General features: G+C 71.6%; 53 protein-coding genes (1 of these 53 running past the window's edge). 26 read left to right on the forward strand and 27 right to left on the reverse strand.

Annotated features, from left to right (window positions below; translation table 11 throughout):
* Positions 1-51 precede the first annotated feature (51 nt).
* From ACFV20_RS01315 to ACFV20_RS01325, 3 genes are read left to right on the forward strand one after another with little or no spacing between them, the layout of a single operon-like run.
* Positions 52-3,423, forward strand: coding sequence for a type I restriction endonuclease subunit R (locus ACFV20_RS01315; protein ID WP_385650992.1), 3,372 nt, complete (start codon positions 52-54; stop codon positions 3,421-3,423).
* 3 nt (positions 3,424-3,426) lie between these two features.
* Entirely contained in the window at positions 3,427-4,710 is a 1,284-nt protein-coding gene (locus ACFV20_RS01320) for a CHAT domain-containing protein (protein ID WP_385650995.1), read from the forward strand.
* The gene (locus ACFV20_RS01325) at positions 4,707-5,735 is read left to right on the forward strand and encodes a hypothetical protein (protein WP_385650997.1); all 1,029 of its coding nucleotides are present in this window, start codon (positions 4,707-4,709) and stop codon (positions 5,733-5,735) included. The genes ACFV20_RS01320 and ACFV20_RS01325 overlap by 4 nt, the downstream gene beginning before the upstream one ends.
* 330 nt (positions 5,736-6,065) lie before the next feature.
* On the opposite strand, the gene ACFV20_RS01330 is transcribed toward ACFV20_RS01325, so the two are convergent.
* Together ACFV20_RS01330 and ACFV20_RS01335 are read right to left on the reverse strand one after the other, a co-directional pair.
* On the reverse strand, positions 6,066-6,221 hold the full coding sequence (locus tag ACFV20_RS01330) for a hypothetical protein (RefSeq protein ID WP_385650999.1): 156 nt from the start codon (positions 6,219-6,221) through the stop codon (positions 6,066-6,068).
* Entirely contained in the window at positions 6,218-6,577 is a 360-nt protein-coding gene (locus ACFV20_RS01335) for a hypothetical protein (RefSeq protein WP_385651002.1), read from the reverse strand. Before ACFV20_RS01335 ends, ACFV20_RS01330 begins: the two co-directional genes overlap by 4 nt.
* 23 nt (positions 6,578-6,600) lie before the next feature.
* Here ACFV20_RS01335 and ACFV20_RS01340 point away from each other — a divergent pair, with 23 nt between their 5' ends.
* Together ACFV20_RS01340 and ACFV20_RS01345 are read left to right on the forward strand one after the other, a co-directional pair.
* Entirely contained in the window at positions 6,601-6,930 is a 330-nt protein-coding gene (locus ACFV20_RS01340) for a multiprotein-bridging factor 1 family protein (protein WP_385651005.1), read from the forward strand.
* A gap of 14 nt (positions 6,931-6,944) precedes the next feature.
* Complete coding sequence (locus ACFV20_RS01345; protein WP_385651008.1) at positions 6,945-7,181, forward strand: helix-turn-helix domain-containing protein; 237 nt, start codon at positions 6,945-6,947, stop codon at positions 7,179-7,181.
* A 141-nt stretch (positions 7,182-7,322) separates the two neighbouring features.
* Here ACFV20_RS01345 and ACFV20_RS01350 read toward each other — a convergent pair whose 3' ends face one another.
* The 14 genes from ACFV20_RS01350 to ACFV20_RS01415 form a co-directional block, all read right to left on the reverse strand.
* Positions 7,323-7,604, reverse strand: a complete 282-nt coding sequence (locus ACFV20_RS01350) for a hypothetical protein (RefSeq protein WP_385651010.1) — start codon at positions 7,602-7,604, stop codon at positions 7,323-7,325.
* A 107-nt stretch (positions 7,605-7,711) separates the two neighbouring features.
* The gene (locus ACFV20_RS01355; RefSeq protein ID WP_385651012.1) at positions 7,712-8,119 is read right to left on the reverse strand and encodes a PIN domain-containing protein; all 408 of its coding nucleotides are present in this window, start codon (positions 8,117-8,119) and stop codon (positions 7,712-7,714) included.
* Positions 8,116-8,391 (reverse strand): hypothetical protein, encoded by a 276-nt coding sequence (locus tag ACFV20_RS01360; protein ID WP_385651014.1) that lies wholly within the window; start codon positions 8,389-8,391, stop codon positions 8,116-8,118. Before ACFV20_RS01360 ends, ACFV20_RS01355 begins: the two co-directional genes overlap by 4 nt.
* A 332-nt stretch (positions 8,392-8,723) precedes the next feature.
* On the reverse strand, positions 8,724-8,987 hold the full coding sequence (locus tag ACFV20_RS01365) for a type II toxin-antitoxin system RelE/ParE family toxin (RefSeq protein ID WP_385651017.1): 264 nt from the start codon (positions 8,985-8,987) through the stop codon (positions 8,724-8,726).
* A complete protein-coding gene (locus tag ACFV20_RS01370; RefSeq protein WP_385651020.1) occupies positions 8,980-9,249 on the reverse strand; it encodes a type II toxin-antitoxin system Phd/YefM family antitoxin in 270 nt (89 codons plus the stop codon). Before ACFV20_RS01370 ends, ACFV20_RS01365 begins: the two co-directional genes overlap by 8 nt.
* Positions 9,250-9,451: 202 nt before the next feature.
* Entirely contained in the window at positions 9,452-10,396 is a 945-nt protein-coding gene (locus tag ACFV20_RS01375; RefSeq protein ID WP_385651270.1) for a YihY/virulence factor BrkB family protein, read from the reverse strand.
* Positions 10,397-10,719: 323 nt separating this feature from the next.
* Positions 10,720-11,379, reverse strand: coding sequence for a fasciclin domain-containing protein (locus ACFV20_RS01380; protein ID WP_385651023.1), 660 nt, complete (start codon positions 11,377-11,379; stop codon positions 10,720-10,722).
* A 67-nt stretch (positions 11,380-11,446) separates the two neighbouring features.
* Positions 11,447-13,048, reverse strand: coding sequence for a sulfite oxidase (locus tag ACFV20_RS01385; RefSeq protein WP_385651026.1), 1,602 nt, complete (start codon positions 13,046-13,048; stop codon positions 11,447-11,449).
* Between the two features lie 258 nt (positions 13,049-13,306).
* Positions 13,307-14,035 (reverse strand): anti-sigma factor domain-containing protein, encoded by a 729-nt coding sequence (locus ACFV20_RS01390; RefSeq protein WP_385651272.1) that lies wholly within the window; start codon positions 14,033-14,035, stop codon positions 13,307-13,309.
* A 23-nt stretch (positions 14,036-14,058) separates the two neighbouring features.
* On the reverse strand, positions 14,059-14,643 hold the full coding sequence (locus ACFV20_RS01395) for a sigma-70 family RNA polymerase sigma factor (RefSeq protein ID WP_385651028.1): 585 nt from the start codon (positions 14,641-14,643) through the stop codon (positions 14,059-14,061).
* Positions 14,644-14,827: 184 nt separating this feature from the next.
* Positions 14,828-15,115 carry a hypothetical protein gene (locus ACFV20_RS01400; protein WP_385651031.1) on the reverse strand — a complete coding sequence of 96 codons (288 nt, stop codon included), beginning with the start codon at positions 15,113-15,115 and terminating at the stop codon, positions 14,828-14,830.
* The gene (locus tag ACFV20_RS01405) at positions 15,103-15,675 is read right to left on the reverse strand and encodes a class F sortase (RefSeq protein WP_385651033.1); all 573 of its coding nucleotides are present in this window, start codon (positions 15,673-15,675) and stop codon (positions 15,103-15,105) included. The genes ACFV20_RS01400 and ACFV20_RS01405 overlap by 13 nt, the downstream gene beginning before the upstream one ends.
* 184 nt (positions 15,676-15,859) lie before the next feature.
* Positions 15,860-16,687, reverse strand: coding sequence for a DUF4397 domain-containing protein (locus ACFV20_RS01410; protein WP_385651034.1), 828 nt, complete (start codon positions 16,685-16,687; stop codon positions 15,860-15,862).
* A 96-nt stretch (positions 16,688-16,783) separates the two neighbouring features.
* Positions 16,784-17,389, reverse strand: a complete 606-nt coding sequence (locus tag ACFV20_RS01415; RefSeq protein WP_385651036.1) for a sigma-70 family RNA polymerase sigma factor — start codon at positions 17,387-17,389, stop codon at positions 16,784-16,786.
* Between the two features lie 161 nt (positions 17,390-17,550).
* On the opposite strand from ACFV20_RS01415, the gene ACFV20_RS01420 reads away from it, so the two are divergent.
* The 4 genes from ACFV20_RS01420 to ACFV20_RS01435 all read left to right on the forward strand — a co-directional run bounded on the left by ACFV20_RS01420 (position 17,551) and on the right by ACFV20_RS01435 (position 22,724).
* Complete coding sequence (locus ACFV20_RS01420) at positions 17,551-18,930, forward strand: MerR family transcriptional regulator (RefSeq protein WP_385651040.1); 1,380 nt, start codon at positions 17,551-17,553, stop codon at positions 18,928-18,930.
* Positions 18,931-19,159: 229 nt separating this feature from the next.
* The gene (locus ACFV20_RS01425; RefSeq protein WP_385651042.1) at positions 19,160-20,440 is read left to right on the forward strand and encodes a lycopene cyclase family protein; all 1,281 of its coding nucleotides are present in this window, start codon (positions 19,160-19,162) and stop codon (positions 20,438-20,440) included.
* A complete protein-coding gene (locus ACFV20_RS01430; protein ID WP_385651045.1) occupies positions 20,437-21,153 on the forward strand; it encodes a class I SAM-dependent methyltransferase in 717 nt (238 codons plus the stop codon). Before ACFV20_RS01425 ends, ACFV20_RS01430 begins: the two co-directional genes overlap by 4 nt.
* A gap of 62 nt (positions 21,154-21,215) precedes the next feature.
* A complete protein-coding gene (locus ACFV20_RS01435; RefSeq protein WP_385651275.1) occupies positions 21,216-22,724 on the forward strand; it encodes an FAD-dependent oxidoreductase in 1,509 nt (502 codons plus the stop codon).
* 167 nt (positions 22,725-22,891) lie between these two features.
* Here ACFV20_RS01435 and ACFV20_RS01440 read toward each other — a convergent pair whose 3' ends face one another.
* The 7 genes from ACFV20_RS01440 to ACFV20_RS01470 all read right to left on the reverse strand — a co-directional run bounded on the left by ACFV20_RS01440 (position 22,892) and on the right by ACFV20_RS01470 (position 32,898).
* Positions 22,892-23,908: a DUF5914 domain-containing protein gene (locus ACFV20_RS01440; RefSeq protein ID WP_385651047.1), complete on the reverse strand. Its 1,017-nt coding sequence runs from the start codon at positions 23,906-23,908 to the stop codon at positions 22,892-22,894.
* A complete protein-coding gene (locus ACFV20_RS01445; protein ID WP_385651050.1) occupies positions 23,901-24,950 on the reverse strand; it encodes a phytoene/squalene synthase family protein in 1,050 nt (349 codons plus the stop codon). The genes ACFV20_RS01440 and ACFV20_RS01445 overlap by 8 nt, the downstream gene beginning before the upstream one ends.
* On the reverse strand, positions 24,937-26,499 hold the full coding sequence (locus tag ACFV20_RS01450) for a phytoene desaturase (protein ID WP_385651052.1): 1,563 nt from the start codon (positions 26,497-26,499) through the stop codon (positions 24,937-24,939). Before ACFV20_RS01450 ends, ACFV20_RS01445 begins: the two co-directional genes overlap by 14 nt.
* Entirely contained in the window at positions 26,496-27,638 is a 1,143-nt protein-coding gene (locus tag ACFV20_RS01455) for a polyprenyl synthetase family protein (protein ID WP_385651054.1), read from the reverse strand. Before ACFV20_RS01455 ends, ACFV20_RS01450 begins: the two co-directional genes overlap by 4 nt.
* Before the next feature lie 85 nt (positions 27,639-27,723).
* Positions 27,724-29,097 carry a cryptochrome/photolyase family protein gene (locus ACFV20_RS01460; RefSeq protein WP_385651057.1) on the reverse strand — a complete coding sequence of 458 codons (1,374 nt, stop codon included), beginning with the start codon at positions 29,095-29,097 and terminating at the stop codon, positions 27,724-27,726.
* 4 nt (positions 29,098-29,101) lie between these two features.
* On the reverse strand, positions 29,102-30,682 hold the full coding sequence (locus ACFV20_RS01465) for an SDR family oxidoreductase (RefSeq protein WP_385651059.1): 1,581 nt from the start codon (positions 30,680-30,682) through the stop codon (positions 29,102-29,104).
* Positions 30,683-30,810: 128 nt separating this feature from the next.
* Positions 30,811-32,898 (reverse strand): MMPL family transporter, encoded by a 2,088-nt coding sequence (locus tag ACFV20_RS01470; RefSeq protein WP_385651062.1) that lies wholly within the window; start codon positions 32,896-32,898, stop codon positions 30,811-30,813.
* Positions 32,899-33,001: 103 nt separating this feature from the next.
* On the opposite strand from ACFV20_RS01470, the gene ACFV20_RS01475 reads away from it, so the two are divergent.
* The 12 genes from ACFV20_RS01475 (at position 33,002) to ACFV20_RS01530 (ending at position 44,743) form a co-directional block, all read left to right on the forward strand.
* Positions 33,002-33,511 carry a MarR family winged helix-turn-helix transcriptional regulator gene (locus ACFV20_RS01475; RefSeq protein ID WP_385651065.1) on the forward strand — a complete coding sequence of 170 codons (510 nt, stop codon included), beginning with the start codon at positions 33,002-33,004 and terminating at the stop codon, positions 33,509-33,511.
* Positions 33,512-33,834: 323 nt separating this feature from the next.
* Positions 33,835-34,569, forward strand: coding sequence for an RNA polymerase sigma factor (locus ACFV20_RS01480; protein ID WP_385651066.1), 735 nt, complete (start codon positions 33,835-33,837; stop codon positions 34,567-34,569).
* Positions 34,554-35,339, forward strand: a complete 786-nt coding sequence (locus ACFV20_RS01485) for a hypothetical protein (RefSeq protein WP_385651068.1) — start codon at positions 34,554-34,556, stop codon at positions 35,337-35,339. The genes ACFV20_RS01480 and ACFV20_RS01485 overlap by 16 nt, the downstream gene beginning before the upstream one ends.
* Before the next feature lie 222 nt (positions 35,340-35,561).
* Entirely contained in the window at positions 35,562-35,753 is a 192-nt protein-coding gene (gene tgmA, locus ACFV20_RS01490; protein ID WP_366712030.1) for a putative ATP-grasp-modified RiPP, read from the forward strand.
* Positions 35,754-35,766: 13 nt separating this feature from the next.
* Complete coding sequence (gene tgmB / locus ACFV20_RS01495; protein ID WP_385651070.1) at positions 35,767-36,699, forward strand: ATP-grasp ribosomal peptide maturase; 933 nt, start codon at positions 35,767-35,769, stop codon at positions 36,697-36,699.
* A gap of 172 nt (positions 36,700-36,871) precedes the next feature.
* A complete protein-coding gene (locus ACFV20_RS01500) occupies positions 36,872-38,020 on the forward strand; it encodes a DUF4190 domain-containing protein (protein ID WP_385651072.1) in 1,149 nt (382 codons plus the stop codon).
* Positions 38,021-38,167: 147 nt separating this feature from the next.
* Positions 38,168-38,920 carry a GntR family transcriptional regulator gene (locus ACFV20_RS01505; protein WP_385651074.1) on the forward strand — a complete coding sequence of 251 codons (753 nt, stop codon included), beginning with the start codon at positions 38,168-38,170 and terminating at the stop codon, positions 38,918-38,920.
* Between the two features lie 338 nt (positions 38,921-39,258).
* The gene (locus tag ACFV20_RS01510; protein WP_385651077.1) at positions 39,259-39,453 is read left to right on the forward strand and encodes an SPOR domain-containing protein; all 195 of its coding nucleotides are present in this window, start codon (positions 39,259-39,261) and stop codon (positions 39,451-39,453) included.
* A gap of 62 nt (positions 39,454-39,515) precedes the next feature.
* On the forward strand, positions 39,516-39,971 hold the full coding sequence (locus ACFV20_RS01515; RefSeq protein ID WP_385651079.1) for a (deoxy)nucleoside triphosphate pyrophosphohydrolase: 456 nt from the start codon (positions 39,516-39,518) through the stop codon (positions 39,969-39,971).
* 136 nt (positions 39,972-40,107) lie between these two features.
* Positions 40,108-40,539: an ATP-binding protein gene (locus tag ACFV20_RS01520; RefSeq protein ID WP_385651082.1), complete on the forward strand. Its 432-nt coding sequence runs from the start codon at positions 40,108-40,110 to the stop codon at positions 40,537-40,539.
* A 252-nt stretch (positions 40,540-40,791) separates the two neighbouring features.
* Positions 40,792-43,428, forward strand: a complete 2,637-nt coding sequence (locus tag ACFV20_RS01525; RefSeq protein WP_385651085.1) for a SpoIIE family protein phosphatase — start codon at positions 40,792-40,794, stop codon at positions 43,426-43,428.
* Positions 43,429-43,498: 70 nt separating this feature from the next.
* Positions 43,499-44,743 carry a hypothetical protein gene (locus tag ACFV20_RS01530; protein ID WP_385651086.1) on the forward strand — a complete coding sequence of 415 codons (1,245 nt, stop codon included), beginning with the start codon at positions 43,499-43,501 and terminating at the stop codon, positions 44,741-44,743.
* Here ACFV20_RS01530 and ACFV20_RS01535 read toward each other — a convergent pair.
* From ACFV20_RS01535 to ACFV20_RS01550, 4 genes are read right to left on the reverse strand one after another with little or no spacing between them, the layout of a single operon-like run.
* Complete coding sequence (locus ACFV20_RS01535) at positions 44,732-45,508, reverse strand: succinate dehydrogenase/fumarate reductase iron-sulfur subunit (RefSeq protein ID WP_385651089.1); 777 nt, start codon at positions 45,506-45,508, stop codon at positions 44,732-44,734. The genes ACFV20_RS01530 and ACFV20_RS01535 overlap by 12 nt on opposite strands.
* Entirely contained in the window at positions 45,505-47,445 is a 1,941-nt protein-coding gene (locus tag ACFV20_RS01540; protein WP_385651090.1) for a fumarate reductase/succinate dehydrogenase flavoprotein subunit, read from the reverse strand. Before ACFV20_RS01540 ends, ACFV20_RS01535 begins: the two co-directional genes overlap by 4 nt.
* Before the next feature lie 18 nt (positions 47,446-47,463).
* Positions 47,464-48,300, reverse strand: a complete 837-nt coding sequence (locus ACFV20_RS01545) for a hypothetical protein (protein ID WP_385651093.1) — start codon at positions 48,298-48,300, stop codon at positions 47,464-47,466.
* A 57-nt stretch (positions 48,301-48,357) separates the two neighbouring features.
* A complete protein-coding gene (locus tag ACFV20_RS01550; protein WP_053671702.1) occupies positions 48,358-48,648 on the reverse strand; it encodes a hypothetical protein in 291 nt (96 codons plus the stop codon).
* Positions 48,649-48,936: 288 nt separating this feature from the next.
* On the opposite strand from ACFV20_RS01550, the gene ACFV20_RS01555 reads away from it, so the two are divergent.
* From ACFV20_RS01555 to ACFV20_RS01575, 5 genes are all read left to right on the forward strand, one after another.
* Positions 48,937-51,093: an ABC transporter family substrate-binding protein gene (locus ACFV20_RS01555; protein WP_385651096.1), complete on the forward strand. Its 2,157-nt coding sequence runs from the start codon at positions 48,937-48,939 to the stop codon at positions 51,091-51,093.
* Positions 51,094-51,142: 49 nt separating this feature from the next.
* Positions 51,143-51,838: a hypothetical protein gene (locus tag ACFV20_RS01560; protein WP_385651098.1), complete on the forward strand. Its 696-nt coding sequence runs from the start codon at positions 51,143-51,145 to the stop codon at positions 51,836-51,838.
* 218 nt (positions 51,839-52,056) lie between these two features.
* Entirely contained in the window at positions 52,057-53,964 is a 1,908-nt protein-coding gene (gene typA, locus ACFV20_RS01565) for a translational GTPase TypA (RefSeq protein WP_385651101.1), read from the forward strand.
* A 618-nt stretch (positions 53,965-54,582) separates the two neighbouring features.
* A complete protein-coding gene (locus ACFV20_RS01570) occupies positions 54,583-56,223 on the forward strand; it encodes an ABC transporter substrate-binding protein (protein ID WP_385651104.1) in 1,641 nt (546 codons plus the stop codon).
* A 147-nt stretch (positions 56,224-56,370) separates the two neighbouring features.
* Positions 56,371-56,793: the 5' portion of an ABC transporter permease gene (locus ACFV20_RS01575; RefSeq protein WP_385651107.1), read on the forward strand. The gene runs 504 nt beyond the window's last position; the window shows 423 of its 927 coding nt (coding positions 1-423); its start codon is at positions 56,371-56,373; its stop codon lies beyond the right edge, outside the window.

Below are 56,793 nucleotides of genomic sequence, written 5' to 3' on the forward strand. Positions count from 1 at the left end.
GCGTACGAGAAGGCACTGAAGGCGGCGGGGTCGCCGGCGAAGTTCCTTGACGTGCTGACCGCAGCGTTGGACAAGCCCCTGGAACATGGCGGCGGGACACTGAACATCCTGCGCAACGGGGTCCAGTACATCGGTGGCGGCCGGTTGAAGATGGCGCAGTTCCGCCCCGAGACCTCGCTCAACGCGACCACCGTGTCGCATTACGAGGCGATGCGGGTCCGGGTGGTGCGGCAGGTGCACTTCTCGACGGCCGACCAGCGCACCATCGATCTGGTGTTCTTCGTCAACGGGCTCCCGGTGGCGACGGTGGAGCTGAAAACCGACTTCACCCAGTCGCTGGACGAGGCGATCAACCAGTACAAGCACGACCGCAACCCGCTGACGAACGGGCGCCCGGAGCCGCTGCTGTCGTTCGGTCACCGGGCGCTGGTGCACTTCGCGGTCTCCAACGGTCTAGCGGCCATGACCACGAAGCTAGAGGGAGACAAGACCCACTTCCTTCCATTCAACATCGGCTTCGACAGTGGTGCCGGCAACCCGCCCGGCGCGGACGACGGGTCGGCGACGACGTACCTATGGGAACGCGTCTGGGAGAAGCACGCCTGGCTGAACATCATCGGGCGGCTGATGATCGTGCAGACCAAGGAGGAGTGGGACGTCACCACCGGCACCTCGGTGCGGCGCACGAGCATGCTCTTCCCACGCTTCCACCAATGGGAGGCCGTCACGAGCATCGTCGCCGCAGTGAAGGAGGAGGGTGTCGGGCACCGGTACTTGATCGAGCACTCGGCCGGGTCAGGAAAGACGAACACCATCGCCTGGACCGCCCACGGGCTGGCCCGACTGCATGATGCCGACGACAAGAAGGTCTTCGACTCGGTCATCGTGGTCGTGGACCGCACCGTGCTCGACTCCCAGCTGCAGGATGCGATTCGCCAGATCGACGGGAACAAGAAGATTGTCGCGACGATCAGCCCCGAGGACGTCCGCAAGGCGGGCGCGAAGTCGAAGTCGGGGCTGCTGGCGCAGGCGTTGAAGAACGGCGAGCTCATCATCGCGGTGACGGTGCAGACCTTCCCGCACGCGCTGGAAGAGATCCGGACCGACGCCGGCCTGAAGGGCAAGCGGTTCGCCGTGATCGCTGATGAGGCGCACTCGTCCCAGTCGGGGCAGATCTCCTCGAAGTTGAAGCAGGTACTGACGGCCGAGGAGCTCAAGGAGATCGAGGAGGGCGGCGAGGTCGATGTGGAGTCGGTGCTGGCCTCGGAGATGGCCGAGCGTGCCGAGTCGGAGAACATCTCCTACTTCGCCTTCACCGCGACGCCGAAGAACAAGACCCTCGAACTGTTCGGCCGCAAGGGGCCCGACGGGAAGCCGCGCGAGTTCCACCTGTACTCGATGAAGCAGGCGATCGAGGAGGGCTACATCCTCGACGTGCTCAAGGGCTATCAGTCCTACGACACCGCGCTGAAGATCGCCGGCAGGGCCGAGAGCGGTGATGGGGGAGAGGTCGAGGAGGCCGCAGCCCGCAAGGGGCTGATGAGGTGGGTTCAGCTCCACCCGACGAACGTCAGCCAGAAGGTGCAGATCGTCGTCGAGCACTTCCACGCCAACGTCGCCTACCTCCTCGAAGGCAAGGCGAAGGCGATGGTGGTGACCGACTCGCGCAAGTCCGCGGTGAAGTACAAGCTGGCGATAGATGCGTACATCGCCAAGCGCCGCGCCGAGGACGCCTCGTACAACTACCGCACCCTGGTCGCTTTTTCGGGCGGGGTGACCATGCCCGAGGACGAGACCTGGCACAGCGACTGGGGTCCGCAACCGTCGAAGGACGACGAGTTCACCGAGGCCAATTTGAACCCCGGTGCCGGTGCTGATCTGGCGGCCGCCTTCAAGGGCGACACGTACAAGATCATGCTGGTCGCTAACAAGTTCCAGACCGGCTTCGACCAGCCCTTGCTCTCGGCGATGTACGTCGACAAGAAGCTGTCGGGGGTCACCGCAGTGCAGACGCTCTCGCGTCTCAACCGTACCCACCGGACCGCTGGTGGGGAGCAGAAGCGTAAGACGTTCGTCATCGACTTCGCCAACAAGCCTGAGGACATCAAGACGGCCTTCGAGCCGTACTTCAAGAACGCGACTCTGGAGACCGAGACCGACCCGTATGTCGTCGTCCATCTGGCCAACAAGCTTGCTCAGACCGGGATCTACACCGAGGACGACGTCCGTAAGGTCGCCGAATTGTGGGTGACACGGAAGGGCAACAACGCTCTCTCGGCGGCGATCAGCCCGGCGCAGCACGACTTCCGGCGCCGCTACGCGCGGGCGATCGAGGAGGAAGACCAGGTAAAGCTTCAGGAGCTCGACCTGTTCCGAAAGGATGTCTCCACCTACGTACGGCTCTACGACTTCATGTCACAGATCGTCGACTACGGCGATCCCTACATGGAGATGCTCTCGATCTTCCTGCGTCTGCTGGAGAAGGTGATTGCCGAGTCCGCTTGGGCGGCCGACGTAGACCTCTCCGACGTGGTGTTGGTCGGGGTCAAGCACAACAAGGCGATCCCGGTCGACATCTCACTCGTGGGCGACGGGCAGCTGAAGGGCATCAGCGCCGCCGGTACGGGAGCGAAGAAGGATCCGAAGTACGTCGCACTTCAGGTCGTCATAGACAAGATGAACGACCTCTTCGGCGCCGAAACGTTCGCTGCTTCCCAGATCAGGGAGTTCGTACAGGGCCTCTTGCAACTGCTGCTCGCCGACCCGAACCTGGTCCAGCAAACCAAGGTGAACTCCAAGAAGCAGTTCCTGGAGTCGCAGGACTTCCAAGCCGCCGTCACGGAGGCAGTCGCAGAAAACCAAGACGCCCACAACACGATGGCCGACTACTTCTTCACCGACGGGCCAGCGATCAACTCGATCATCGTCGCCCTCGCGGATGCCTTCTACGAAGCAGCGGTCGCCTCCCATGCAGTCGTCCCCTATGCAGTCGCCGGCAGCGTGGTTGATATTGACGTGGCACCTCCGGCGCTTTCGGCACCGCCACGCTGCCGCGCGCATCTGACGCTCTTGGACGACAACCCCACTGTGGGGACTCCAGTACACGTGACACTCAGGCTGATTGCTGAGCCCCAGCATCCATGGGCCCGCCCGGGGGAGCGGCCCCCGCTGGACATCGTGGCAGTGCCGTTGAGCAGTGCGGAGGTTGCACCCGCCACGATGATGTACCACCCCGGAGACGCCGAATCCGAGCAGTTCCGCTTCACGGCCCTGGAGCCCGGCACACACCGGATCCGGTTCACCCTGGTACATCACGACACAGGCACCGTCTTGCAGCAGGTGGAGTCCGACCTGTCCTTCACGGAGACGAAGCCCAGTAGGTCGGGGAATAGACAGCTGCGGCCACGCACGGGGAGGGCCTGACCGATGCCCCGTGAATTGACCACCCGCATTGTTCAGGACCCCAGCGACGGCTTCCGCTTCCTGCCGCACCTGACGACGCAGGCCCCCGATCTCCTCGTCAGCTTCGACGTCCTCGGCGGAGGCCGGATCAGGGCGCGGATGTCAGGATCGGCCGTTCCGGCACTCCACGGCACCGAACATAAGGTTGACTTGCATGCCACGCCCGATGAGGTCCATGGGGCAGCGGCCCGGCTCCGTGCCCGATGGAGAACACAGTTCGTTGACTTCCAGCCGGTCGACGACCTGGGTCGCTCTGTACAGGGTCGACGGCGCCCGTACGCAACGTCCGCGGACCTCAGTGCCGAACCTGAGGAGGAGCTGCGTCGGATAGTGGCCGATCTGGCTCGAAGCGGGGAATCACTGCTGTTCAGCACTCTGCTGCGCGGTGACGACGAACCGACCAAGATATTCCGCAACTCCCTGCGTTCGGCCCTGTCCCAGGAGGGGCTGCGGGTACGGTTCGACTCCGAACTACATCTGCCCTGGCCATTGCTGTGCACAACCACCGAGGATTCCACCGTGCCTGCAACCTTGCAGGTTCTTTTCACTCGCTTCCTCGGCCATCGGCATCAGATCGAGCACACCAGTGATGCCTACGCGTGGATCGGGCCGCCCGGAGCAGCCCACGAACGGCCCTCGGTCAGCCTGAACCACGACGTCCACGTGGGCAGCGCCACCCGTGCGGATGAAGTCGCGAAGGCACTGGCGGCGGGCACGGATTACACCGTACGAACGACCTATGAGGAACTCGTCCGCGATCTGGAGAAGCCCGAGCTGGACGAGCAGTTGATGTACTTCTGGTGCCACGGAGAGTTCGTCGGCAACCCTCCCGAACTCCCGACCCTGGTCATCAAGCTCACCGACGGCGCCCCCATCGACGGCCACACCGTACGGGAGCTACGGGCCAACTACCGGCACGGTTGTTTCCGACCGCTTGTCCTACTCAACGCCTGCCACACCGGAGTCTCCGCGGCGAGTGCGGACCGAGCGTTCCTTGGGAGCATGCTCATCGAGCACGGCGCGCAGGGCGTGCTCGGGCCGCAAATCGCGATGCCGCAGGCGTTTGCCGCCGAATACGCGCTCGAGTTCGTCACCCGCTACCTTCGCGGGGCGGCGACCGCTGGCCAGATCACTCATGAGTTGGCCCGGCACTTCGCCGCCCGATACCGAAATCCCCTGGGCTTCGCCTACGGCCTGCACTGCGGCATGGATGCCCGTCTGGATAGGACACGTGGAGGCGAGGCATGAGCCGTGTCGTCACCGTGGAGGTTGTTGACCTGGATGCAACGGGCTGGCTGCTCGACGCCGACACGGGTGAGCCTGTGCCCGAGGCCTGGCTGCGCCATTACTTCGCGGAGCGCCTCGCCCCGCCTGTCTGGGCGACGGACATATTCGTCTATGTTCACGGTTGGCAGACCTCGCCCGACTCCGCCTACCGCACCGCCGAGCGACTCTTGGCTCTGATGCAGGGCGTCCGTGCGACAGCTCCGGCCCGGTATCCAGCCCTAGCGGCCAAGGGCTTCGACCCATGGTGCGTCGTCGTGCGCTGGCCATCTTCCAGCCTGATCACCCCCACCGGCTACCGCAGGATCCGGGACCGGGCGCACGCGATGGGCGCACGCGACGGAGGAGGCCACGCCGCCCACATCCTGGGCCGACTCCTCGGCTATCTGGACGCGGAGCGCGCCGACCCTGGAGCAGCGCCCGTGCTCGCCAACCGAGACGGTCAGTACCTCCACCTCGTCGGGCACTCCTTCGGCTGCCGCTTCCTGTGCGAGGCGGTCCAATGGTCGGCAGATGCCCGCCTTGATGACACACTCGGCTGGAGCGTGACAGACCACTCGCCATCCCACCCGTTCACCGCCGACAGCATGCTGCTATTCCAGATGGCCGCAAGCCGGGATGCATTCCTCTCGCTCTTTTCGAACATCCTGCCCAGCAAGGCGCATGACGGCGCTCCGCTGAGGGGCCCCGTCGTCGCCACTTACTCCCGTCACGACCGGGCGACGGGATTCTGGCACCTGCGGGCCGAACAGCAACCCGGCATTGGACACTCCGGAATTGGTCCGGCCCCAGCGCCCATGTTCACCACACCCCTGTTGCCACTGGACGAGCGGTATCCGCACTCTGCGCTCGACCACCGTTTCGTCAACATCGACGCCTCCGACGTGTATGTTCGCGGGCGCCACCTCAATCCGGCAGGTGCCCATTCCGATCACGTGCGCGCTGAGTCGGCACACCTGCTACTCACCCTCGCGGACTACTCGCGCTGAGGAGACGGTCCAAGGTCCTCATCGCCAAAGGAGCTGCACCTTCGCGCGACTCGTGTACTCCGCCACCGCTCATCCGGTATGTCTCGCGCAGCCGACCGTGGCACTGCTCACTGAACCTTGACCCTCCCGGGCCCTTCAAAAAGACCCTACGGGGTTCGTTGGGCCCAGCCGCGTCACCAACGTCACCGGACAGCACACCTAGTGCGCGATCGCGAACCTGAAGCGCGTGCGGTCCTTGCTCACTCGGCGCTCCACTCAAGCGGCGACGGCCGAGTAACAACTGCGCCGACCGGTTCGGGGAGGCGTGCGCACACCTCCCCGAAGGGGTTCTCAGCGTTCTACGCGTGCGACCTTCCGGCCCACCTTCAGGTACAACTCCGCGCCCTCGCCGACGTCGGCCTTCGCCACCACGGTGGTCAGGGTCTCCTGCACCGAGGGCTGGGTGAGTATCGTGGTCTGCTGCTCACCGTCGGCCTTGGCTATCAACCGAAGGCCGTTCTGCTGGGCGACCCGACGAACTGCGGAGACACTGGGCGTGAACTCCAGGGTTGACTTATCAGTTGGCCCAGGGTGAACTCACCGTGCTCCGGGAGGGAGACGACCGGGAGGTTCTGGGTGTCGCCGAAGGACCGCTTTAAGCGGGCGGCGAACTCCGCGCGGGCCTCTTCGGCGGCCTGCAGGCCGTGCAGGGCGGCCACGCCCCCGCGCCTGGCCGACGCGTCGTGCTGCTGACAGGCTTCCGTAAGACGAAGATGTGCGAGGAGGCCGAAGCGGACCGCGCCCGCGCCGCAGAGCGCTTGTGTGAGGCCGAGCACGAAGCCGCAGCCGAACCCGACCTCCACAGCCGCAACCTCAAGGAGAACCGATGAACCACAGCGAATGGAGGCCCCGTCGTCACCGTCAGATGCTGGGTGAACACCTCGACGCTGACCCCGAGTACGACCGGGTCTACGAAGAGGCAGGCCTCGCCATGACGCTGGGCAAAGCCATCTACGACCGACGCATGCAGTTGGGCCTGATCGAGACTGACCTGGCCGAGCGAATGCACGTCAGCGTCGATGACATTGAGGGCATCGAGACGGCCACCGAGCCGCCGCCCATCGCGGTCGTCATGCGCCTGGCCCGCGCGCCCTGGACGTTGCACCTTGTCGGCGGACACGAGCCCACCGTCATGATCACCGCCTCGGCAGCCTGAGCCGGGGAGGAGTTATGCAGGACCCATCTTCCGCACTCGCGCGCGAGCTCGGACAACTCGTCCAGGCCCGTCGTATCCAACTCGACCTATCCCAGGCAGAGCTGGCCGAGCGGTGTGGGATGAAGCAACCCCAGATCTGCCGCTTCGAGGGTGGCGGGACCGTGCCGACGCTTCCTCTCCTGCGACGCCTGACCCACGCCCTCGGCGCGGACCTCACCATCAGCCCCACCCCGCACGACAAAGCCGCTTGACGGAATTTCGGCGTTCCTGGAATTCGCCGGAGGGCGCAGAGCGCTGACGGCAGTAGCGACGGCAACGGCCACGAATTACAGCGAACGAGCACGAACACCGAATTGATGTCAACTCGCATCCTGACAAGCGAAGTCGCAGCATCAGCCCCCCTTGACCGCCAATTCGTCGCGCAGCGCCTGCAAGGCCGTCAGTCCGGCGAGCGGGAGCCCAGCCGTCTCGGTGAAGTCCAGCGACTGCGGCATCTTCGCCACGCAGCGGCGAGCGCCAAGATCCGCCGGGCGGCCCGCCGCCGGGGTGTCGGCTACCGCTACCCGTTCATGCACCTCAGCGGAGCCGACCTCGAGGTACTGGCCGGCCTCGTCGACAAGGGCACCCTCAAGACCGTCGCTGACCGCGTCTTCCCCCTTCGAGCAGACCGCCAACGCCTTTGCCTACCTGGAAGAGGGTCACGCCAAGGGCAAGGCCGTCGTCCAGATGTCGTGACCCAGTCACAATCAGCAGGTGGATTCAAGCTGAGTGAACGCCGAGGTCAGACATCCTTGATCTGTACTCCGGCGCCACACAGTTTCGACCAGTCGTCGCGGTCCGAGGTCAGTACGAGGACGGGTGCCGGGGAGCGGAGCGCCATCGCGGCGACGAGGGCGTCGATGGCGTACTTGTGGCCATGCAGGCCACCGGCGTCGCTCAGCAGTTGCACCGCGGTGAGGCTGTCCGCCTGGGTGACGTCCTGGACCTGAAGCCGGGAGAGCACCCAGTGCAGCCGAGCGGCGTCCGTTTTCCCGTAGACGGCCTCCACCACCGTCAGGGCCGACACGAGGACGGGCACCCCCACGCGTCGAGCGGCCTCGATCCGGGCGATCATCTGGCGGTCGTTGCGCAGGAGCAACGACAGTGCCTGGGAGTCGAGTGCCAGGGACCTAGCCGCGGGTTCCTTCATGCGGCGCTGTCGTTCGATGCGTAGGGCGCCGGTGCGTCACCGAACAGTTCGCGCTGCGCGGCTTGGACCTCGGCCTCGCTCAGCGGCTCGTGCTCGGCTTCGTAGACGGCCACGATCTCGGCGAGGCCGTCCATGGCGAGCTGATGCCGGACCGCCGCCGTCACGTACGCGGACACGCCGCGCTTACCTGTACGAGTGCGCAGAGCACCGAGGAGTTCCGAGGGCATCGACACGGAGATGTTCTCCGTGCCGCCGGGGCGGGGTGACTTCATGGCCACAAGTCTAGTACAGAGCCTATTACAGCGTCTGGAGTGCTGCTCAGTCTGTATCCGAGCCGGGCGTTGACGCGTAGTCTTGGCGCTTCTGGATCTTCTCGTACTTTGCAGTGAAACCCGTGCCGGGATGGTGCTGGGATGCGCCCGCATAACCGCAGGTCAGGGTGGTTGTGGTGGAGTTCCGCTTCAGCGTGTAGTCATTCACTTACGTCACGTAATGCGTTGAGTCAAACGTGAGGTTGGAAGGGGTCGGGCTCTATCGGGTCCGACCCCTTCGTCGCCACCGCGCTGGATGGGTGCTGGATATTCTGACGTGTGGTCAGCAGCGATCAGGTGTCGTGAACGGTGGACCGGTGTCCTACGTGAACGACCCAAACCACCAGTTCTCCGTTGTCGATGGTGTAGACGACGCGGTAGTCGCCGACGCGCAGGCGGCGCCGTTCGGGCTGGGATACGAGTGCGGTGGTGTTGAAGCCGAGGGGGTCGGTCTCCAACTCGGTCAGCTTGGCCAGGATGCGCAGCGCCATGTCGCGGGGGATCTTCCGAAGCTCGGCCTGTGCCTCGGGGCGGAAGACGGTTCGGTACTCACTCACCGCGTGCCAGCGTCTCCCTCATGACGTCCTCGATCGGGATGCCAGGCGCGCGGTTGGCCATGCGCTCGTCGATGATCCGGTTGATCTCGCGCTCTTCCCACTCCTGGTACTTGCGCAGTACCTCGATGGAGACGACGGCGGCGACTTCCTTGCCTCGACGCGTGATCACTGTGGGCACGTCGTCGCGGTCGGCGCGCTCCACGACCTCGGCCAGGTGGGCACGCACATCGCGGATGGACTCTATGGGCAGCGGCTGCGTCATGCGCCCAAGCGTACCGAGTGGCCCATGTGTACACAACGCTTTGCTTCGTGCTGGATCGGTGCTGGATGGGGGCTGTCGAAACCACATTTCCGCAGGTCGCAGTGCTGTGCTGAAGATTCCGGATCAACGTGTGACCGGTTGACTGAGCGTCCCCTGAACGCTCCGGCGGACCAGCAGGGTGAGAGGGGTCTGACGCTTCGGGTCAGGCCCCTTTGCCGTGACCTTGCTGGACGCCGACCGCTTGTGTCGGGCCGCCCCCGGTGGGGAGAGCGGGCGTGTCCTTGCCCAGCTCGGCGGCGAACTGCGCGCCGGTGAGCAGCGCGAGGTTGGACAGCCACAGCCAGATCAGGAAGACGACGACGCCGGCGAGGGAGCCGTAGAGCCGGCTGTACGCGCTCAGGGTGGAGGCGTACAGCGCGAAACCGGTGGAGACGGCCAGCCACAGCACGGCCGCCAGGACACCGCCGGGCAGACTCAGGGCACTCCGGCGGGCGTCGGGTGGACCGGTGTGGAAGACGACGACGACCAGCAGCGCCACCAGGCACAGCAGCAGCGGCCAGCGCAGCACACTCCAGCCCCAGGCCGCCGTGGAGTCGAGGGCCAGGGCCCGGCCCAGGTCCTCGGCCAGCGGCCCGGTCAGCAGCAGGGCGAGGGAACCGGTCACCAGCAGAAGCAGCAGGATCAGCGCGGTGAGCACGATGCGATGGGCCCGGCGCCAGGGTGACCGCTGGTCCTCGACCCGGTGCATGCGGTGCAGGGCACGGCGGAAAACGGCCAGGTAGCTGGAGGCGGACCACAACGCGCTCGCGGTACCGGCCACCAGCAGCGGCCACGCGCCGCGTTCCGCGCCCAGCATCCGGGAGAGCGCGGCGTGCAGGGCGCCCGCCGACTCGGCGGGCGCGTAGGCGGTGACATGGCTGACGAACTCCTGCGCGGTGCCCGGGCTGAACCGGCCGAACGCCAGCACCATCACCAGCAGCGCGGGCAGCACGGAGAGGATGGCGTAGTACGTCAGGGCCGCCGCGAAGTCCGAGATGTCGTCGTTCCACAGCGACACCGGTGTGCGCCGCAGCGCCGGCCACCAGGCGGCGGGCGGCCGGGCGCGGACGGCGGGGCGGGTGCCGCCGGGGCACGGGTCAGCGGACATGCGGCGTCCTTCGTCTTCCTTGCGGGCTTCGAGGGCTTCGAGGGTGGGTGTGATCGGCGGCCGGGCGCTGCCACCGCCCTCGAGCCGACGGCCCGCCGCCCGGTCGAGGACGCCGAGCGCTCCCGCCGACAGGAACGCGCCGAAGCCGCCGAAGTGGCCGGCGTACGCCGGAGCCGTCCCCGAGATCATCCCCGGGAAGGGCGCGGTCACACCCTTCCACCTCCCGCCTCCCGCCTGGATCCGCGGTGACGTGGAGGTCCGGTGTAAGTCCCGAGGCACGAGAGAGGCCGGGACCGCAGCGGTCCCGGCCCCGTGCTGTGCCGTCAGGAAGCAGGCGGCATCAGTACCGTGTCGACGATGTAGACGTTGGCGTTCGCGGTCTTGACGTTGCCGCAGACGACCTCGGAGTCGTCGTTGACGGTGTAGGACTCACCCGAGCCGGAGGTGGTGATCTTCGACTTCTCCAAGGTGGGGAAGGAGCCGTTCCGCAGGTCCTCGGGCGTGAGCTTCTGGCCGACGACGTGGTACGTGAGGATCTTCGTCAGCTGGGCCTTGTCGTTGAGGACCTTGTCCAAAGTGGCCTTCGGGATCTTGGCGAAGGCGTCATCGGTGGGCGCGAACACGGTGATGTCCTGGGCGTTGTTGAGGGTGTCCACCAGACCGGCCTTCTTCACCGCGCTGACCAGCGTGGACAGGGCCGGGTTGTGGGAGGCGGCCGTGGCGACCGGGTCCTGGGCCATGCCCTCGAAGGAACCGGCACCGCTCTTGGGCACCGCCGAACAGGCCGCGCCGAAGGGCTGGTCCGCGCTGCTCCCGGCCCCGCCCATGTCGCCGCTGTTCCCGGGCGCCGAGGCCGATGCCTTCGGGGACGAGTCGGACGTGGCGGAGGAGTCACCGCCGTCGCTGGAGCAGGCGCTCAGTGCCAGGGGCAGCAGAACCGCGGCGGTCAGCGTGACGGTGGTACGGCGGATACGGGTGTTCATGCTGTTTCTCCTATGGGTGTCGGCGCGGCAGGGTGCCGCGCTGGCTCGGGGGAAAGGTGGTCCCGGATCACTCGACGGTGACGACGACGGAGTGCCATCCGTCGGCGCCGTCGGGGACCGTGCGGGTGCGTTGCTGCGTCTGCACCCGGCCGGTGCGGTCGGTGGCGCGCACGCTGAGGGTGTGATTGCCCTTCGCCGCCTGCCAGGCGTAGGACCACTGGCGCCAGGTGTCGCGGCTGTCCTCGGCGGCGAGGCGGGCCTGCTGCCAGGGACCGTCGTCGACGCGGACCTCGACCTTGTCGATGCCCCGGTGCTGGGCCCAGGCGACGCCGGCGACCATGACGGTGCCCGCCCTCGGCCGGGCGAAGGGCTTGGGGGTGTCTATGCGCGACTGGGTCTTGACCGGCGCCCTCCGCGCCCAGCCGTGCCTGACCCAGTAGGGGTCGTAGGCGTCGAAGGTGGTGAGTTCGATGTCTTTGATCCACTTGCAGGCCGAGACGAAACCGTAGAGGCCGGGCACGACCATGCGGACCGGGAAGCCGTGGTCGAAGGGCAGCGGTTCGCCGTTCATTCCGAGGGCGAGGAGGGCGTCGCGGCCGTCCATGACGTCCTCGACCGGGCTTCCGATCGTCATGCCGTCCACGGACCGGGCCACCAGCTGATCAGCCGGTCCACCCTTCGAGGGAGGCCGCACCCCCGACTCGGCCAGCAACTCCGCCAGGCGTACGCCGGTCCAGCGGGCGTTGCCCACGTAGGGGCCGCCGACCTCGTTGGAGACGCAGGTGAGCGTGATGTCGCGTTCGACCAGCTCGCGTCGCAGCAGGTCGTCGAAGGAGAGGGTGAGCGGGCGGGCGACACCCTTGCCATGGATGCGCAGCCGCCAGGTGGTGGCGTCCACCTCGGGTACCACCAGCGCGGTGTCCACGCGGTAGAACGAGCTGTTGGGGGTGGTGAAGGGGACGGCGCCGGGAACCCGCAGCGCGGCACCCCGGGGAACGGCGGGCGCGGGAGATGCGGGCGCGGGCAGGACCAGCCGGTCACGGGAGGCCACCGCGCTGCGGCCGCTTGAACCGTTCAGGGACCGGCCCAGGGCGCCGGCTCCCGCGGAGGCCAGGGCGGCGGCGGACGCCGCGGCGACGAAACCACGCCGGTCCCAGTCGGCGACCGGTTCGTCGGCCGTTCCGGGCGTGGCCGGACGGCGCCGTTCCAGACGGCCCGCCAGTACGTACAGCAGGACCGCCCCGGTGCAGGCACCCACGAGGGACGGGAGCGTGTCGCTGAAGCCCCTCGTGTCGGGACGGGTGGCGGCCGCCGCCGCCCCGACCGCGCCGAACGCCAGCACACCGGCCGCCCCGGCGCGCCGGAACCGCAATACCGCAATTCCCAGCGCCACCGCGAAAAGCGCGAGTACCGCCAGAATTCCGAGCTGAAGAACAAGCTTGTCGTCGGTGCCGAAATTCCGTACCGCCCAGTCCTTTACGGCGGTCGGGGTGCGGTCGATCGTCGCGCCGCCCACAGCGATCAACGGGCCCGCCTGCGGACGGAGCGCCGCCGACACCAGTTCGGCCACGGCGATCGCGCTGCATCCGCTCACCAGACCGGCGAGGGCCCCCGCGAACGGGCGGAGCGGGCGGGCCGGCTCTCTTGGTGTCTCGTCGTCATCGGTCACGTGGGGAATCCGGTTCCGGACCGGGGACGGATTGGTCGTTACTTCGATCGGATGAATATGGCCGTCGACACCCATCCGTCCGCTCTTCGGCTACGGATCAGAAGAATGGCCGACTACGGAATCAGAGGAATCGCCGACACCAATGAGGGAATCGGCCACGGACCACAATGAAACAGCCGGCCCGAAAGGGGCCGGCTGACTTCAGGGTGCGACAGGTCTTGCGTCACGATGTGCGGTCCACGCCTCGCCGCGGCCCTCTCAGGCGGGCAGGCCCAGCAGGGCGACCGGTGGGGAGGTCGGCTTCTCCGAGCCACCGGACGGCTCCAGGGTGACCCCCATGCCGGAGGCCCCGTCGACAGCGCCTTGCAGGAGAACGGCCTGGTCGGTGCGACCCGGGTCCATCAGGCCGGCGGAGCGCATGGTGCCCTCGTCGTCGAACCACAGCTGGTAGACCTTGCCCGCCGCGGGACGGGCCATCCCGGAAGCGAGGAACACGGCCTTGTCCCGGTTCCGGGAGACCACGACCGTGCCGGTGGCGCCGCCGCCCAGTGCGGCGGTGCGCGTCCTGGCGTCCGGCGAGGTCAGGACGGACGCGATCGCCTCGGTGCCGCTCCGTGCCCTGCGCGCCTCACGCAGGGCGTCCTCGGCGCGCTGGTGCTGCCAGACGGTCGTACCCCCGAGCGCGGCAGCCGCGGCGAGGCACGTGGCCAGGGCCCACCGGGACACGAGCCGGGCCCGCAGCGAGGCGCGCCCCGCGGGGATCGCCGTCCAACCACCCGGCGGCACCTGCCGGACGGACGAGACGCGGTGCAGCACCTTCTCGCGCAGAGCCGCCGGAGGCCTCACGGTGGCGGCCAGTCCCAGCCGGGCCGCCGCGGCCGACAGCTCGGCGGTCTCCTGCGCACACGGTTCGCAGCCCGCCAGGTGACGCTCGAACGTCACGAGCTCGTCGCCGGACAACGCGTGCAGGGCGTAGGCCCCCGTCATACGGTGCGGATCGGCGCTGGTGGTCACGCGGTCACCCCCAGGCAGTCGCGCAGGCGGATGAGTCCGTCCCGCAGACGGGTCTTGGCCGTCCCCAGCGGGAGGGTGAGCGCGTCGGCCACCTGGCTGTAGGTCAGCCCGCGGTAGTAGGCCAGCGTGACAGCCTGGCGCTGGATGTCGGTCAGCGTGCGCAGGCACCGCCGTACCTGTTCCCGCTCCAGCCTGGCCTCGACCTGCTCGGTCACCTCGTCGAACTCGGGTGTCCGGTCCAGCAGCGCGGCCTTGTGGTCACGGGCGGCCGCGGCTTCCACGGAGCGGACCCGGTCCACCGCGCGGCGGTGTGCCAGCGTGAGGATCCAGTTGACCGCCGTCCCGCGGTCCGGCCGGTAACGGGGGGCGGTCCGCCACACCTCCACCAGCACCTCCTGGGCCACCTCCTCCGACTGTGCCTGATCGCGCAGTACGGCACGCGCGACCCCCAGGACGGAGCCGGCGACGGCGTCGTAGACGGAGGCGAACGCGTCCTCGTCCCCCAGAGCCACGCGGCTCACCAGCTCTTCGAGATCCGGCTTCCGCGCAGGGTTCTCGCCGATGAACACGGCTTCTTTCACAGGGGCCTCCGCTGGTGCGACCTATTTGGCCGTAATCCGATCCAGGCGTGGCGGCGGATTGGTCCCGAAGCCGAGGAAACGGTACGGCGCCCGGAAGGATCTTCGTTGGCAAGGTGACGGCCTGGCCGTTGTGCGGGGCGGGGCCTCCGCTTCGGCGGGCGGGTGCCTTCGGAGGACCCGGCGCTCACCGGCCGGTCCCGGAGTCGTCCGACGGATGGTCCCGCTGTGGGGGAGTGCCCCGCTCCCGGGAGATCTCCCGGGTGATGCGGAGCCAGACGTGTTCGGGGGGCGTGATGGGCAGATCCACCGTCTTCGCGGTGCGTGCGGCCGTCACCAGGCGGGTCAGCATGGTGAGTTCGTCGCGGCAGCGCTCGCAGTGCTGGACGTGACGCAGGGCCTCGGCGTCGTCGTCGCCCGGCCCGGCGTTGCCCAGGGCCAGCTCCAGCAGGTGCGCGGACTCTACGTGGGCCACTGCGTCCTCCCGACCGGCTCCGCCGTGACGACGAGGTTGGACTGGTAGCCGCCGCGCTCGGGGAGGAACGGGGGCGCGCAGGTGACCAGGGTCAGAACCGGGGCGCCGCTGCGGCGGAACGTGGAGGGGGGCAGCTCGTCCTTCGGTACGGTGACGCGCGAGACGACGCGATAGGAGACCGGCTCGCCCTCCGCGCGACGCACCTCGACCCTGTCTCCGCGCCGCACGCCGTAGAGCGCCCGGAACTCGCCGAGAGCGCCGGTGTCGGTGTCGACGTGCCCGACGAGCACGGACGAACCCGCGGTGCTGCCCGGGGCGGGGCCGTAGCGGTACCACCCGGCCACGGACGGGTCGTCGGGGACGGACACATCCCGCTGCTTCGTCACGCCCACCGGGCTGACCCGGGCGTCGAGACCGACGCGGGGGACGAGCACACGACGGGGCGGTGGGCCCTGCTCGGTGCCGGGTGGTGCTGTCTCCCGCGGGGAGGCCGCACCCCCACGCTGCGACGTCGTGGTGTTCCCGCCTTCGGGCGTCGCGGTGTTCCCGCGTTCGGGCATCGTGGGGTTCCCGTGTTCGGGCGTCGCGGTGTTCCCGTGTTCCCGCGCGGCGTCCCCGCTACGGGGCGGCGCTGCCGCGAAGTCGGGTGGTGGTGCGGCCGGGTCCGACGGCGTGGCCGGAAAACCGAGGACGGCTGCCAGAGCGGCAGCCGCCATGATCGGTCCCGTCAGCCGTCGTGAGCCGTCACCCACGCCGACGAGCGAGACGGCGGGCCGCCAGCACGCCGGTCAGCGCGACCACTCCGGCCCCGGCGGCCCAGGCCGGGCCCAGGTCGGAGGAGTTCGCCGCGACCGCGGCTCCGCTGCCACCGGCGGGCACGCCGTGCGGTGACGACTCCATGCCGCTGAAGGTCTGCGTCGCCAGGGCCAGGTTCTTGTCGTCGGCGCTGCCCCAGGCGTAGACGACGTTGCTCGTGCCTTCGGCGAGCTTCAGGTCGGCCGGGCCGATGGCCACGGTGTTCGTCCCGGCGAGCACCACATCGGTGTTCAGGGTGCCCGCGTCGACCTCGGCGGTGTCCTCCTTCGGGTTGGTCAGATCGGTGAAGACGGGCTGTCCGCCGGCCCGGACGTCGACGGCCGGGGCTGCCGCGACATGGCGAACCGTCAGACGGGACTTGCCCGCCTGCACCTGGGAGACGTCGTTGGTGAAGGCCGTCAACTCCGGTTTGCCGTCGGCGGACAGGTGGGCGGCGACCGTGGCGTTCGCGCCCTCGGGCACCTCGATCTTCTTCTCCAGGGCCGGAGTTCCGTCAGGGCCCTGGCCCGCTTCGAAGATCTTGATGTCATAGGTGCCGGCGTCGAGGGACTTCGGGTCCGTCACCGTGCCGGGCTTGAAGTCGCCGACCAGTTCGTCGCCGTTGGCGTACACGTCCACGGTCATGCCGGGGATGCCGTGGAAGACGGACACCATGGCCTGGTCCTGCTGTTCGGCCAGGGCGGGTGCGGAAACGCCGAGGGCCAGGGCGCAGGCTCCGGCCGAGGCGGCGATGACGAGGCGGGTGCGGTGGGTCATGGGAATCATCCCTTCGAACGGAGCCTCCGTACGGTGCGGAGTCTCGGTCCTGTTTCGGGTGCGGGGGCCGTCGCGGATGCGCGTGCGGCGGCGTCGCTACAGTTCCGTGCCGGGGACCGGGGGCTGCTCGATCACCGTGCGCAGCCGGTGCAGGCCGCGGCGGGCATGGCTCTTGACGGTCCCCAGGGGCATCCCGGTCCGCTGCGCGATCTGCGCCTGGGTCAGGTCCTCGTAGAAGGCCATGCACAGCACCTCCCGCTGATGACGCGGCAGCCGTGCCAGGGCGTCGACCATCAGCACCCGGTCCAGGACGCGGTCCGGTGCCGCCTCGTCGGGCCCGGCGGTGTCCGCGTCGCGGGCGGCCGAGTCGATGAGGGTCAGGCGCCGTGTGCGGGCCGCCAGCGCGTCGACGATCTTGCGGCGCGTGATGCCGACCAGCCAGGCGCCGAGCGGGCCCCGCTCGGGGCGGAACCCGGCCCTGCCGTGCCAGGCGCCGAGGAAGACCTGCTGCGTCACGTCCTCCGCCTCATAGGTGTCGCCGAGCATGCGGGTGGCCATGGTGTGGACGAGCGCGCCCCAGCGCCGGTAGATCGCGGCGAACGCCTCCTCGTCGGCGGCGACGAGGCCCCGGGCCAGCTCCTCCTCGTACCGCGTCTCCTCCGTGGGGGCGGCGGGGGCGGTGAGTCGCGTGTTCGTGATCATGGCCTGGTTCCTCCTGCAGTGCGTCGCGCGGGGACGGAAGGCCGTCTGCCGAACCGCACCGGTCGCGCTGCGTGAGCCGCGACCATGCGCTCCAGGCCAGTGTTCGGTGCACAAACGACGCGCCTCAACATGCGTCGTTTGTGCGTCGTACAGTCGGAGGTATGGGTGCACACGAACGGGACAGCGAACGCCGCGGACGCGAAGGCGCGCCGCTCGGCGGAGGAGCGCCGGGAGGGAAACCGCCGGGGGGTGGCGCGGCCCGGGCCGGGGGCGGGGCCGGGGGCGGTCTGACCACCGGCGAGGTGGCCAGGAGGCTGGGGGTGGCGCCCACCACGGTCCGTACGTGGGACCGCCGCTACGGTCTCGGACCCGACGGGCACACCGGCGGCCGGCACCGGCGGTGGACCCCGTCGGACGTGGCGCGGCTGGAGCGGATGTGCGCCCTGACGGCGACCGGGATACCGCCCGCCGAGGCGGCCCGCGCGGTACTCACCGAAACGACGCAACGGGCGGAGGCGGCAGGCGGGGCCACGCGGGCAGCACGGCGGACGGATACGGCGGACACGGCAGGCGGGGCGGGTGCGGCGGACACGGCAGGCGGGGCGAGCGCGGCGGACACGGCAGGCGGGGCGAGCGCGGCGGACACGGCAGGCGGGACGAGCGCGGCGGACACGGCAGGCAGGGCGGGCGCGGCGTACCCGGCCGGAGGGGCGATACCGGCGGCGCGGCCGAGGCGTCCGGGCGGTCGGGCCGACCCGGCGTCCCGTGAGGCCCTCATGGATGCGGCCCCGGACGCGGCCCCCGATGGGGCGGCCCAGGACCTGCCGACCGCCGGTCAGGCCTCGCGACCGCGACCGTCCGCCCCTGCCCGCCGCAGCCGGGCCGGCAGTGGGCTGCGTCTCGGTGACGTGCGTCAGGAATGCAAAGGCATCGCCCGTGCCGCTCTGCGCCTCGACGCCTCCGCGCTCGACGACCTGCTGGCGACCGCGATAGCCGAGCACGGCCTGGTCGCCGCCTGGACGGAGGTGATCATGCCGACGCTTCAGGCGGTCGGCCGCAAGTGGGAGAACTCCGGGGAGAAGTACATCGAGGTCGAGCACTTCCTGTCCTGGCACGTCTCCGGCGCGCTGCGGCGAGGTGCCCCGCCCGCGGCCGCCGACCGCCCGGGCGCGACCGTCGTGCTCGCCTGTGTGCCGGGGGAGAATCACACGCTGCCCCTGGAGGTGCTGTCGGCGGCACTGGCCGAACGCGGCCTGCCGGTGCGCATGTTCGGCGGCGCCCTGCCCGTGGAGTCCCTCGTCACGGCCGTCCGCAGAACGGGGCCCGCGGCGGTGGGGCTGTGGGCGCAGTCCCGTACGACGGCCAGCCGGCCGCTGGCCCAGCACGTCGCCGCGATGGAATGGGGGGTGCGGGGCGCCCGCCGCAAGCCGGTCGTGCTGACGATAGGGCCCGGCTGGAGCGGCCGGACCGTCCCCGGACTGCCCCGCCCGACGGGACTGGCCGAGGCCGTCGCGGTGCTGGAGTCGGTCGTCTCGCGCTAGCCCCGGCCGGCTGCATCCGAACCGCCCCTCCGGCGAGAAGCGGTGAACGGACGGACCGAACCAGGTGCGGTTGAACGGACGGACCGCACCGGGTGCGGTGAGCGAACAGACCGAACCAGGTGCGGTGAGCGGACGGACCGCACCAGGTGCGAGCCACACGGAACGAACATGCACAGTCAGCACGGCGGCCGGAGCGGGGTGCGGAGATGAGCGGCGCGTGGTGGGCCCGGTGAGCCCGGGGCCCGTCGACACGTCGGACGTGGTGATCCTCGGGGGCGGCGCCGCCGGTCTCAGCCTCGCGTACCGGCTGCTCGAAACCGACGGCGCGACCGTCACCGTGGTCGAGCCGCCCGACGGCCCCGCCCGCCCGGCGGAACGCACCTGGTGCTACTGGGACCAAGGCGGGGACCAAGGCGGGGACCAAGGCTGGGACCAAGGCGGGGACCAAGGCGACGGCCACAGCGAGGGCGGGGCCGGCTTCGGTGAAGCGGTCACCGCCTCCTGGCCCCTGCTGCGCGTGCACGGCCGGGACGGCAGCCCCCTCACCGTCGATCCGGCGCCCTTCCGCTACCGCATGGTCCGTTCCACCGCGTTCGAGCGGCTGGTGCACGCGCGACTGGAGCGCTCCCTCGGCGGGCGGCTGTTGCGCGCGACCGCGGACACGGTGCGGGACGTACCCGGAGGCGCCGAGGTCCGCTGCACCGCACCCGACGGACGGGCCCCGATCCTGCGCGCCCGCCACGTGTTCGACTCACGGCCCCTGCGTGCCCTGCCCCCGGCCCGTACGCAACTGCTGCAGCACTTCCGCGGCTGGTTCGTGCGCACCGCCGGCGACCGGTTCGACCCCGAGGTCGCCGACCTCATGGACTTCCGGGTGCCCCAGCCGCGCCACGGCCTCGCCTTCGGTTACGTCCTGCCCCTGGCACCGGACCGGGCGCTCGTCGAGTACACCGAGTTCTCCCGGAGCCCGCTGACGACGGCGGCGTACGAGACCGCCCTCGGCCACTACGCCCGCGAGGTGCTGCGCCTGGGCGAGTTCGCGGTGGAGTCGGCCGAGCAGGGCGTCATCCCCATGACCGACGCCCGCTTCCCCCGGCGCACCGGCACGGCCGTCTTCCGCATCGGCACGGCCGGCGGCGCCACCCGCCCCGCCACCGGCTACACCTTCGCGGCCGTGCAGCGGCACAGCCGGGCCGTCGCCGCGGCCCTGCGGGAGGGGCGCGTCACCGTGCCCGCACCGCACGGCCGGCGGGCGCTCGCCATGGACGCCGTGCTGCTGCGGGCCCTGGACACCGGGCGGATCGACGGCCCGGCCTTCTTCACCGGCCTCTTCCGCCACACCCCCGCGCCCCGCCTGCTGCGCTTCCTCGACGGCGCCACCACGCTCCGGGAGGAGTGGGGCATCGGACTGCGCACCCCGGTGGGCCCGATGCTGCGCACCGCGCTCGAAGTGCCCTTCCTGCCCCGCCGTACCCACCCCGCCCCAGGAACCGGAGAGAGCCCCCGATGACCTTGCTGCGCGACCGCGACCTGGCACGCGCCTTCGACCACGCGTCCCGCACCTACGACCGCCTCACCGGCCTCAACCCGGGCTACCGCGCCGACCTGCTGCGCTCGGCCCGCCGGCTGCGGCTCCCGCGGGACGGGGCGGGTCTGCACCTGCTCGACCTGGGCTGCGGCACCGGCGCCTCCACCCGGGCCCTGCTGCGGGCCGCGCCCCGGGCGCGGATCACCGCGGTGGACGCCTCCCCGGGCATGCTGCGGCGGGCGCTGGCCAAGCCGTGGCCCGACACCGTGCGCTTCCTGCACCTGAGCGCCGAGGAACTCGCGGCGGCCGACGAGGGGCCCTTCGACGCGGTCTTCGCCGCCTACCTGTTCCGCAACGTCTCCGACCCGGACGGCGTCCTCGGCAGTGTGCGCGCACTGCTGCGGCCGGGCGGGCGGCTCGCCGTCCACGAGTACAGCCTCGGCGGCTCGCCCGCGCACCGGGCGCTGTGGACGGCCGTGTGCCAGGGCGTGATCATCCCCGCGGGCACCCTCACCGGCGACCGCGCCCTGTACCGGCACCTGTGGCACAGCGTCCTCGACTTCGACACCGCCGCCGCCTTCACCGGACGGCTGACCCGGGCCGGATTCACCGGGGCGCGCGCCCTCCCCCTGGCCGGGTGGCAGACCGGCATCACGCACACGTTCGTCGCGGCGGCGGGGGAGGCCGGCCGGTGAGCAGCCCGACGAGCCCCCGCCCCGCCGCCCGCCGCGGCCGGGACCGCAAGGCCGAGGTCCTCATGCCCGCGCCGGGCCGGGACCGGGTCACGCCCGGGGACGCGTCGTCCGTCGCCGTGGTCGGCGGCGGCATCGCCGGACTGGCCGCGGCCACCGGGCTGGCCGAACGCGGCGCCCGGGTCACCCTCTACGAACGCGAGGACGCCCTCGGCGGCCGTCTCGCCGGGCACACCACCCGGCTGGCCGACGGCACCGAGGCGACCATGAGCCGCGGCTTCCACGCCTTCTTCCGCCAGTACTACAACCTGCGCGGCCTGCTGCGGCGCACCGACCCCGCCCTCGCCCGCCTCACCCCGCTGCCCGACTACCCGCTGCGGCACAGCGGCGGACTCACCGACAGCTTCGCCCGCGTCCCGCGCACCCCGCCCCTGAGCGCCCTCGGCTTCGTCGCGCTCAGCCCCACCTTCGGCTGGCGCGACCTCACCGCCCTGGACGCGCGGGCCGCGCTGCCGCTGACGGACGTGCGCGTGCCCGAGGTGTACACGCGCTTCGACGGGATGAGCGCGACCGCGTTCCTGGAACGCGTCCGCTTCCCCGAGGCCGCGCACCACCTGGCCTTCGAGGTGTTCTCGCGCAGCTTCTTCGCCGACCCGCGCGAACTGTCCGCCGCCGAACTGATGCTGATGTTCCACATCTACTTCCTCGGCTCCTCGGAAGGGCTGCTCTTCGACGTGCCCGACGAGCCCTTCCCGCAGGCCCTGTGGGAGCCGCTCGCCGACTACCTCCGACGCCTGGGCGTGACCCTGCGTACCGGCACCCCCGTCCACGGCGTGGAGCCCACGGGCCCGGGCGGAGCAGAGGTGCGCACCGGCACCGGCGGCGACCGGTACGACGCCGTGGTGCTCGCGCTCGACACCGCGGGGCTGCGGCAGGTCGTCGCTGCCTCACCCGGCCTCGGCACCGCTCCCTGGCGCGACGGCATCGCCGCCCTGCGCACCGCCCCGCCGTTCCTCGTCTCACGGCTCTGGCTCGACCGGCCGGTCCGCGCCGACCGCCCCGGCTTCCTCGGCACCAGCGGCTACGACGGCCTGGACAACATCAGCGTCCTGGAACGCTACGAGGGCGAGGCCGCCCGCTGGGCCGCGAAGCACGACGGTTCCGTGGTGGAGCTGCACGCCTACGCCGTCACCCCCGGCGCGGACCGGGAGAGCGTGCAGGCCGCTCTGCTCGGGCAGTTGCGGCGGGTGTACCCGGAGACCGGGCGGGCGCGCGTCGTGGACGCCCGGCACGAGTGGCGGTCGGACTGCCCGCTCTTCCCGGTCGGCACCCACCACCGGCGTCCCACCGTACGCACCCCGCACCCGTGGCTGACGCTGGCCGGCGACGGGCTGCGCTGCGACCTGCCCGTGGCCCTGATGGAACGCGCCGCCACCACGGGCTTCCTGGCGTCCAACGCCCTGCTCGCCGAGTGGGGCGTGCGCGGCCAGGTGCTGTGGACCGTGCCGCGGTCGGGCCGCTCACGGCTGCTGCGTGCCCTCGGGGCCCTCGCGGAGCGGCCGGCGCGCCGGTGATCGGCGAGCGGCTCCCACAGGGCCTGCGGGAAGGGCTCGTCGGGCACGGGCCTGTGGGAAGGGCTCGTCGGGCACGGGCCCGTGGGAAGGGCTCGTCGGGCACGTCGAAGCAGGGGCCGCCGGACGGGCCCGGGCCGCTCAGCGCAGGCCCGTCCGGCGGGGTCGTGTCAGCCGGGGAAGCGTCCGGTGCTGCGCAACTCCCAGCGCCGCTCGGCGTAGGCCAGGTCGTCGCGCCACAGCCGCCCGGCCGTCTGCCGCATCAGGGGGCGCAGCACGGGGGCCGCGGCCCGGGCCAGGGCGAAGCCCCGCCGTTCCGAGGCGGCGACGACCGCCTCCACCACGGCGGTCCGCGGCTGCCGCGCGTCCGCGGCGGTCAGCGGCGTGGCATGGGTCTCCACCACGGACGTGGCCCCCTCGCCGTCGGTGATGCGCATCAGGACGGTGCGCGGCTCCGGCGCAGTGAACTCGGCCCGCACGGGCACCACCAGACGGCCCGCCACCCGGAAGGAGACGTCGACCACGAAGGCGTCGTCCTCGTCGCCCTCCTGGTCGCCCCGCGGTTCCCGCACCACCGTCAGATCGACGAAGGAGTACGGGTGGAACCAGGACCCGTGCCACGGGTCGAGCCGGTTGGCGACCACGTCCTGCGGTTCGCACCGCCCGACCGCCGTGAACACCGCGTCCACCCCGCTGCCCGGCGCGGGCCGGACCGGCACCACGGGCCGCTCCGACGGCTCCTCACCGCCGACCGCGTCCAGCCGGACCCACACCAGCACCCCGTCGTCGTGGACGGGGTACGGCTGCCAGCCGGCGAACGCGGAGCCGTCCAGGGCCAGTCCGTGCCAGTGGCACACGAGCGTCCCGCACACCACCCGGCTGTCGCGCAGCGGGGCACCGAGGTGCGGGCAGACGCCGGGACCGGCCCGGAGCTCACCCGCCGGCGAGCGCCACAGCACCACTTCGACGCCGCCGACGGTCCTGCCGCAGGGGCGGCCGGGGCGCACGTCGCGGGAGGCGCCGACCACGAACCAGTTGCCCGACGGACGGGCACAGGCCCGCTTGAGGGTGTCGGCGATCAGCGCCGGACGGGCGTCGCGCCAGGTCGGCGTCTGCTCCGCCCAACCGGGGCCGCGGCGCCGCCGCAGCGGTGACGTCCAGCGCGGCCGGTCCGCCCGGTCAGCCATGGTCCGATCCCTTCCGTTCCCGTCCGTCCGGGCCCCGTCGCCCGGGCCCCAGCCGCTCGCGCCCCCGTTGTCGTTCCTGCCGTTCTTGTTCCTGCCGTTCTTGTTCCTGTGGTGCGTGCCGGCGGGCGCGGGCCACCTTGAGGACACCGGCCGCGGCGGTGGCGGCCCGTCGTCTGCGGGGTACCACGGCACGGCGGTGCAGCACGGTGTAGTCGTGCCGCGCGATCGCGTCGAGGATGCCGCCGTACAGCGTGAACGCGGTCCTGATGCAGGGCCGTACCCGTGGATCGAGCATCGCGATGCCCGGTTCGGCGTCCCGGTACACGTCCCTGGTCAGGGCCTCGGCCGCGACCAGCGCCGCCCGGATGCGCGGGTCGCGGCGCCCGCTGCGGCGGCTCCACTCCAGCAGCTCCCGGTCCACCCCGTGGGCGGCGAGCAGGTCCGCGGGCAGGTAGACGCGCCCCCGGTCCAGGTCCTCGCCCACGTCCCGCAGGAAGTTGGTCAGCTGGAACGCCACCCCGAGGGCCGCCGCGTGCGGTGCCGCCTCCTCGCGCGGGACGACCGTGCCGAGCACGGGCAGCATCTGCAGGCCGATCACCGCGGCCGAGCCGTGCATGTAGGCCCGCAGGGCGGCGTAGGTCGGGTAGTCCGTGACGGTCAGGTCGGCGCGCATCGAGGCGAGGAAGTCGGCGAACAGCTCCACGTCGATGGCGTAGCGCTCGGCGGTGTCGGCCACGGCCCGGACCACCGGTTCGTCCCCGCCGCCGGTGCGCAGCGCGTGGGCGAGGTCCTCCTCCAGCCGCTTCAGCAGCAGGTCCCGCTCGTCCGGCGTCAGCCGCCGGTCCAGGTCGTCGACGATGTCGTCGGCCCAGCGGGCGAAGCCGTACAGCGCGTGCACGGCCGTACGGCGTTCCAGCGGCAGCAGGCGCGTGGCCAGGAAGTAGGTGCGGCCGTGGCGGGCGTTGAGCTGCCGGCACCGGCTGTAGTCGGCGCGCAGGCCGGGGTCGGTGATCCCGGCGGCGTCCAGTTCACGACGGGTCATGGGCACCTGCTCCGGTCGGGGTGGGCGGGCGGCGGTACGGGGGCCGGCCCGCCCGGGGCACGGCGGCAGGGCCTCCGGTGACGCGGGCGGCGGCGAGCTTCCCGCTGATGAGCACGGTCGGCACGCCGACGCCGGGTGTGGTCCCGCAGCCGGCGAGCACCACGTTGTCCAGGCCCCGCACGAGGTTGCGCGGCCGGAAGGGCCCGGTCTGGGCGAAGGTGTGGGAGACGGAGAAGGGACTGCCCGCCGCGTGCCCCTGGGCCGTCCAGTCCAGTGGGGTCACCAGCAGCTCCTCCTCGACGCTGTCCGCGAAGCCGTCCAGGCCGCGGCGATCCAGCTCGGCGACCAGCCGGTCGCGGTAGCGGGGCCCCAGGTCCCGCCAGGCGGCGGCGGAGGGACCCACGGCCGTGTTCGGGCAGGGCGCCAGGACGTAGTGGAGGTGGCGGCCGGGCGGCGCCAGGGACGCGTCGTGCGCGGTGGGGCGGGTGATCAGCAGGGACGGGTCGCTCATCAGCCTGCCCGTCCGGGTCAGTTCCTCGAAGGTGCGCTCCCACGCGGCGCCGAAGGACAGCGTGTGGTGGGCGAGGTGGGGCCAGGTGCGGTCGGTGCCCGCGTGCAGGATCACCGCGGACGGCGAGTGCCGCAGCGGCACCGGACGCCGGGGCGCCCGGCCCAGCAGCCGGTGCGCGGCGGGCAGTTCACAGGTCAGCACCACCGCGTCGCACGGGATGCGCTCGCCCGAGGCGAGATGGACGGCCCGCACCCGGCCCGCCGAGCGTTCCAGCGTGCTCACCTCGGCCGACCAGCGCACCTCGGCACCGGCGGCGCCCGCCACGTCGGCCATCGCCCGGGGCAGCGCGTGCATGCCGCCCTTGGGGAACCAGACCCCGGCCACGGTGTCCATGTAGGCGATCACCGCGTACGCGGCGAGGGCCCGGGCCGGGGCCACACCGGCGTACAGGGCCTGGAAGGAGAAGACCCGGCGCAGCCGGGCGTCGGACAGGAAACGGCCGATCCGGGCGTCCAGCCGGCCGAAGCCGCCGAGCGCCGCGAGACGGGCCAGGTCCGGGTGCGCCAGCTGGAACGGCGAGTCGAAGTTGGTGTCGATGAACCGGCGCATCTGCGCCCGGTACAGCCGCTCCAGCCAGCCGCGCAGCCTGCGGTAGCCCGCCGCCTCCGCCGGTCCGGCGAAGCGCCGCACCTCCGCCTCCATGGCGTCCCCGTCGGTGTGCACGTCGAGTGCGGAGCCGTCGGCGAACGCGGCCCGGTAGGCGGGGTGCAGGGGCAGCAGCTCGACGTGCCGGGAGAGGCTCTCGCCGACGGCCGCGAACGCCTCGTCGGCCAGGTGCGGCATGGTCAGCACGGTCGGCCCGGTGTCCACCAGGTAGCCGCCGAGCCCGACCCGGCCGGCCCGCCCGCCCGGCCCGGCGTCCCGTTCGACGAGCGTGACCCGGCGGCCGGCGCCCAGCAGGTGCAGGGCACACGCCAGTCCGGACAGGCCGGCTCCCACCACGACGACATGGTCCGTGGGACCCGTCACGGTCCTCATACGAGCTCCTGCGCCTGCTGCGGGGCGACACCGGCGGCCCGCCGGACGAGGTCGGCGAACTCCCGCCGTACGGCGGGGGCGGCGCCGGATGCCTCGAAGTGCCGCAGCCCGGCGGCGGCCAGGTCCGCGATCCTCGACTCCACCTCGGCCCGGGCGCCCGTCCGCTCCAGCGCCGCCCGCATCCGCTCCACGGTGTGCCCCGGCCGGGCGTCCGCGTCCGGGGCGAGGACCGCGGCGGCGTCCTCGTCGCCACCGGTCTCCGCGAGCCGGACGGCGACGGCGAGGAGCGGGGTGAGCTTGCGGGAGCGCAGGTCCTCGTCGGCCGGCTTGCCGGTCAGCGCCGGGTCCCCGAACGCGCCGAGGAGGTCGTCGCGCAGCTGGAAGGCGAGCCCCGCGCAGCGGCCCGCGGCCCGCAGCGCCCCGAGGGTCCGCGCGTCGGCGCCGGCCAGCGACGCGCCCAGTGTCAGGGGCCGCACGACCGTGTACCGGGCGCTCTTCAGGACGGCGATGGTCAGGGCCTCCTCCGCGCCCGACGCGCCGCTCGCCTGCGCCCGCAGATCGCGGTACTGCCCGGCGACCATCTCGGTGCGCATGGCCCGCCACTCGTCGTGCAGCCGCGCGCCGTACGGGGAGGCGAGCGCCGTCTCCGTCAGCAGGTCGTCCGCCCACGCCAGCGCCAGATCGCCGGCGAGCACGGCCGCCGACGTCCCGAACGCCTCGGGGGAGCCGCCCGCCCCTTCGGCCCGGTGCCCCCGGGCGAAGTCCACGTGCATCGCGGGTCCGCCCCGGCGCAGCGGCGATCCGTCCATCACGTCGTCGTGGACGAGCGCGCAGGCCTGGAGGAGTTCCAGGGCGGCTCCGGTGCGCAGGACCGCGCCCGTGTCGCCCGCCCCGCCCGCGGCCCGCCAGCCGCACCACACGAACGCGGTCCGCAGCCGCTTGCCGCCCCGCCGGACGAACGCGGCGACGCGCTCGGCCATGTCGTGGGTGAACACCGCATCCGTGTCGTGTGCCTGCCGAAGCCGCGCGTCGAGCACCCGCTCGAGGACCGCCTCCATGGCACGTGTGGCTCCGGGAGCCGTGAGCGGGGCGTCGTTCGTCTCCGTCGGTCCGGCCATCGTCGACCGCGGTACAGGCATGCGCAACCCCTTCTCGGTTCCGGTCATCCGCACATCCGTGCTTCGGCTGGGAGCGGTGTTTCGGATGCGCCGGGTTCTGGCGCTCTCAGTCGCGGCCGCGGGCCTGCCGGAACCGGGCCAGGCCCTCGCCGAGGTCGACGAGCGGTTCCGGATAGCGCAGCCCGGCCCGCCGGCCGTCGGGCAGCCGCCACGGCTCGTGCACCGCGGAGCCGCCGATGTCCGCCAGCTCGGGCACCCAGCGGCGGACGTAACTGCCGTCCGGGTCGTAGCGCTTGCCCTGCAGGACGGGGTTGAGGACGCGGTGCGGGCGGGTGTCGGTGCCGGTGCCGGCGACCCACTGCCAGTTGAGCTGGTTGTTGACGAGGTCGCCGTCCACCAGGAACCGCAGGAAGTGCCGGGCGCCGATCCGCCAGTCCACGTACAGCGTCTTGGTCAGGAAGCTCGCCACCACCAGCCGGGCCCGGTTGTGCATCCAGCCCTCGTGGCGCAGCTGGCGCATGCCCGCGTCGACCACCGGATAGCCGGTACGGCCCTCCCGCCACGCGGCGATGTCCTCGGCGGCGTCCTCCTCGCCGCGCCACCGGTCGTCCCGGGAGCGGTAGTCCCGGACGGACACCTCGGGCCGGGCCGCGAGAACCTGGTGGTGGAAGTCGCGCCAGCACAGCTGGCGGACGAACGCCTCCGCCCCGGCCCCGCCCTTCTCGCGGGCCCGCCGGACGACCTCCACCGGCGACAGCGCCCCGAAGTGCAGGTAGGGCGACAGGCGTGAGGTCGCGTCACCGGCCAGGTCGTCGTGCCGGTCCTCGTAGCGGGACAGGTCCGCGTCCGCCCAGCGCGCGAACCGCTCCCGCCCGGCGGACTCCCCGCCGGGCGGGAGCTCCGGAGACAGGTCCGTCCCCGCCGGGCGCGCGGGCGGGTCCTCGCCGCGGGCCGCTTCGGGGACCCGCACGGCACGCGGCGCGGGCAGCGGGTCGCGCAGCCGCTCCTTGGACCAGCGGCGCATGTACGGGGTGAACACCGCGAAGTGGTCCGAGCCGGCGGGTGTCACGGCCCCGGGTGTGAGAGCGGTGATCACGCCGTCGTGCACCCGCAGCCGGACACCGTCGGCGTCGAGTTCCTTGCGCAGCCGCTCCTCCCGGCGGTGGGCGAAGCCCGTGATCCCGGCCGCCATGTGCACCTCCGTGGCGCCGCACGCGGCGGCCACCGCGCGGACCTCGCGGGCGACCGGCCCGCTGCGCACGACCAGCCGCCCGCCGAGGCCGCGCAGCGACGCGTCGAGGTCGGCGAGGCAGTCGGCGAGGAAGGCGGCGCGGTTCGGCACGTCGAAACCGGTGGCGTGCACGGCCGGGTCGCGCACGAACAGGGGCACCACCTCGTCCGCCGCGTTCAGGGCGGCGTGCAGGGGCGGATGGTCGTGCAGACGCAGGTCCGAGGTGAACAGGACGACCGCGACGGTCATGGTGTCACTCCTGGTGCGGTGATGCGGATGCCGTTCGTTGCAGGACACTTCGGCGCCGGCGGGCCCGCCGGAGGCGCGAGCCGCCGCGCCGTCCGCCGGTGCCCTCGGAGGCGGCCCGGGCGATGTTGCGGGCCATGCCGCCGAACACGGCGGCATGGAAAGGGGCGACGCTCCACCAGTAGGCGTGGCCCAGCAGGCCGCGCGGGTGGAACAGGGCGCGCTGCCGGTACCGGGTGCGGCCCGCCTCGTCGGTCTCGGCGTACATCTCCAGCCAGGCGAGGCCGGGCAGCCGCATCTCGGCGCGCAGCCGCAGCAGATGACCGGGCTCCAGCTCCTCCACCCGCCAGAAGTCCAGCGAGTCACCGACCCTCAGGCGCTCGGTGTCCCGCCGCCCGCGGCGCAGCCCGACCCCGCCCGCGAACCGGTCCAGCCAGCCCCGGACCGCCCAGGCCAGCGGGGAGGAGTACCAGCCGTTGTCGCCGCCGATGCCCTCGATCACCTTCCACAGCGCGGCCCGGGGGGCGTCGACCGGCCGCTGCCGTTCGTCCTGGTAGAGGCTGCCGCCCGCCCAGTCCGGGTCGGTGGGCAGCGGGTCGCTGGGCGCTCCGGGCACCGATGCCGAGGACCAGCGCGTGGCGACCTGCGCGTCGCGCACCTTGCGCAGCGCCAGGGCCAGCGCCTCGTCGAAGGGCTGCGGCCTGCCGGGGAGGTCCGGCACGTACCGGGCGATGTCGTGTTCGCGGCAGACGACCTCGTGCCGCAGCGACTCGGTCAGAGGCCGGGCGAGGCCGGCGGGCACCGGGGTGACCAGGCCGACCCAGTGGCTGGACAGCCGCGGGGTGAGGACCGGGACCGGCACGATGAACCGCCGCGGCAGCCCCGCCACCTCGGCGTAGCGCAGCATCATGTCGCGGTAGGTGAGGACGTCCGGGCCGCCGATGTCGAAGGCCCGGTCGACGTCGTCCGGCATGGTGGCCGACCCGACCAGGTAGCGCAGCACGTCCCGCACGCCGATGGGCTGGGTGCGGGTGTGCACCCAGCTCGGGGTGACCATCACGGGCAGACGTTCGGTGAGGTAGCGCAGCATCTCGAACGACGCCGAGCCCGAGCCGATGACGACGGCGGCCCGCAGCACCGTCGCGGGCACGGGGCAGTCGAGGAAGATCTCCCCGACCTCGGCACGGGAGCGCAGGTGCGGGGAGAGCGACTCCTCGGGCACGTCACGCGGCGTCAGTCCGCCCAGGTAGACGATCCGCCGGACGCCCGCGGCCCGGGCCTGATCGGCGAAGACCCGGGCGGCGGCGCGGTCGGTCTCCTCGAAGCGGGAGCCGGTGCCGAGGGCGTGCACCAGGTAGTAGGCGACGTCGACTCCGCGCATCGCGGCGGCCACCGACTCGGGGTCCGTGACGTCGCCCCGGACCGTCTCGGCGTGCGCCGCCCACGGGTGGTCGCGGAGCTTGCCGGGGGAGCGGGCCAGGCACCGGACGCGGTGGCCCTCCTGCAGCAGTTCCGGCACCAGGCGCCCGCCGATGTACCCGGACGCCCCGGTGACCAGACACTGCAGCCGCCGCCCGTCCGTCGCCATACCCGTGCCTCCCGGCGTGCCGTACCGCTGCCCTGCCGCCGGATCGCGACCGGCCCTGACGGGAACACTTCCGCCCCGGCCCCCGCGGCGGATGCACCCTTGGGGGGCTGATGGGTCCGGCGGGCGGTTCAGCCGTTCCGTCGGGCCAGGACGCCGGGCCACCACGCCCGCGGCCCGATGTCGATCACCAGGGCGGGCACCAGCAGGGAGCGCACCACGAGCGTGTCGAGCAGCACCCCGAAGGCGACGATGAACGCGATCTGCACCAGGAACGCCAGGGGGATCACCATCAGCGCCGCGAACGTCGCGGCCAGCACCACACCCGCCGAGGTGATCACGCCGCCGGTGGTGGTCAGCCCGCGCAGCACGCCCTGCCGGTTGCCGTGCGCCAGCGCCTCCTCCCGGACCCGGGACATCAGGAAGATGTTGTAGTCGACGCCGAGTGCCACCAGGAACACGAAGCCGTACAGCGGTACCGAGGCGTCCGTGCCGCTGAAGCCGAGAAGGTGCTGGAAGACCAGGGCCGACACCCCCAGCGTCGCCAGGAAGTTGAGCCCCACGGTCGCCACCAGCAGCACCGGCACGAGCAGCGAGCGCAGCAGCAGCATCAGGATCAGCAGGATGACGGCCAGCACGATCGGCACGATGACCGTCCGGTCCCGGGCGGCGGTCCGCTGGGTGTCGTACTGCTGCGCCGTGTACCCGCCGACCAGCGCGTCGGCCCCGGGCACCGCGTGCACCCGTGCGCGCAGCCGCTCGACGGTCCGTTTGGCCGCGTCGCTGTCCGCCGCCGCCTTGAGGGTGACGTCGACGCGCACCCGTCCGTCGACGACGAGCGGCTCACCCGCCCCGGGCCGCCCGGAGGCGGAGGCGGAGACGGCACCGGCAAAGGCCACGCCCTCGGTGTCGCGTGCGGCGGCCGTCACCTCGGCGGTGCGGTCCGCGTCGGCGATCACGACGGCCGGGTTGCCGGAGCCGCCGGGGAAGTGCGCGCCGAGCGTGGCCTGCGCGGTCACCGACGGGGCGTCGTTCACGAAGATCTCGTCCAGCGGCACGCCCTTGGAGGACAGGGAAGGAGCGAAGGCGGCGCAGACGGCCAGGACGAGTGCCGTGACCACCCAGGTCCGCCGGGGCCGGCCGTCCACCGTCCGGGCGACCCGCCGCCACACGCCGCTGCCCTCGGCGGCCTGCGCGGGGGGCTGGGGCCGGGACGGCCAGTAGGCGGTGCGGCCCAGCAGGGCCAGCGCGGCCGGCAGGAAGGTGAGCGTGACGAGCACGGCACAGCCGATGCCGACGGCGCCGACCGGACCGAGGGCACGGTTGTTGGTGAGGTCGCTCGCGAGCAGGGTCAGCAGCCCGAGCGCCACGGTGGCGGCGCTGGCGGTGATCGCCCCGAACGACCGGCGCACGGCGGCCACCGCGGCGGCGGAACGGTCCTCGCGCAGGGCGAGTTCCTCCCGGAAGCGCGCGGCCAGCAACAGGGCGTAGTCGGTGGCGGCGCCGATCACCAGGATCGACAGGATGCCCTGCACCTGGCCGTCGACCCGGACCACGTCCCGGTCGGCCAGCGCGTACACCACGGCACAGGCGAGGCCCAGCGCGAAGACCGACCCCAGGATGATCAGGAACGGCAGCAGGACGCTCCGGTACACCAGCAGCAGGATCAGCAGCACGGCGCCGAGGGCCACGCCCAGCAGCAGTCCGTCGATGCCCGCGAACGCGTCGGACAGATCGGCCTGGCCGGCCGCCGGCCCGGCGATCCGCACCGTGGTGCCGGGCACGCCCCCGGCCGCCTCGCGCACCGTGTCGAGGGCGGCGGGCAGTTCGTCGCCGAGGTCGGGCTCCAGCGGGACGACGGCCTGTATCGCCTCACGGTCGTCGGAGAGCAGGGCGGGGGAGGGGCGGCCCACGACGCCGGGCTTTCCGGCGAGGGCGGCGACGGCACGGGTGGCCTCGGCCTGCCGGCCCTCGGTGAACCGGGCCCCGTCCGCCGTCCACACCACGATGGCCGGCACGGTCTCGGCCCGGTCGAAGGCCGTACGGGCTTCCAGCACCCGGGTGGACTCGGCACTCCGCGGCAGGAAGGCGGCCTGGTCGTTGGTGGCCACCTCGCCGAGCTTTCCGGCGTAGGGACCCAGCGTCCCGCCCACCCCCAGCCAGACGAGCAGCAAAGCGAGCGGTACGAGCCGCCGGGCCCGACGCGGTGCGGTACTCATGCGCATCCCAAGCCGTAGAAGGAGTGACCGAAAGAGGAGTGACCGAGAAGAAGTAACTCAGCCATAAAGTATCTCAATCATTGAGAGATACTAGGCTGGGGGGATGAGCGGATCCGGTGCACCCACGGCATCTCTTCCGGCGGAGGACCCCACCGGGTTGCAGTCCTTCGCCGTTCTCCTGCGCCGGATGAACAGCGAGTTCAACCGCATCGCCCAGGAGTTCGCCCAGGAACAGGGCCTGCACCTCACCGACATGCAGGCCCTGATCGCGATCCTCGACGCCGACTCCGACCCGGACGCGGCGGGCGAGCCCATGACGCCGGGCCGCCTGCGGGGGCAGCTCAACCTCACGTCCGGCGCCGTGACCGCGTGCCTGGACAGGCTGGAGCGGGCCGGACACATCCGCCGGGTCCGCGACGCCGGCGACCGCCGCGTGGTGCACCTGCACTACGCCGAGGCGGCCCGCGGCCTGGCCCGCGACTACTTCCGCCCCCTGGCCCGGAGCACCGACGCCGCCCGAGGCCGTTTCAGCCGCGAGGAGCTGGAGGTGGTCGTCCGCTTCCTGGCCGAGATGAACGCCGAACTTGCCCTGCTGCGCAAGGGCTCCGGCTGAGTGACGGGCCGGGCCGATGCCCCGTGCCGTGGTGTACGGCGACCCGTACGCCGCCGAGGGATGGCAGGCCGAAGCCCTCAACCGGACGGTGCGGACCGGACACGCCTTCACGCACGTCATGGCCTGGGTGCTGGGCGCGGCCGGGCACGGGGTCTGCGGTCGCCGGCCTTCCTCGCCGTCGGCGGCGTGTGATGTGAGGGACGCCTGGCGCGCTGTGACACTTCTGTGCACACGCGCGCTTGTCTGCATGAGGGTGCCGCAGCGAACGGGGCGCGTCGGCCGGCACGCACGTGACATGAACCCCGGTGCGAACGAGGACGGTCTTGGGTCAGGAACGGCAATCGCGCTACCCGCAGGCCCACGACGACGATCTGGGCGAGGCCGTGGCGCGTGCCCAGCAGGGCGACGAGGCGGCCTTCGCGGTCGCCTACCGGCTCGTGCAACCGGGCCTGCTCGGCTACCTGCGCGGGCTCGTGGGCGACGACGCGGAGGACGTGGCCTCCGACGCCTGGCTGCAGATCGCCCGGGACATCGGACGGTTCACGGGGGACGGGGGCGGCTTCCGCGGCTGGACGGCCACCATCGCCCGGCACCGGGCACTGGACCATGTCCGCCGCCAGCGTTCCCGCCCCCGGCCGGGCGCGCTCGAACAGGACGTCCTCGACCTGCCCGGCCCGCACAGCACCCAGGAGCAGGCCCTGGAGACCATATCGACCGAGCGGGCCCTGGAACTGGTCCGGGGTCTGCCGCGCGACCAGGCCGAGGCCGTGCTCCTGCGCGTCGTCGTCGGCCTGGACGGCCCGGCGGCCGCGCGCGTCCTCGGCAAGCGCCCCGGCGCGGTGCGCACCTCGACGCACCGGGGTCTGAAGCGCCTCGCCCGTCAGCTGGGTCTCGGCCCGGAGGGCGGCGAGGGCGTGACGGAGGACGCGCCCCCGGCGCCGGAGGGCCGCCCGTCCCCACGACGTCGGCGGCCCGACAGACCTGCGTCACGGGCCGGCATCGCGGACCCGTCGAACAGCTCAGGCAGGAACGGACAACGGGCATGGGTGATCGGCTGAACCGCGACCGGGCGACGGGCCGTCGGCGCGCGGACCCCGGCGGTGCCGCGCCCGGGGCGTGGAGCCCGCGTGACGCCACCGCACTGCACACGGTCCTGGCAGCCGCCCTGCGCGCGGACGCCCCCGGGCCCGAGGCCGAGCGCCGGGCCGTGGCGGCGTTCCGGTCCGCACGCGACACGGGAGCCCACGCGGCGCGCACCCGGCGCCGGGACGACTGGCGGCCGCCCCGCAGTGGGCGTGCGGACCGTCAGGTGAAGACCGCGCTCGCCGCCGTGCTCACCAGCATCGCCCTGGGGGGAGTCGCCGTCGCGGCCATGGGTTCCGTCGGCCCGCCCGCGAACGGTACGGGCGGGACGACGCGCTCTGCGCCTCCCGCCCCGGCCCGCTCGGGCGGTCACGTGTCACCGGCCCCCTCGAACGGCCCGGAACGGGAAGGCGGTCGGCCCTCCGCCCCGGACGCCGAGGCCCGCTGCCGCGCCTACGAACGGGTCGACGGCCGCGGAGCGGCGCTCGACGCGACCGCATGGCAGCGGCTTCTCGCGGCGGCGGGCGGCGCGGACGAAGTCGACGCGTACTGCGCCGGGTTGACCCGGTCCACGCCCGAGCCCGGCCCGCCCGGCGACCCGGGCAGGGCCGGTGAGGCCGCGGCGAACCCCGGCGCGGGGACGGGCTCGGCGGGCAGCGGGAGTGCCACGGGCAAGGGCGGCGTCAAGGGCGGCCGCCCGAGCGGAGGTCCGGGCGGCGGTCCGGGCGGCGGTCCGGGCCGGTGACCCCGTCAGGTGCCCTCGCGCGGAAGCCCGGTGCCGATCTCCGGGCCGGAGCACCGAGGCCGCACACCCCTGTGACGATTCCGGAGCCACTTTCGGTGTGTAAGTAGTGAAGGAATTGGACGCAGTGTTGCCGGTGATGTGGATGAGGCGTGATGAGTGACTCCTGTGCGGGGCACGCGCGCGGCACCGCACGCGGGCAGTACGCGAACCCGGAGGCTTCGAGTGCGACCGTTCACCCTCAACTACGCGCGGCCCACGTCACTTCCGACGGCGGTGCCGCCCTACCGCTTCGACGACTCGCTCCAGCTGAACGTGCTCCCCGACGGCCGCCCGGCGGTCAGCGACCCGGACCTCCTCCTGGCGGTCGGGACGACGGCGTCCACCGCCGGCTCCAAGACCCACTTCGACGACTGAACCCCGTGACCGCATGACCGTACTGATCCTCACGTCCAGGGACGACGTCACCGCCGACATGGTCGTCACCAGACTGCACGACGCGGCGGTGCCGGTCATGCGCCTCGACCCCGCGGACCTGCCCGTCAACACCCTGCTGTCCGCCCGCTTCGCGCACGGCGACTTCGAGGGCCTGCTGTCGGCCAACGGTCACGTGGTCAGCATGGGGGGCCTGCGCTCCGTGTGGGTGCGCAGGCCCGGCGAGCCCGCCGCGCACGCGGACGAACCCTCCGCGTGGCTGACCGCCGAGACGCGCCAGGCCCTCTTCGGCATGCTCTACTCGGCCTCCGCGCGCTGGATGAACCACCCGCGCGAGGCCGAGCGGGCCCGGCTGAAACCGTGGCAGCTGAGAACCGCCCACGTCAGCGGCTTCGCCGTGCCGCCGACGGTCGTCACCACCGTCCCGCGGCTGGCACGGCAGTTCGCCGAGGAGTACGGGGAGGTGGTGGTGAAGTCCGCCTCCGGGCCGCCGCCCGGCGAGCCCGCGATGGCCCTGCCCACCACCCTCATCGGGCCCGACGCGGACTTCTCGGGCGTCGCGGCCGGCCCCGCGCTGCTCCAGCGGTACGTCCCCAAGCACGCGGACGTCCGCCTGACCTGTGTCGGCAGCCGGCTGTTCGCGGCACGCAAGAAGGCCGAGCCGGACCAGGTGGACGGCCGCTACGGCGACACCCCGCACACCTGGGAGCCGGTGCCGGTGCCCGACCGCATCCGCAAGTCGGTGCACGACTACGTCGACCTGGCGGGACTGGCCTACGCCGCCTTCGACTTCGCCGAGGACGAGGACGGCTTCTGGTGGTTCCTGGAATGCAACCAGGGCGGCCAGTTCGGCTTCGTGGAACTGGAGACCGGGCAGCCGATCTCGGAAGCGGTGGCCCGGTGGCTGGCCCGGCCCGCCCGGGGCTGACCCCCGTCGGCGCCGGCGCGCCGACGGCCCCTGGTGCGGGCGTGAGCGCAGGCCTGCCGACGGGGCACGGGCGGGCGCGACGGCCGAGGTACGGCCCGCTTACGATGCGCCCAGCCGTACGTCGGTCGCGGACGGCCGCTCTTTCACCGCCTCACCCAGGAGCGCCGTAGCCGTGTCCGTACCACCGCCCCCCGGGAGCGAGCCGTTCCGGGACCCGTTCGGCCCACCTCCGGCGAACCGGCCCCCGGCAGCCCCGCCGCACGGTCCCTACGGCTCCGCCGGCCGCCCCCACGGCGCACCCGTCTCCGTCAACGCGCTCGCCGTGGTCGCCCTGGTCCTCGGAGTGCTCTGCTTCCTGCCCGCGGCGGCAATCGTGCCGGGGCTGATCGCGCTGCGGCAGATCCGGCGGACCGGGCAGAGCGGCCGGGGCATGGCGATCGCCGGGGCCGTGCTGTCGACCGTCTGGATCGTGCTGTGGACGGTGGTGCTGTCCAGCGGGGCCGCGTCCACGGCGTGGGAGGGGCTCAAGGACAGCGCCCGGGGCAACGAGAGCCTGTCGCTGGGCAAGGGCGACTGCTTCGACGCGCCCGGCGGACTGGAGGGCGACACCTACGACGTCGACCGGGTGCCCTGCGCGGGCCGGCACGACGGCGAGGTCTTCGCGGTCGTCACGCTGCCCGGCGGCGCCTTCCCGGGGGACGCGAGGATCACCGACCTCGCCGACGAGAAGTGCTACGCCCTCCAGGACCAGTACGCGATGGACACCTGGGCGATGCCGGCCGACGTCGAGGTGTACTACCTGATGCCGTCCCGGGAGAGCTGGCGCTACGGCGACCGCGCGATCACCTGTCTCTTCGGCAGCGCCGAGGAGACGGCCGGACTGACCGGCTCCCTGCGCGGCGACCCCACGACGCTGGACACCGACCAGGTCGTCTTCCTGTCGACGGCCAACGCCCTGGACGCGGCCCTCTACGAGGAGCCCGGCAAGAGCCCCGAGGACGACCTCGCCGCCCACCGCGCCTGGGCCACGCAGGTCCACGACGTGCTCGGCGAGCAGATCGAGGCCCTGCGCGGGCACTCCTGGCGGGCCGGTGCCCGTACCCCCGTCGCCGACCTGGTCGCGGACCTGGAGGACGCCCGGACGGAATGGCACAGGGCGAGCACCGCCGGGGACGCGGAGACGTACCACGCGCACTACGACAGGGCGTCCGGGGCGGTGGACGGACCGGCGACCGTCACGGCGCGCAAGGCCCTCGGCCTGGCGACGACCCCGCCCGCCCCCGGGCAGGGCGGGAAGGAAGACGCCGCCGCGCAGGTGTGACGGCGGCCATAGCGGGGAGAAAGTGCCTGCGTAAAGCCCTCAGGGCCCTCATGTCATCACATCGAGTGATTCTCTGGCCTTTGCTTGCACCACACAACCTACGGTTGCCACGCTGTTGCTGTCTGTACAACCTGATGGGAGCGGCCAGTGACATTCGGTGAGCAGCCGGCGTACCTGCGTGTCGCGGGTGATCTCCGCAAGAAGATCGTCGACGGTCGGCTGCCCCCGCACACCCGCCTCCCCTCCCAGGCCAGAATCCGCCAGGAGTACGGCGTCTCGGACACGGTCGCGCTGGAGGCCCGCAAGGTGCTCATGGCGGAAGGCCTGGTCGAGGGCCGCTCCGGCTCGGGCACCTATGTGCGCGAGCGCCCCGTGCCCCGGCGTATCTCCCGCTCCGGCTACCGCCCGACCGGCGGGGCCACCCCGTTCCGCCAGGAGCAGGCCGACGGCGAGGGGCACGGCACCTGGGAGTCCAGCAGCGAGCAGTCCGAGGCGAGTGTCGCGGTCGCCGGCAGGCTGGACATCGAGCCGGGCGAGCGGGTCATGCGCACGAAGTACCTCTACCGCGAGGGCGGCGAGGCGATGATGCTCTCCACGTCCTGGGAGCCCCTCGCCGTGACGGGTCGTACGCCCGTGATGCTGCCGGAGGAGGGGCCCGTCGGCGGCATGGGCGTCGTCGAGCGGATGCGCGCCATCGACGTGATCGTGGACAACGTCACCGAGGAGGTCGGCGCCCGTCCCGGCCTCGCCGAGGAACTGCTCGTCCTGGGCGGCGTCCCGGGACATGTGGTGCTGGTCGTCCAGCGCACGTTCTACGCCTCCGGCCGGCCGGTGGAGACGGCCGACGTGGTCATTCCGGCCGATCGGTACCGGGTCGCCTACCACCTTCCGGTCAAGTAGCGGCCGCTCCCATCCGCCCGCGGCGCACTCCCCGCGCGCCCCGTTCACACGATCACCGCCCGGAGCATCGCGGTCCGGGGTGGTGCGCGGCTCCACCCGGCCGTCGTTCGCGCAGGTCGCCGCTCATGTATGCGGTATCCCCGCGACAGGCTGCCTCGGTGTGCTCGGGCGGCGCGTTCACCGGCGTGCGCCCCCGCGTCCTGGCCGGTTGCGTACCTCTTCGTGAAAACCCGTATTCGCTCCGTGAAGGTTAGGCGTACGCTCGGGCATATGCGCATTGCGGTTTCCTTGGCGGGTGGGGTACGGCGCAGGCCGCGGGTGGGAAGAGGAGGGGCGCGATGAACGACAGCACGGTCGCTCTGCCCTGGCTCGTGATACGGGAGGACGACAACGGCAACCGCTACCGCGTGGGCCGGTACGCGACCCGGGCCGAGGCCCAGAAGATCGCGGACAGCCTCGACGGTCGCGGCCACAAGCAGCTGTACTGGGTCGAGAGGCTCGGCCGGAACGGCCCGGCCGTGGCCCACGACTGACCCCCGCGGGAGCGTCCGGGGCGGGACCCCGGAGACCGGCGAGGCTCCCGTAGGCTCCCCGCATGAGTGAGCGGATCGTCGTAGGGGCGGCCCTGGTCGAGGACGGGCGGCTGCTGGCCGCCCGGCGCAGCGCGCCCGCCGAGCTGGCCGGGCGCTGGGAGCTGCCCGGTGGCAAGGTCGAGCCCGGCGAGACGGCCGACGCGGCGCTCGCGCGGGAGCTGCGCGAGGAACTCGGCGTCGACGCCGAGGTGAGCGACCGCGTCCCGGGGGAGTGGCCCCTGAGGGCGCCGTACGTCCTGCATGTGTGGACCGCCCGGCTGCGGCCCGGCTCAGCCGCTCCCCGCCCCCTCCAGGACCACGACGAGCTGCGCTGGCTCCGCCCCGACGAGATCTGGGACGTGCCCTGGCTCGACCAGGACGTCCCGGCGGTGCGTCAGACCCTCGCCCACCTGGGAGCGGCCGGCGGTGCGGCCTCGCGCGGCCCGCGTTCCGGTGTGGCGGACGAGCCCGGCGCCTGAAGCCCGCCGGGGGCGCGCGGCCCTATCGGAGTGCAGTGCGTACGCCCTGTACGCCTTTCGTGCCACAGCGCGCTGCCTCGCGCGGTACTCCAACCCGAATATCGGGTATGTGCCCATTAACCCCATGAAACCGGACATGGGTGAGGCTCCTGCCTGGGAAGTGATCGGCGTGATCGACACCGAGGACGACTGCGCCGACTGGACCTTTCCCGCCGAACCGGGCGCCGTGCGCAGCGCCCGCCAGGCCGTGCGCGGCCGACTGCGCGACTGGGGCCTCGACAGCCTCGCGGACCTCGCGGCACTGCTGGTCAGCGAGCTGGTCACCAACGCCCTGCGACACGCCACGGGCCCCATCGGGGTGCGCCTGGTGCGCCACTCCGGCCTGGACGGCGCCCTCCTGGTGGAGGTGTCGGACCCGCTGCCGGACCCGCCCCGCGAACGCGCCGCCCGCCCGGAGGACGAGAGCGGCCGCGGACTGCATCTGGTGGCGTCCGCGTCCCGCCGCTGGGGTACCAGACCCGGCGCCACGGGCAAGACGGTGTGGTTCGAACTCGCGGTGCCGGAGTGAAAATCCGGTGTACGTACAACCCGCCGCTGTAGAGGGCGCGGTTCAGGCCAGTGGCGGTTGCCGGTGCGAGGGGTTCGACGCCGTGTCCCCTGGTTAGAAGACTGGAAGTGTTGTCACGGTCCGGACCGAAAACCATCGGGACCGTGCTGTGATCGTGAACACCGTGTTGTGCGGCACCGTAGTGCTGGATACTGCGGGCAGCCGCCCCCGGTGACCGGTGCCGGACGCGGTGAGCTGGAGGGGACGGTTCGCGTGAGCGAGATACCAGCGAAGTCCACGGAGTCCGAGGACCCGTCGGAGGGCGCGAGGCCGAGGCCTGCCGACGGCCTGGCCTCCGCGGTGGGAGGCGCGCTCGCCGCCGACGGGGTGCGATCCGGGGACGCCATGTGGCAGAGCAGTCCCCCCGGTTCCATCTACGACTACATCAAGGTCGCCTCCTTCTCCATCGGTCCCGACGGGCTGGTGGACCAGTGGAGCCTGCGCGCCGAGCACCTCTTCGGCATCCCCGCCGACCGCGCCGTGGGCATGGATCCCATCGAGGCGTTCATCGATCCGCGTCACCACGAGCGCGGTATGCGCAAGATGGCCGAGATCCTGGACGGCCGCGAGTGGACCGGCGTGGTGCCCTTCCGAATGCCGAAGGGCGTCGAGGGGGAGCGCGGGCACGAGGGGCTCGCCGAGGTGTACGTCATGCCGACGCGCACCGAGGACGGCGAGAAGGCCGCCGTCTGCATCGTCGTCGACGTGCGCACCCTGCGCAGCATCGAGACCGACCTCGCCGCCTCGCAGGCCATTTTCAGTCAATCGCCCTTCGGTTTCCTCCTGATCGACACGGACCTGCGGGTCCGCCGCGTCAACCAGCGGTTCGCGTCCATCTTCGGCGGTGACGTCGACGACCACCGCGGCAAGGGCGTGCACGACTACCTCCAGCGCGGTGAGGCCGACCGGGTCGCGGCGACCCTGCGGCGGGTGCTGGAGACCGGCAGTTCGATCACCGACATGCACGTCACCGGCTTCGTGCCGGGGTCCGACGAGCGTCGCCACTGGTCCGTCAACCTCTACCGCGTCCACAGCGGTTCGGGCCGGCCCATCGGCATCGCCTGGCTCGGGATCGACATCACCGCCCGCCGTGCCGCCGCACGCGAGGCCGCCGCCGCCCGGCGCAATCTGGCCCTGCTGAACGAGGCCGGTGCGCGCATCGGCAACTCCCTCGACCTGGAGACCACGGCCCGTCAGCTCCTCGACGTCGTCGTCCCCGGCTTCTGCGACCTGGCCACGGTCGACCTCTACCAGGGCCTGCTGGCCGGTGACGAGACACCGCCCGGGCTCGCCGACGGCAGCGCCGAGTTGCGCCGCGTGGCCTTCGCCAGTGCCGTCTCCGACGCGCCGTTCGCCGGCACCGGTGTGCCCGTCGCGGTCGGCGCGGTCCACCACTACCCGTTCAACTCGCCCTGCGCGGACGCCCTGCGCACCGCCCGGCCCCAGACCGTCCCCGGCGAGGACGGCGGGCTCGTGCAGTCCACGCTCGCCGTGCCGATGGTCGCCCACGACACCGTCGTCGGGCTGGTGCAGTTCGCCCGGACCAAGGGCAGCGAGCCGTTCGGCGACCGGGACCGCGACCTCGCCGTGGAACTGGCCGCCAGGGCCGCGGTCTGCATCGACAACGCCCGCCTCTACCGCCGTGAGCACGAACGGGCGTTGATACTGCAGCGGTCCCTGCTCCCGCCCGGCGACCCGGAGGCCTCCGGCCTGGACATCGCCTGCCGCTACCTGCCCGGCAACGTCAACACCGGCCGGCCCAGCGAGGTCGGCGGCGACTGGTTCGACGTCATAGAACTGCCCGGGCACCGCACCGCGTTGGTCGTCGGCGACGTGATGGGCCGCGGCCTGCGCGCCGCCGTCGCCATGGGCGAACTGCGCACGGCGGTCCGTACCCTGGCCCAGCTCGACCTGGAACCGGCCGAGGTGCTCTCCCAGCTGGACGAGATCGCCCGCGGCCTCGGCGCCCCCGGAGGAGTGCAGCAGGCGACCCGGGCGGCCCGCCGCCCCCGCGAGGCGGACCTGTCGGAGGTGTACCTCGCCACCTGCGTCTACGCCGTCTACGACTCGGTCACCCGGCGCTGCACCTTCGCCAACGCCGGCCATCTGCCGCCCGTCCTGGTCGAGCCGGGCGAGCAGGCGCTGATGCTCGACGTACCGCCGGGCATGCCGCTCGGCGTCGGCGGGGAGCCCTTCGAGGAGGTCGAGGTCGAACTGCCCGAGGGGGCCCTGCTCGCGCTCTACACGGACGGCCTGGTCGAAAGCCGCGACCACCCCCTGGACGAGGGCCTCCAGGCCTTCGTGAGCGCCCTCGCCGACCCGACCCAGCCGCTGGAGGACGTCTGCGACCACGTCCTCAACACCCTCGACACCCACCACGGCGAGGACGACATCGCGCTGCTGATGGCACGTGTCCAGGGGCTGCCCACCGAGTCCGTCGGCGACTGGACCCTGCCGCGTGAGCCGCGCAGCGTGGGCCGGGCCCGCGAGTACGCGCGTGCCCAGCTGCTCGCCTGGGACATGGAGCCCCTGGTCGACACCACGGAGCTCCTGGTGAGCGAACTGGTCACCAACGCCCTGCGCTACGGCGAGGGCGAGATCCGGCTGCGTCTGCTGCTCGACCGCACCCTGGTCTGCGAGGTCTGGGACTCCGGCCTCGTCCAGCCCCGCCGCCGCCGGGCCCGCGACACCGACGAGGGTGGCCGCGGCCTCCAGCTGGTCGGCCTCCTCAGCGCCGCGTGGGGCTCCCGCCGCACTCCCCGGGGCAAGACGGTCTGGTTCGAACTGCCCCTGCCGGGCGGCGACACGAGTCTCACGGATCCGGCGGAGGCGCTGCTGAGCCTGTTCTGACCCGCAACCGAACACAGGTACCGATCGTCCTCCCCGGCAACATCAACCGCACCACCCGGGGGGAGAAGGCATGGACCGCACGGAAGGCGCGGTCGGTGAGAACGCCTCACCGACGGTCGGTGAGCACTCCTCGCCGACGGCCCGTGAGAACGCCTCACCGCCGGCCGGTGAGCACTCCTTATCACCGGCCGGTGAGCACTCCTTATCACCGGCCGGTGAGAACGCCTCACCGTCGGCCGGTGAGCACTCCTCACCGCCGCAAGAGGAGTCCGTGCCCGCCCGGAAGGGCGGTGTGAGACGCCGGCGCCGGCTCAGACGCACGGCCGTCGGCCTTCTGCTGCTCCTCCTTCTCCCGTTCCTCGCCGCTCTGACGGCCCTGAGGATCACCTACATGGGCGATCCGGCCGACGGCACCCACAGCCGGGGCCGGGACGCCCTCTGGCTGGGCCACGCCTGGGTCGACGGGCGCAAGAAGGACGCCGACGTCACCGCCCTGGCCGGCCGCCTGCGCGACACCGGCGTCCGCGACCTGTACGTCCACTCGGGGCCGCTGGAACACGACGGCACGCTCCCCGCGTCGGTCCACCCCCGGGCGCGCTGGTTCGTCGACGCCGTGCGCGACAGAATCCCCGGCGTCCGCGTCCAGGCCTTCCTCGGGGACGTCGTCGCCACCGAGAGCGACGAGGGCATGCGGCTGGAGGACCCGGCGACACGCGCCGCCGTCCTGCGCTCCACCCGCCGGATCCTGGACCTCGGCTACGCGGGTGTCCACCTCGACCTGGAACCCCTGCACTCCGGCGACCGGAACTACCTGCGTCTCCTCGACGCCCTGCGCCGCGAGACCCGCTACCGGGGCGCCCTGCTCTCCGTCGCCGCCCACCAGATCGACCCGCTCCCCGGCCTCCACACCCTGCGGGGCGGCCTCACCGGCCATCCCAAGTGGTGGTCACAGCGGTTCTTCGGCCAGGTCGCCCGCCGCGTCGACCAGATCGCCGTGATGACGTACGACACCGCGCAGCCCCTGGAGAGCACCTACGGCGGCTACGTCGCCCAGCAGACCTCCCTCGCCCTGGAGGTCACCCCGCGCTCCACCGACCTGCTGATGGGCCTGCCCTTCTACTGGGAGAACGACGTCAGCCACTGGGGCCATGCCGAGACGGTGCCCGCGGCGGTCCGGGGCGTCCGCCTCGGGCTGTCCCGCACGGACGCGGACCGGGCCCGCTTCGGTGTCGCGCTGTACATCGACCACACCGCGACCGAGGAGAACTGGCGAGCGTACGAGGAGGGCTGGGTCAGCGGGTGTTCAGCCTGCTGAGGAGCGCCTGCGGATCTTCGAGCCGAGCCACACCAGCGGGTCGTACTTGCGGTCCACCGCCCGCTCCTTCAGGGGGATCAGCGCGTTGTCCGTGATCTTGATGCCCTCCGGGCAGACCTCCGTGCAGCACTTGGTGATGTTGCAGTACCCCAGGCCGTGTTCGTCCTGGGCGGTGGTCTTGCGGTCCAGGCCCGCCTCCGACGCCGCGTCCAGCGGGTGCATGTCCAGCTCCGCCACCCGCATCAGGAAACGCGGCCCGGCGAACGCCTGCTTGTTCTCCTCGTGGTCACGCACCACATGGCAGGTGTCCTGGCACAGGAAGCACTCGATGCACTTGCGGAACTCCTGCGAGCGGTCCACGTCCTCCTGCATCATCCGGTACTCGCCGGGAGCGACCCCGGCCGGCGGCACGAAGGCCGGGACCTCCCTGGCCTTGGTGTAGTTGAAACCGACGTCGGTGACCAGGTCGCGAATGACCGGGAACGCCCGCAGCGGCGTCACCGTGATGGTCTCCTCGCGGTCGAACACCGACATGCGCGTCATGCACATCAGCCGCGGGCGGCCGTTGATCTCCGCCGAGCAGGAACCGCACTTGCCGGCCTTGCAGTTCCAGCGCACGGCGAGGTCGGGCGCCTGGGTGGCCTGGAGGCGGTGGATGATGTCGAGCACCACCTCGCCGTCGTTGACCTCGACCTGGAAGTCCTCCAGGCCGCCGCCGCTCACGTCCCCGCGCCACACCTTGAAGTGGGCCGTATAGCCGCTCATTCGTAGAGCTCCTCTTCGGAGAGGTACTTGACCAGCTCCTCCTTGTCGAACAGGGCGAGCAGGTCGGCACGGACGGGTTCGGTGGTCTCGCGGGTGAGGGCGATCTGGCCGCGGACGGGGTCCGTCGCCGCCAGCCCGCCCGTGGGGTCGGTGAGCGCGCACAGCAGAGTGATCCGCCGCCACGCGCGGTCCATCCCGGGGTGGTCCTCACGCGTGTGACCGCCGCGCGACTCGGTGCGCTCCAGTGCGGCCCGCGCCACGCACTCGCTGACCAGCAGCATGTTCCTGAGATCCAGGGCGAGGTGCCAGCCCGGGTTGAACTGCCGGTGCCCCTCGACCCCGGCCCGGCGGGCCCGCAGCCGCAGTTCGGCCAGCTTCTCCAGGGCCTGCTCCATCTCCGGCGCGCGGCGGATGATGCCGACCAGGTCGTTCATCGTCTGCTGGAGTTCCTGGTGGAGGGTGTACGGGTTCTCCGGCGGGCCGCCCATCGGCTCCTCGGTCTCCGCCTCGGCCGAGAAGGGCCGCAGCGCCTCCGCCGCCGCCGCGTCGATCTGGACGTCGTCCACGGCGGGCCGCGCCCCGGCCAGGCCCGCCGCGTACTCGGCGGCGTGCCGGCCCGCCCGGCGCCCGAAGACCAGCAGGTCGGACAGGGAGTTGCCGCCGAGCCGGTTGGAGCCGTGCATGCCGCCGGCCACCTCACCGGCGGCGTACAGACCCGGCACCCCGCGTGCCGCCGCCGTGTCGGAATCGACCGCGACCCCGCCCATCACGTAGTGGCAGGTGGGCCCGACCTCCATGGCCTCGGCCGTGATGTCGACGTCCGCCAGCTCCTTGAACTGGTGGTACATCGACGGCAGCCGGCGCTTGATGACCTCGGCGGGCATCCGCGTCGACACGTCGAGGAACACGCCGCCGTGCGGGGAGCCGCGCCCCTCCTTCACCTCGGCGTTGATGGCCCGCGCGACCTCGTCACGGGGGAGCAGCTCGGGCGGGCGGCGGTTGTGGTCCGGGTCGTTGTACCAGCGGTCGCCCTCCTCCTCCGTCTCGGCGTACTTGTCCTTGAAGACGTCGGGGATGTAGTCGAACATGAACCGCTTGCCGTCGGAGTTGCGCAGCACACCGCCGTCGCCGCGCACCGACTCGGTGACGAGGATGCCCTTCACCGACGGCGGCCAGACCATGCCGGTCGGGTGGAACTGCACGAACTCCATGTTCAGCAGGGGAGCGCCCGCGAGGAGGGCCAGGGCGTGGCCGTCGCCGGTGTACTCCCACGAGTTCGACGTCACCTTGAAGGACTTGCCGATGCCGCCGGTGGCGATCACCACGGCGGGTGCCTCCAGCACGAAGAAGCGGCCCGACTCGCGCTCGTAGGCGAAGACGCCGGAGACCCTCCCGTCCTCCTTGAGGACACGGGTGACCGTGCACTCCTGGAAGACCTTCAGCCGGGCCTCGTAGTCGCCGGTCTCACGGAAGTCCTCCTGCTGCAGGGAGACGATCTTCTGCTGGAGGGTGCGGATCAGCTCCAGGCCCGTGCGGTCGCCGACGTGGGCGAGGCGCGGGTACTCGTGGCCGCCGAAGTTGCGCTGGGAGATCCGGCCGTCCTTGGTGCGGTCGAACAGCGCCCCCCAGGTCTCCAGCTCCCACACCCGCTGCGGTGCCTCCTGGGCGTGCAGTTCGGCCATCCGCCACTGGTTGAGGAACTTGCCGCCGCGCAGGGTGTCGCGGAAGTGCACCTGCCAGGAGTCGTTCTCGTTGGCGTTGGCCATCGCCGCCGCGATGCCGCCCTCGGCCATCACCGTGTGCGCCTTGCCGAACAGCGACTTGCAGATCACGGCCGTACGGGCACCGCGCTCACGGGCCTCGATGGCGGCGCGCAGGCCCGCGCCGCCCGCGCCCACCACGACGACGTCCCACTCCTGCCGGTCGACCACGGACATCAGTCGGTCCCCATCCCTCTAGAAGAAGCGCGGATCGTCGAAGGCGCCCGACGCGACCAGGTAGACGTAGAAGTCGGCGAGCGCCACGCTCACCAGCGACGCCCAGGCGAGCTGCATGTGCCGGGCGTTGAGCTTCCCCGCCCACTGCCACATCCGGTAGCGCACGGGATGCCGGGAGAAGTGCTTGAGCTTGCCGCCGACGATGTGCCGGCAGGAGTGGCAGGAGATCGTGTACGCCCAGATCAGCACGATGTTGACCAGGAACACGAGCGTGCCGAGCCCCATGTGGCCCCAGGCGTAGGTCTCGTCGCGGAAGGCGAGCACGGTGTCGTAGGTCAGGATCCCGGCGACCACGAGCGCGGCGTAGAAGAAGTACCGGTGGATGTTCTGCAGGATCAGCGGGAAGCGGGTCTCGCCGGTGTACTTCTTGTGCGGCTCGGCCACCGCGCAGGCCGGCGGGGACGCCCAGAAGCCCCGGTAGTAGGCCTTGCGGTAGTAGTAGCAGGTCAGGCGGAAGCCGAGCGGGAAGATCAGGATGATGATCGCGGGGGAGATGCCCCACCAGCTTCCGAAGAGCTCCCAGTTCGGGCCGGACCGCATCGGCTCGCAGTTCTCCGCCAGGCACGGGGAGTAGAAGGGCGAGACGTAGGGCGCCGCGTAGTAGTCGGTGTTGGCGAAGGCCCGCCAGGTCGAGTAGACGATGAAGGCGAGCAGGCCCGCGGCGGTGCCGGCCGGGGCCAGCCACCAGCGGTCGGTGCGCAGGTGCGGGGCGGCGATCGCGGCGCGCGTACCACCCCGCACACCGCCGCTCTCAGGTCTGGGTTCGGTGGCAGGGGGTTCCGTACCAGTGGCCACGTGACGACTCCGGTCGGGTTCGGGGGAGGTGCCGGTCGCGCTCGACTCCTCCCCGGGTCAGGGAGCGCGCCGGTCCCGGGCGCCGAGCCCCTCGTCGTCCGAGTCGCTCCACAGGGCGGAGTCGTACGGCGTGTCCGAGATGGTGACCAGCTCGGGGCGGGTCGGCGCGGCCGGTGACGCGGCCGCGTCGCGCAGCAGGGCGACGCTCTCGCGCAGGTGGTTGGCGTCGGCACGGACGCGGCGCATCTCCAGGCCACCGGTGCCGAGCTGCTTCTCCAGCCGCCCCAGCGAGCGGAACACCTCGTCGAGACTGCGCTGGACCGACATCAGTTCGTCGTGAACGGACATGACTTGCCCTCACTTCCGCGGGTCCTTCATGGCCCAAGGCGGCAACGCTCATGCGCCTGCGAGTGTTGCGCGTCACACCTTGTGCTGTGAAGGGATGTGCATCGATTGGCCGAGGTGTGCGGGTGCACTGTGCGGTGCGTTGCGCCGCACGGGTGACTTCCCGCCCGTGACCGCCGTGTCGCCCTGTGTTGCCGAACCCTTTCCTCTTCAGTGGCCGCATACATCAGATGAACGCCAAATACCGCCAAAAGTGATCATAACGCCCGCGGCTCCCCGGAGGTAGCACAGATGTCCCAGCACGGCGTCGGCCCGCGCGCGGTCACGCGCTCGGTCGCTTTCCTCACCGCGGGCGTGCTCGCGGTGCCCGCGCTCGCCGGATGCGGCTCCGACGACCCGTCCGGAAAGCCGCTCGCCGGGCAGGACATCCAGCCCGCCCCGCGCGACCGGATCACCGACGGCGGCACCCTGCGCTGGGCCGCCGACTCCGTACCCGACACGCTGAACACGTTCCAGTCCGACGCCGACGCCACCACCACCCGTGTCGCCCAGGCCGTCCTGCCGTCGATGTTCCGCATGGACGCCTCCGGCCGCCCCGAGCGCAACCCGGACTACCTGGAGTCCGCCAAGGTCGTCGACACCGAGCCCAAGCAGGTCGTCCTCTACAAGCTCAACCAGCAGGCCGTGTGGAGCGACGGCCGGGAGATCGGCGCCGCCGACTTCGCCGCCCAGTGGCGCGCCCTGTCCGGCAAGGACACCGCCTACTGGACCGCCCGCAACGCCGGCTACGACCGCATCCAGAAGATCGAGCGCGGCGACAACGCCCTGGAGGTCCGGGTCACCTTCAGCCGCCCCTACGCCGACTGGCGCTCGCTGTTCTCCCCGCTGTACCCGAAGGACGTCATGGGCACCCCGGACTCCTTCAACGACGGGGCCCGCAACAAGCTCCAGGTCAGCGCCGGGCCCTTCATGGTGAAGAAGGTGGACCGCAAGGACGACGAGGTCACCCTCGCCCGCAACCCGCGCTGGTGGGGCGAGCCCGCCAAGCTCTCCGAGATCGTGCTGCGCACCGTCCCGCGCGACAAGCGGGCCGCCGAGCTGGCCGCGGGCACCCTCGACCTGGCCGAGATCGACCCCACCGCGGCCCGCCGCATCACCGTCGCCGCCCGCCCGCAGAGCTCCGCCAGCCCCCTGATGGGCCCCGGCGCCGACCGGTCCGCCGCGGACTCCCTGGAGTCCTGGGCCCGCGCCAACGGCTCCGACGAGGAGGCCGCGGACGAGGAGACCGTCGCCCGCGAGAAGCTGCGCAGGGCGGCCGCCGCGTACGCCCGGCAGCAGCAGGCCCTCAGCGGCTTCGAGGTCCGCAAGTCCCTGGAGCCCGCCTACACCCAGCTCGCCCTGAACGGCGCCGAGGGCCCGCTCACCGACGAGCGCGTCCGCAGGGCCGTCGCCCGCGCCCTGGACCGCAAGGATCTCGCCCGGACCGTCCTCAAACCCCTGGGCCTGCCCGCCGTCCCGGTCGGCAGCCACCTCGCCCTGTCCGGCCAGGCCGCCTACGCCGACAACAGCGGCGCCCTCGGCGACCAGGACACCGAGGAGGCCCAGGCGCTGCTCGCGGACGCCGGGTGGGTACGCGGCGGCCCGATCAAGGAGAAGGAGAAGGAGAAGGAGAAGGAGAAGGCGGCCGGTCCCGAGGGCGGCAAGGCCGGTGACACCGACCAGGACGACAAGGCCCGCCGCGGGCCCGACCCGGCCGGGCACCTCGCCCAGGACGGCAAGCAGCACGTGCCCGCGCACCAGGGCGGCGCCCCCGGGGCGTACGCCCCCCAGGGCACCGCCGCCCCGGCGAACCAGGAGTCCGCTCCGCTCGCCAAGAACGGCAAGCCCCTCACGCTGCGCTTCGTGCTCCCCTCCGGGCCCGGCTCCCAGACGCTGCGCACGGTCGCCGAGCGCATCTCCCGCATGCTGGAGCGCGTCGGCATCACCACCGCGATCTCCAAGGTCTCCGACGAGTCCTACTTCAAGGACCACATCGCCTCCGGCCAGTACGACCTCGCCCTGTACTCCTGGCCCGCCACGGCCTTCCCCGCCACCGACGCCCGGCCCGTCTACGCCAAGCCCGTCCCGGCCGCCGACGGCTCGCTGAACGTCGAGCAGAACTACACCCGCGTCGGCACCGACCAGGTCGACCAGCTCTTCGACGAGGCCGTGGCCACCCTCGACGAGGGCGAGTCCCGCTCCCTGATCCGCAAGGCCGACTCCCGGATCTGGGCGGCGGCCGGCTCCATCCCCCTCTTCCAGCGCCCCCAGCTGCTGGCGGCCCGCAAGAACCTCGTCAACGCCGGCGCCTTCGGTTTCGGCACGCCGGTCTACGAGGACATGGGCTTCCTGAAGAAGGGCGCGAAGGCGGCGTCGGGGCCCTCGGCGAAGGGCTCGAAGGCCCCGTAGCTCTGGGAACGCTCAAACGCCTTGCCGTCCATCGCCCGGCGACCGCACCATGAGACCAGCAGTGATCATGGTGCGGACGCCGGGCGTCCGTGCGCGGGGGGACGGGGGCGGGCGGATGCACGGCACGGTGGGGCGGTTCTGCGGCGCCGGACTGGTCGTCGGGGTGCTGGTGGCGGGGGTGGCCGCCTGTTCGGGGGGCTCGGGTGGCGACGGGGACGGCAGGGCCGAGGCCTGCGCGGACGGTACGTACGCATGGTCGGGTGTCCGGCGGGAGGAGCGGCTGACCGCGCTGTCCGACCCGATTTGGTTCGAGAAGAGGACCGACAGCTACACCTCCCGCCTCGAGCCCGTCGGCGACAGGGTGCACCGGCCCTCGGTGACCGGTACGCCCGGGGGCGTCGGCGCGGCAGGAGTCATCAAGGCCCTGGGCAGGCACCTGAAGGTCGAGGAACCGCTCGCCGGGCCGTCCGAGAAGGAAGTCCCGGAGAGGGACCACTACTTCGAGGTGACGACCGGTGACCTGAAGGGCGCCTACTACGCCTGGGGCTACGTCGGACTGGTCACGGCCGACTTCACGTACACCTGCGGGGACGACAAGCCCGTGAAGGGGCGGGTGCGGACCTGGGAGGGCACCGGCAGCGGCTTCATGCCCTGTTCCGAGGAGCCCCCCGAGGGTGTGGCCGGCCGTGCGGCGGCCGGTGAACTGTGCCCGGCGGACTCCCGGGCCGCGAAGGCAACGGACTGAACCGAGCCGCCCCCGAGCGGCCCCGGCGGCCCGCCTCGGCCGCCGGGTGCCCTGGAAGCAGCCCGAGGACCCTCGCCACCTGCGTAAACGCCTCCCGGCACGTCCCAGCGGCAGCGTACCCGTACCATGGGGTGAGGCCGTGGCATGTTGAGCCCGGCAGGGCCCGCGCACCACCGACGTACGCGCAGGGCATTCACTACTCCGGGAGTACGCCTTTTATGGCCACGCGCCACGACATCCGCAACGTCGCCATCGTCGCCCACGTCGACCACGGCAAGACCACCATCGTCGACGGCATGCTGAAGCAGGCCGGCGCCTTCGCCGCGCACCAGCTCGACTCGGTCGACGACCGCATGATGGACTCGAACGACCTGGAGCGTGAGAAGGGCATCACGATCCTGGCCAAGAACACGGCGGTGAAGTACCACCCGAAGGACGGGGGGGACGTCATCACCATCAACATCATCGACACCCCCGGCCACGCCGACTTCGGCGGTGAGGTCGAGCGCGGTCTGTCGATGGTCGACGGCGTCGTCCTGCTCGTGGACGCCTCCGAGGGCCCGCTCCCGCAGACCCGCTTCGTGCTGCGCAAGGCGCTCCAGCAGCGCCTGCCCGTCATCCTGTGCATCAACAAGACGGACCGCCCGGACTCCCGGATCGACGAGGTCGTCAACGAGACCTACGACCTCTTCCTCGACCTGGACGCCGACGAGGAGCAGATCGAGTTCCCGATCGTCTACGCCTGCGGCCGCGACGGCATCGCCTCGCTGACCAAGCCGGACAACGGCACGGTCCCCTCCGACTCCACCAGCCTGGAGCCGTTCTTCTCCACGATCCTGGAGCACATCCCGGCCCCGACCTACGACGAGGACGCCCCGCTCCAGGCCCACGTCACCAACCTGGACGCCGACAACTTCCTCGGCCGTATCGCGCTGCTCCGCGTCGAGCAGGGCGAGCTGCGCAAGGGCCAGACGGTCGCGTGGATGAAGCGCGACGGCTCCGTCAGCAATGTCCGCATCTCCGAGCTGATGATGACCGAGGCGCTCACCCGCAAGCCCGCCGAGAAGGCCGGCCCCGGTGACATCTGCGCCGTCGCCGGCATCCCGGACATCATGATCGGCGAGACGCTGGCCGACCCGGAGAACCCGGTCGCGCTGCCGCTGATCACGGTCGACGAGCCCGCGATCTCCATGGTCATCGGCACCAACACCTCCCCGCTGGTCGGCCGTGGCGCCACCGGCAAGGGCGCCGACAACAAGGCGGCCGTCAAGGACCGCAAGGTCACCGCCCGCCAGGTCAAGGACCGCCTCGACCGCGAGCTGATCGGTAACGTCAGCCTCCGCGTGCTCGACACCGAGCGGCCGGACGCCTGGGAGGTGCAGGGCCGCGGTGAGCTGGCGCTGGCCATCCTGGTCGAGACGATGCGCCGTGAGGGCTTCGAGCTGACGATCGGCAAGCCGCAGGTCGTCACCAAGGAGGTCGACGGCAAGACCTACGAGCCCGTCGAGCGCATGACGATCGACGTGCCCGAGGAGCACATGGGCGCCGTCACGCAGCTCATGGGCGTCCGCAAGGGCCGCATGGACAACATGTCCAACCACGGCTCCGGCTGGGTCCGCATGGAGTTCGTCGTGCCCTCGCGCGGTCTCATCGGCTTCCGTACCGAGTTCCTGACCCAGACCCGCGGCACCGGCATCGGCCACTCCATCCACGAGGGCTTCGAGCCCTGGTTCGGCACCCTCCAGACCCGTAACAACGGCTCCCTGGTCGCCGACCGCGCCGGTGCGGTCACCGCGTTCGCGATGACCAACCTCCAGGAGCGCGGCGTGCTGTTCGTCGAGCCGGGCACCGAGGTGTACGAGGGCATGATCGTCGGCGAGAACTCCCGCGCCGACGACATGGACGTCAACATCACCAAGGAGAAGAAGCTCACGAACATGCGGTCCTCGACCGCCGATGTGACGGAGTCCATCGTCCCGCCGCGCAAGCTGTCGCTGGAGCAGTCCCTGGAGTTCTGCCGGGACGACGAGTGCGTCGAGGTCACCCCGGAGGCCGTGCGCATCCGCAAGGTGAACCTGGACGCCCGCGAGCGCGCCCGTGCCGCGAGCCGCGCCAAGCACGGCTGACGCCTGCCGCTGAGACGACACCGGGCACCCCGCGAGGCGGGGTGCCCGGTGTCGTCGTCTCAAGGCGAGCGTCTGAAGGACGGGGAACGCGCAGGCAAGGGTAGGGAAAACCCTCGACTTGCCCGCGACGGCCGTCAGGGGCGGATTTCTCCTACTACCCTGCTCCGGAAGCGCCACGCGCCCCCGGTTTCGGGATCGCGCAACGGCCTTGCCGCACAAGCCACTTGAGCGCGCGACAGTCGCCGAGGGAACCCTGCACGGATCCCACGGTACGTCGCAACCGGTTTATCTCACTCTCGCGTCCGGAATGCGGACAGTCGACACCGATAGATGTGTAACAAGTCCGTTTCGCAGGGATCTTTCACCAAACCCTTTGTCCGGATTTTGGAAGATGTAGGCGAGAGCTGTGATCGAACCGAGACCTCGAGAGTGTGGTTCGGTCCTGGCGTTTGGCAGATAGTTAGGCGCGTAGAGCTCGGATGACGGGTCAGTAGCCGGCAGCGGCGCGACTCACGAGCGCGGGGGCACTCGACGAATTCCGGCACCGGCGACGGGCGGGGGCCGTGATGTGTCGTGTGCTCCCTTCGCGGTGAACCAATGACTTCTTAGGAGGAACCCATGCGCGGTGCCAAGAGCGCCAAGTGGGTCGCGGGTGCGATAGTCGTCGCCCTGGCCGCCACCGCCTGCGGCGGCGGCGACGACAGCGGCAGCGACGACATGAACAAGGGCAAGGCCGACCCGAACGGCATCGTCACTGCGCAGCTGAGCGAACCGCAGAACCCGCTCCAGCCGGCCAACGCCAAGGAGAGCCAGGGCAGCCGCGTGCTGCGCACGATCTTCGCCGGCCTGGTCGACTACGAGCCCGGCACCGGCAAGCTCGAGTACGTCAACGCCGAGTCGGTCACGCCGAACGACGACTCGTCCGAGTGGACCGTCAAGCTCAAGCCGGGCTGGAAGTTCCACGACGGCACCCCGGTGACCGCGAAGTCCTACGTGGACTCCTGGAACTGGTCCGCCAACATCAAGAACAACCAGACCAACTCCAGCTGGTTCGCCGACATCGTCGGCTTCGAGGACGTGCACCCGGAGAAGGGTGACCCGAAGAGCGACAAGATGTCGGGTCTGAAGGTCGTCGACGAGAACACCTTCACGATCAAGCTGACGCAGCCGGTCTCGTACTTCGCGTACAAGCTGGGCTACGACGTGTGGGCGCCGCTGCCCGAGGCCTTCTTCAAGGACCCGAAGGGCTTCGGCCAGAAGCCGGTCGGCAACGGCCCGTACAAGTTCGTGTCCTGGGAGCACAACAAGCTCATCAAGGTCCGCAAGTTCGCGGACTACAAGGGCCCGAACGCCGCCAAGAACGGCGGTATCGACTTCAAGAACTACACGACGGCCGACGCCGCGTACTCGGACCTGCGCTCGAACAACGTGGACTGGATCGAGCAGGTCCCGACCACCGCGCTGACGAACTACAAGTCGGACCTCGGCGACCGTGCCATCGACGAGCCGTACTCGGCCGTCCAGTCGATCGTCCCGGCGTTCTACACCAAGCAGTTCAAGGACATCGACCCCAAGGTCATCCAGGGTCTGTCCATGGCGATCGACCGTCAGACGATCACCAAGACCGTCCTCCAGGGCACGCGTACCCCGGCCGACTCCTACGTCGCCCCGGGCGTCCTCGGCTACAAGAAGGGCGCGCTCGGCGACATCGTCAAGTTCGACCCGGCCCAGGCCAAGAAGCTCATCCAGGAGGGTGGCGGCGTCCCGGGCAACAAGATCCAGATCCAGTACAACGCCGACCAGGACCACAAGCCCTGGGTCGACGCGGTCTGCAACTCGATCCGCAAGTCCACCGGTGTGGAGTGCACGGGCGACCCGAAGCCGACCTTCCAGGCCGACCTCGACGCCCGTGACAAGGAGCAGGTCAAGTCCATGTACCGCGGTGGCTGGGTGCTGGACTACCCGGTCAACTCGAACTTCATGCGCGACCTGTACGGCTCCACGGCGGCCGGCAACACCAGCGGTTACTCCAACAAGGAGTTCGACAAGCTGAGCTCCGAGGCGGACAAGGCCGGCTCGATCGACGAGACCGTGACCAAGTACCAGGAGGCGGAGCAGCTCCTCGCCAAGGACATGCCGGCGATCCCGCTCTGGTTCTACAAGGTCAACAGCGGTCAGAGCAACAAGATCCTGGGCAAGATCAAGTACGGCCAGGACGGTGACCCGATCTTCGACCAGATCCAGGTCAAGCAGAAGTAAGTAGACGACCGCAGACCGGTGCCGCCCCTCCCGGAGAAAGGGGAGCGGCGGCACCGGTCCGTAGGCACAGGCCTCCACCTCACCCTCAACCTGCGGTGCAGATGAGTGCGCAGGCCTCGCCGACCCCTCACGGCATGGAGGCGCAAGATGGGGCGCTACGCCGCCAGGCGACTGCTCCAGATGATCCCGATCTTCATCGGGACAACTCTGTTGATCTTCCTGATGGTCCACATCCTTCCGGGCGACCCGGTCCGGGCCATCTACGGGGACAAGGCTCCCGATCCCGCACAGATCGCGCAGATCAAGCGCGAGTACGGATTCGACAAGCCCGTCCTCGAGCAGTACTTCCACTACATGCTGAATCTCCTCAAGGGAGACTTCGGCAGCAACCTCGCCGGACGCCCGGTCGCCGAACTGATGGCCGAGGCCTTCCCGGTGACCCTGCGGCTGACGCTGCTGGCCATCACCATCGAGATCATCATCGGTGTGGGCCTGGGCGCGTGGGCCGGTCTGCGGGCCGGTAAGGCCGCCGACACCGGCGTGCTGGTGTTCACCCTGACGGTGATCTCC

It is taken from the genome of Streptomyces sp. NPDC059696 (genome assembly GCF_042733745.1).
Lineage (GTDB): Bacteria > Actinomycetota > Actinomycetes > Streptomycetales > Streptomycetaceae > Streptomyces.

Coding starts and splice junctions, on each gene's coding strand:
- ACFV20_RS01320 (WP_385650995.1), top strand. CDS start 3,427: ATGCCCCGTGAATTGACCACCCGCATTGTTCAGGACCCCAGCGACGGC.
- ACFV20_RS01325 (WP_385650997.1), top strand. CDS start 4,707: ATGAGCCGTGTCGTCACCGTGGAGGTTGTTGACCTGGATGCAACGGGC.
- ACFV20_RS01340 (WP_385651005.1), top strand. CDS start 6,601: ATGAACCACAGCGAATGGAGGCCCCGTCGTCACCGTCAGATGCTGGGT.
- ACFV20_RS01345 (WP_385651008.1), top strand. CDS start 6,945: ATGCAGGACCCATCTTCCGCACTCGCGCGCGAGCTCGGACAACTCGTC.
- ACFV20_RS01355 (WP_385651012.1), bottom strand. CDS start 8,119: ATGAAGGAACCCGCGGCTAGGTCCCTGGCACTCGACTCCCAGGCACTG.
- ACFV20_RS01360 (WP_385651014.1), bottom strand. CDS start 8,391: ATGAAGTCACCCCGCCCCGGCGGCACGGAGAACATCTCCGTGTCGATG.
- ACFV20_RS01370 (WP_385651020.1), bottom strand. CDS start 9,249: ATGACGCAGCCGCTGCCCATAGAGTCCATCCGCGATGTGCGTGCCCAC.
- ACFV20_RS01375 (WP_385651270.1), bottom strand. CDS start 10,396: ATGTCCGCTGACCCGTGCCCCGGCGGCACCCGCCCCGCCGTCCGCGCC.
- ACFV20_RS01380 (WP_385651023.1), bottom strand. CDS start 11,379: ATGAACACCCGTATCCGCCGTACCACCGTCACGCTGACCGCCGCGGTT.
- ACFV20_RS01390 (WP_385651272.1), bottom strand. CDS start 14,035: ATGACGGGGGCCTACGCCCTGCACGCGTTGTCCGGCGACGAGCTCGTG.
- ACFV20_RS01405 (WP_385651033.1), bottom strand. CDS start 15,675: ATGCCCGAACGCGGGAACACCGCGACGCCCGAAGGCGGGAACACCACG.
- ACFV20_RS01410 (WP_385651034.1), bottom strand. CDS start 16,687: ATGACCCACCGCACCCGCCTCGTCATCGCCGCCTCGGCCGGAGCCTGC.
- ACFV20_RS01415 (WP_385651036.1), bottom strand. CDS start 17,389: ATGATCACGAACACGCGACTCACCGCCCCCGCCGCCCCCACGGAGGAG.
- ACFV20_RS01420 (WP_385651040.1), top strand. CDS start 17,551: ATGGGTGCACACGAACGGGACAGCGAACGCCGCGGACGCGAAGGCGCG.
- ACFV20_RS01430 (WP_385651045.1), top strand. CDS start 20,437: ATGACCTTGCTGCGCGACCGCGACCTGGCACGCGCCTTCGACCACGCG.
- ACFV20_RS01435 (WP_385651275.1), top strand. CDS start 21,216: ATGCCCGCGCCGGGCCGGGACCGGGTCACGCCCGGGGACGCGTCGTCC.
- ACFV20_RS01440 (WP_385651047.1), bottom strand. CDS start 23,908: ATGGCTGACCGGGCGGACCGGCCGCGCTGGACGTCACCGCTGCGGCGG.
- ACFV20_RS01445 (WP_385651050.1), bottom strand. CDS start 24,950: ATGACCCGTCGTGAACTGGACGCCGCCGGGATCACCGACCCCGGCCTG.
- ACFV20_RS01450 (WP_385651052.1), bottom strand. CDS start 26,499: ATGAGGACCGTGACGGGTCCCACGGACCATGTCGTCGTGGTGGGAGCC.
- ACFV20_RS01455 (WP_385651054.1), bottom strand. CDS start 27,638: ATGCCTGTACCGCGGTCGACGATGGCCGGACCGACGGAGACGAACGAC.
- ACFV20_RS01460 (WP_385651057.1), bottom strand. CDS start 29,097: ATGACCGTCGCGGTCGTCCTGTTCACCTCGGACCTGCGTCTGCACGAC.
- ACFV20_RS01465 (WP_385651059.1), bottom strand. CDS start 30,682: ATGGCGACGGACGGGCGGCGGCTGCAGTGTCTGGTCACCGGGGCGTCC.
- ACFV20_RS01470 (WP_385651062.1), bottom strand. CDS start 32,898: ATGAGTACCGCACCGCGTCGGGCCCGGCGGCTCGTACCGCTCGCTTTG.
- ACFV20_RS01475 (WP_385651065.1), top strand. CDS start 33,002: ATGAGCGGATCCGGTGCACCCACGGCATCTCTTCCGGCGGAGGACCCC.
- ACFV20_RS01485 (WP_385651068.1), top strand. CDS start 34,554: ATGGGTGATCGGCTGAACCGCGACCGGGCGACGGGCCGTCGGCGCGCG.
- tgmB (WP_385651070.1), top strand. CDS start 35,767: ATGACCGTACTGATCCTCACGTCCAGGGACGACGTCACCGCCGACATG.
- ACFV20_RS01510 (WP_385651077.1), top strand. CDS start 39,259: ATGAACGACAGCACGGTCGCTCTGCCCTGGCTCGTGATACGGGAGGAC.
- ACFV20_RS01515 (WP_385651079.1), top strand. CDS start 39,516: ATGAGTGAGCGGATCGTCGTAGGGGCGGCCCTGGTCGAGGACGGGCGG.
- ACFV20_RS01520 (WP_385651082.1), top strand. CDS start 40,108: ATGGGTGAGGCTCCTGCCTGGGAAGTGATCGGCGTGATCGACACCGAG.
- ACFV20_RS01530 (WP_385651086.1), top strand. CDS start 43,499: ATGGACCGCACGGAAGGCGCGGTCGGTGAGAACGCCTCACCGACGGTC.
- ACFV20_RS01535 (WP_385651089.1), bottom strand. CDS start 45,508: ATGAGCGGCTATACGGCCCACTTCAAGGTGTGGCGCGGGGACGTGAGC.
- ACFV20_RS01540 (WP_385651090.1), bottom strand. CDS start 47,445: ATGTCCGTGGTCGACCGGCAGGAGTGGGACGTCGTCGTGGTGGGCGCG.
- ACFV20_RS01550 (WP_053671702.1), bottom strand. CDS start 48,648: ATGTCCGTTCACGACGAACTGATGTCGGTCCAGCGCAGTCTCGACGAG.
- ACFV20_RS01555 (WP_385651096.1), top strand. CDS start 48,937: ATGTCCCAGCACGGCGTCGGCCCGCGCGCGGTCACGCGCTCGGTCGCT.
- ACFV20_RS01560 (WP_385651098.1), top strand. CDS start 51,143: ATGAGACCAGCAGTGATCATGGTGCGGACGCCGGGCGTCCGTGCGCGG.
- typA (WP_385651101.1), top strand. CDS start 52,057: ATGGCCACGCGCCACGACATCCGCAACGTCGCCATCGTCGCCCACGTC.
- ACFV20_RS01570 (WP_385651104.1), top strand. CDS start 54,583: ATGCGCGGTGCCAAGAGCGCCAAGTGGGTCGCGGGTGCGATAGTCGTC.